Raw genomic sequence first — 50,280 nt, 5'->3', positions numbered from 1 at the left:
GCGGGCAGCAGGGGGGCGGGCTCGCGGGCGGGATGGAGTTGTTGCGTGGGGCGTACCATGGGTCGCATTATCGAGAGGCTGGCCGGGGGCTGCAGCATGGCGTGCAGGTGGGTGAATAAGCTTCGATGCGATCGCGCATGAGCCGCGCGCCACAATGGGCGATCGCTTTTTCCCCGTCCGCACAGCCATGCCCACCTTCCTCTCCCGCCGCCCGCTCCTCGCCGCCGCCCTCGCCCTGGCTGCACCGCTTGCTTTCGCCCAGAGCGACTGGCCGCAGCAGCCGGTTACGCTGATCATGGGCTTCCCGGCCGGCTCGGGCGTGGACGTGGTGGCCCGCACCATCCAGGAGCCGCTCTCGCAGAAGCTGGGCCAGCCGGTGGTGATCGACTACAAGTCCGGGGCGGCCGGCAACATCGCCAGCGAGTACGTGGCGCGTGCCAGGCCGGACGGCTACACGCTGGCCTTCGGCACCGCCGCCACGCATGGCAGCAACGCGGCGCTCTACAAGAAGCTGCCCTTCGACGTGGAGGCCGACTTCGTGCCGGTGGCGCCGGTGCTCGACGTCTCGAACGTGCTCACCATCAACCCCGACGTGATCAACGTGAAGACGCTCAAGGAGTTCGTCGAGCTGGTGAAGGCCAACCCCGGCAAGTACAACTACGCCTCCACCGGCAACGGCGCCGGCACGCACATGGCCTTCGCCGAATTCAACTCGCGCCTGGGCCTGGAGATGGTCCACGTGCCCTACAAGGGCGGCCCGGAGGCCATCACCTCCGTGGTGCGCGGCGAGACCTGCTGCATCATGAACCAGGTGCAGACCGTGCTGCCGCAGTACAAGGCCGGCAAGGTGCGGCTGCTGGGGGTGACCACCGCCAAGCCGGTGGCCGCGGTGAAAGAGGTGCCGACCATCGCCTCCAGCGGCATCGCCGGCACCCAGGGCTTCGACAGCTCGATCTGGTTCGGCGTGTTCGCGCCCAAGGGCACCGATGCGCGCATCGTCGACAAGCTCAACGCCGCCATCCGCGCGGTGCTGGAGCAGCCCGAGATCCGCGAGAAGTTCGAGGGGCAGGGCAACACGGTGCGCGTCGAGACCGCGGCGCAGTTCAAGAGCACCGTGCACGCCAACCGCGTGAAGTGGGCCGAGGTGGCGAAGGCGGCCAATATCAGCATCGACTGAAGCGGCGCGGCCGCAGTGGCCGCATCCTGCAGACGCGCTCGAAATTCGCTAGGCTCCGGTGGCGAACGACACCAACGAGCGCGGAGACAAGCGATGAGCCAGGGCACCCCCTCTCTTCGTCTGCATGTGCCGGAGCCGACCGGGCGGCCGGGACACGAGACCGATTTCTCCTACCTGCACCTCTCGCGGGCCGGCGAGGTGCGGCGCCCGCCGGTGGAGGCCTCGCCGGCCGACACCAGCGACCTGGCCTACACCCTGGTGCGCGTGCTCGACGAGGAGGGCCGCGCCGTCGGCCCCTGGGTGCCCGAGGCCGATGCGGCCCTGCTGCGCCGCGGACTGGTCGCGATGATGAAGACGCGCATCTTCGACGCCCGCATGCTCATCGCGCAGCGGCAGAAGAAGATCTCCTTCTACATGCAGTGCCTGGGCGAGGAGGCCATCGCCACCGGCCATGCGCTGGCGCTGGCGCCCGGCGACATGTGCTTTCCCACCTACCGGCAGCAGGGCCTGCTGCTGGCGCGCGACGACGTTTCGATGGTGGACATGATCTGCGAGCTGCTGTCCAACGAGCGCGATCCGCTCAAGGGCCGGCAGCTGCCGGTGTGCTATTCGATGAAGCGCGCCGGCTTCTTCTCGATCTCGGGCAACCTCGCCACGCAGTTCATCCAGGCGGTGGGCTGGGGCATGGCCTCGGCGATCAAGGGCGACACCCGCATCGCCTCGGCCTGGATCGGCGACGGCGCCACGGCCGAATCGGACTTTCACACGGCGCTGACCTTCGCGCACGTGTACCGCGCGCCGGTGATCCTCAACGTGGTCAACAACCAGTGGGCGATCTCGACCTTCCAGGCGATCGCCGGCGGCGAGGCCACCACCTTCGCGGCGCGCGGCGTGGGTTGCGGCATCGCCTCGCTGCGGGTGGACGGCAACGACTGGCTCGCGGTGCTGGCGGCCTCGCGCTGGGCCGCCGAGCGGGCGCGCGGCAACCTGGGGCCGTCGCTGATCGAATGGGTCACCTACCGGGCCGGCGCGCATTCCACCTCGGACGACCCCTCGCGCTACCGCCCCGCCGACGACTGGCAGCACTTTCCGCTGGGCGATCCGATCGCGCGGCTGGCGCAGCACCTGCGCGGCATCGGCGCCTGGTCCGACGAGGAGCACGAGAAGACGCAGGCGGATCTCGAAGCACAGGTGAGCGCGGCCCTCAAGGAAGCCGAGCGCTACGGCTCGCTCGCCGATGGCCACCTGCACGGCGCCGCGGCCATGTTCGAGGACGTCTACGAGCACATGCCGCCGCACCTGCAGGCGCAGCGCCGCCAGCTCGAGCAGTTCCAGAAGGGGTGATGCGCGTGGCCCAGATGACCATGATCCAGGCCCTGCGCTCGGCCATGGACCTGATGCTGGAGCGCGACGACAACGTCGTCATCTACGGCCAGGACGTGGGCTACTTCGGCGGCGTGTTCCGCTGCACCGAGGGCCTGCAGGCGAAGTACGGAAGCTCGCGCGTGTTCGACGCGCCGATCTCCGAGGGCGGCATCGTGGGCGCCGCCATCGGCATGGGCGCCTATGGCCTCAGGCCGGTGGTGGAGGTGCAGTTCGCCGACTACTTCTACCCGGCCTACGACCAGATCGTGTCGGAGGCCGCGCGCCTGCGCTACCGCTCGGCGGGCGACTTCACCGCGCCCATCACCATCCGCATGCCCTGCGGCGGCGGCATCTACGGCGGGCAGACCCACAGCCAGAGCCCGGAGGTGCTGTTCACCCACGTCTGCGGGCTGCGCACGGTGATGCCGTCGAACCCGCGCGATGCCAAGGGCCTGTTGATCGCCTCCATCGAGAACGACGACCCGGTGATCTTCCTGGAGCCCAAGCGGCTCTACAACGGGCCCTTCGACGGGCACCACGACCGGCCCCTGGTGCCCTGGTCCGCGCATCCGCTGGGCGAGGTGCCGGAGGGCTACTACACCGTGCCGCTGGAATCGGCCACCGTGTTCCGGCCGGGCACGGCGCTGACCGCCATCGCCTACGGCACCATGGTCTACGTGTGCGAGGCGGCGGCGCGCGAGACCGGCATCGACGCCGAGATCATCGACCTGCGCAGCCTCTGGCCGCTGGACCTGCCCACGCTGGTCGCCTCGGTGAAGAAGACCGGCCGCTGCGTGATCGTGCACGAGGCCACGCGCACCAGCGGCTTCGGCGCCGAGCTGACGGCGCTTGTGCAGGAGCATTGCTTCTACCACCTGGAGGCGCCGATCGAGCGCGTGGCCGGCTGGGACACACCGTACCCGCATGCGCAGGAGTGGGCCTACTTCCCCGGGCCGGCGCGCGTGGGCGCCGCCTTCCGCCGCGTGATGGAGGACTGAATGGGCGTCCATGCGATCAAGGTGCCGGACATCGGCGAGGGCATCGCCGAGGTGGAACTGGTGGCCTGGCGGGTACAGCCCGGCGATCCGGTGGTGGAGGACCAGCCGCTGGCCGACGTGATGACGGACAAGGCGACGGTGGAGATTCCATCGCCGGTGGCGGGCAAGGTGCTGGCGCTGGGCGGCGAGGTGGGGCAGCAGATCGCGGTCGGGGCGGAACTGATCCGCATCGAGGTGGAAGGGGAGGGGCAGGTGCGTGCCGACGCGCCGGTGTCCGCGCCTGCGCGCGAGTCCGCACCGGCACCCGCACCGGTCGCGGCGCGCCCCGTCGAAACGCCCGCAACCCCCCGGGCCGACGACCGCCCCATCGCCTCGCCCGCCGTGCGCCGCCGCGCGTGGGAGCTCGGCATCGACCTGCAACAGCTGCAGCCCAGCGGCACCGCCGGCCGCATCGTGCAGGCCGACCTCGACGCCTGGCTGGCGCGCCACCCGGGCGCGGCGCGCGGGCCCCAGCCCGCACCGAGCCTGCCGCGCGGCACCGAGCGGAACGACGAGGAGGCCATCCCCATCACCGGCGTGCGCCGCCGCATCGCGCAGCGCATGCAGGAGTCGGCGCGCCGCATCCCGCATTTCAGCTACGTGGATGAGGTGGACGTCACCGAGCTCGAGCGCCTGCGCGCCCAGCTCAATGCCCGCGGGGACGGCCGTCCCCGCCTGACGCTGCTGCCCCTGCTGGTGCGCGCGCTGGTGCAGGCGGTGGCCCGCTTCCCGCAGGTCAACGCGCGCTTCGACGACGAGGCCGGCGTGCTCACTCGCCATGGCGCGGTGCACATGGGCATCGCCACGCAGACCGACGCCGGGCTGATGGTGCCGGTGCTGCGCCATGCCGAGGCGCTCGACCTCTGGGCCGTGGCGGCCGAGGTCGCCCGCCTGGCCGCCGCGGCCCGCGCCGGTCAGGCCACGCGCGGCGAACTCAGCGGCTCGACCATCACCCTCACCAGCCTGGGCGCGCTGGGTGGCATCGCCTCCACGCCGATCATCAACCTGCCGGAGGTGGCGATCGTGGGCGTCAACCGCATCGTGCAGCGGCCGGTGATGCTGGGCGGCGCGATGCTGCCCCGCAGCATGATGAACCTCTCATCCTCCTTCGACCACCGCGTGGTCGACGGGCAGTACGCGGCCGAGTTCATCCAGGCCGTGCGGGCCTCGCTGGAATCGCCTGCGCTCCTTTTCGTCGATTAGCACATAGGGCTTGCGAGCGTATGACTTCCATTTCGCCCGCTCCTAGAATCCGCCGCATGGGGTCCGCCAGAGCATGGTTGATGGGACTGGTCCTCCTGGCTCATGCGGCAGCCAGCGCCCAAGCCGTGTCTTCTGCGCCGTCCCAGTCCCCGCCCGCTCCTGCGCCGCGCACCGTGGTCCTGATGCAGGTCGACGGCGCCATCGGGCCCGCTGCCGCCGACTACGTGCGCCGCGGCCTCGCACTCGCCGCCAAGAAGGAAGCCCGGCTCGCGGTGCTCCAGCTCGACACGCCCGGCGGGCTCGACGCCTCGATGCGCAGCATCGTCAAGGACATCCTCGCCTCGCCGGTGCCGGTCGCGACCTTCGTGGCGCCCAGCGGCGCGCGCGCCGCCAGCGCCGGCACCTACATCCTCTATGCCAGCCACATCGCGGCGATGACGCCGGCCTCCAACCTCGGCGCGGCGACGCCGGTGGCGATCGGCATGCCCAGCCCGGCGCGGCCGGATTCGAAGCCCGAGGGCAAGGGCGAGGACAAGACGGCCGACACGCTGAGCGCCAAGCGCCTGTCCGATGCCTCGGCCTACATCCGCAGCCTGGCGCAGCTGCGCGGCCGCAATGCCGAATGGGCGGAACAGGCGGTGCGCGAATCCGTGAGCCTGTCGGCGCAGGAGGCCTTGAGCAAGCGGGTGGTCAACTACGTCGCGCAGGACGTGGCGGACCTGCTCATGCAGGTCAACGGCCGCGACGTGGCGATGGAGCGCGGGACGGTGCGGCTGGCTACGCAGCGCGCGCAGCTGCTGGTCTTCGAGGCCGACTGGCGCAGCCGCCTGCTGTCGGTGATCACCGAGCCCAGCCTGGCGCTGATCCTGCTGATGGTCGGGATCTACGGCCTGCTGTTCGAGTTCTCCAGTCCAGGCTTCGTGCTGCCCGGCGTGGTGGGCGCGATCTGCCTGACGCTGGCGATGTTCGGGCTGCAGATGCTGCCGGTCAACTACGCGGGGCTGGCGCTGATCCTGCTCGGCGTGGCCTTCCTGATCGCGGAGGCCTTCCTGCCCAGCTTCGGGGTACTGGGGCTGGGTGGCATCGCGGCCTTCGCCTTCGGCGCGGTGCTGCTGATCGACAACGACGCGCCGGGCTTCGGCGTGCCGATCTGGGTGATCGCGCTGAGCAGCGCCTTCTCGGCCCTGTTCATCATCGTGGTGGCCGGCATGGCGGCGCGGGCGCGCAAGCAGCCGGTGGTCAGCGGCGTCACGACGCTGGTGGGGACCACGGGCGAACTGGTCGAATTCGCCGACGGCGAGGGCTGGGCGCAGATCCAGGGCGACTACTGGCACGTGACCGGCACCGGTGACCTGTACCCCGGCCGGCGCGTGCGGGTCAGCGGGGTGCAGGGCGTGACGCTGCAGGTGGCGCCGGAGGGGCAGGAGCCGGTGGCGGCGAGGGCGTGAGCATGTTCTTCAACGCCGGCCTCGCGCTCGCGGTCCTGGGCCTGGTGCTGATGGTGCTGCTGGCCGCCGCCTCGCTGCGCATCCTGCGCGAGTACGAACGCGGCGTGGTGTTCCAGCTCGGCCGCTTCTGGAGGGTGAAGGGGCCGGGGCTGGTGATCCTCATCCCGGGCATCCAGCAGATGGTGCGGGTGGGGCTGCGGGTGATGGTGCTGGACATCCCGAGCCAGGACGTGATCACGCGCGACAACGTGTCGGTGAAGGTCAACGCGGTGCTCTACTTCCGCGTGGTCGATCCGCAGAAGGCGATCATCCAGGTCGAGAAGTTCTACGAAGCCACCAGCCAGCTCGCGCAGACGACGCTGCGCGCGGTGCTGGGCAAGCACGAGCTGGACGACCTGCTGGCCGAGCGCGAACGGCTCAACCTCGACATCCAGAAGACACTGGAGGCGCAGACCGATACCTGGGGCATCAAGGTCACCAACGTCGAGATCAAGCACGTGGACCTCAACGACAACATGGTGCGCGCCATCGCGCGCCAGGCCGAGGCGGAGCGCGAGCGGCGTGCCAAGGTGATCCACGCGGAAGGAGAGCTGCAGGCCGCGGTCAAGCTGGCGGAGGCGGCCGGGATCCTGGGGCGCGAGCCGCAGGCCCTGCAATTGCGCTACCTGGAGACACTGACGGTCATCGCGGCGGACAAGAATTCCACCATCGTGTTCCCGCTGCCGCTGGAGATCGTGGGGCCGCTGTTGAAGGGGCTTCAGCGGCAGCCCGACGGGTGATTCTGTTGTTGCTGTGTTTTGGCGCCCCTTGGGAGGGCGCCCGGCATGCGGTGCGGGCCGGTCGACCCCACTGCGGCGGTCGCTTCGCGACTCCCTTGCGGTGCTCGCTTCAGGCGGGGTCCGCGCAAACTCGCCTTCGGCTCAAACACGCGCGGCCCTTTTTCCGCCTGAAGCTGCGCTCCTCAGCGCCGCAGAGGGGATCGCCCGACCCGCACCGCATGCCGGGCTTGGGGTGCGCGAGAGATGTCCCCCTCCTCGAAGAGCGCAAGTGTCATGCGCTCAGCAAGCCGTGCAGGGGAGGGTGTTCCCCCATCCTGTCCTCGGAGGCGGGCGGTATGGGCTTGGCCGGCCGTTGAGGCGCCGCCGAGCAGCGCAGCGGCAGGCGGATCAGGGCCGCGCGCTGTTTGAGCGAAGCGAGTTCGCGCGGACCCCGCCTGACGTGAGCAGCACAGGGCAGCCGCGAAGCGGCCGGCGACGTCGGCCGGCCAAGCCCATACCGCCCGCCTCCGCGCCCACACCGCAAGCGCTTCGACGGGCAGTACTACGACAAGGAACGGGCACCAGCTAGCCCTGCAGGTACAGGCCCACCAGGCCCGCCAGCACCAGGCCCAGCCCCAGCTTCTCCGTGCGGGACAAGTCTTCGCGCAGCAGGCGGCGCGACACCAGGTAGCTGAAGAACACTTCCACCAGGCCCAGCGTGCGCACCTCGGCCGCCGTGTGGAGCGCGAAGGCGGTGAACCAGGCGATGGAGGCCAGCGCGCCTGCCAACCCGGCGGCCAGCGAGATGCGCCAGGCGCGCGCGACCGCGCGCAGCGAGTCCGGCGAGCGCAGTGCCAGCCAGCCGGCCAGCAGCAGCGATTGCGCGGCCTGGGCCCACACCACGCCCCATGCCCCGGCCAGCCAGGGCGACAGCGCGGGCACCTGCAGGGCCGCGCCGCGATAGCCGATCGCGGACAGCGCGAAGCCGGCGCCCGAGGCCAGCCCGAACAGGGCCGCGCGCGCGTTCCAACCCGCATGGGCGGACGTGGCGCCGCGCGGCACCGACAGCAGCACGACACCCAGCGTCGCGACGACCATCGCCGCGATCGCCACCGTGCCCGGCAGTTCATGGAGGAACAGCACGCCGAACAGCACGACCTGCAGCACCTCCGTCTTCGAGAAGGCCACGCCGACGATGAAGTTGCGTTCCTTCATCGCCGCCAGCAGGAAGGCGGTGGCCGCGATCTGGCTGATCGCGCCGAGCAGCAGCCAGCCGAAGTAGGCCGTGCCGAAGCGAACCGCCGGTGCGGCTTCGCCTGGCAGCGCGCGCAGCACCGCCAGCCACAGCAGCGCGAATGGCAGGCCGTAGAGGAAGCGCACCAGCGTCGCGCCCAGCGTCCCGGTCTGTGCGGTCAGCGAACGCTGGGCGGTGTTGCGCACCGTCTGCATCAATGCCGCCCAGAGGACGAGCGGGATCCAGGCCCAGGCGGCGGAGGAGGCGGACGACATCGGCGGTGCGGATGGGGTCGGATGGAGGACGCCCTGTTATAGCGGCCCATCGGCACCGCGCCGTTCGCCATTGGGCAAGGCCGCCGCGCCCAACCGCGAGGGCTGCCGGCGCCGTGCTCAGAGCGTCTTGGTCAGCGTGACGATGAATCGCGCCTTGTTGGGCGACCATGTGCGTTCGCCGATGGGCCCGAAGCCCAGGTCGATGCCCGGGTCGGCCACCAGCAGGTACGAGCTCTTCTTGTTGGCCCCCTGCACCGAGCCGGCCAGCGACAGGCCGTTGCCGAAGTCGTAGGAGGCGCCCACGTTGTAGTCCACGTAGTTGCGGTAGCCCAGGCTGCGGATGTCGCTGCTCATGTGGGTGTAGCCCAGCGCCGCCTTCAGCGTCACCTTGGGCACGATCTCCTTGGTGTAGCTCAGGTTCAGGTAGCCGGTGTTGCGCCCCTTCAGGCCCGAGCCGTCCTTGTTGCCCGCATAGTTGAAGTAGTCCTTGGAGACGGTGTGGGAGTACTTCAGGGTGAACGCGCCGATCGCCTCGTCGGCCCAGGTGGCCGCGCCGTACAGCTCGGTGGTGTTGCCGCGGGAGTTGCCCGGGTAGATGTAGGTCAGGGCGCCCACGTCCATGTCGAAGGGGCCGGCCTTGAACTTGTAGCCGCCGTAGATGTCGCTCTCGATGGAGTTGCCGTTGAGCCAGTTGACGCTGGAGTTCCAGTTGCCGATGTAGAAGCCCGATTCGCCGAAGGCATAGTCGAAGCCGCCCTGGATGGCGGGCTTGAGCGCCTTGGTCTTGGCGAAGTCGTTGTAGCCGAGCACGTCCTGGTCCTGGCCGCGGAACTTGTAGTTGGTGGTCAGCGCGACATTGCCCGTGAGCTGGGCGCTCGCCAGCAGGGGCAGGGCGCCCAGCGAAAGCAGGGCAAGGGGTTGCGCAAGAGAAAATCGCATGATGTGAAGTGCACTGTTGAGGGAGCAGGCGAGCCTAGGGAAGCCCGCATCAAAAGCGCGTAAAAAAGCGCGGCGCCGCCGTAAAGACTTTCAGGCCTTGCTGCGGGGCCCGTGCGTGGCAAGATGCCCGTCCTTCCCACTGTCCCCAGCCTTGCATGCTCGTCAATTGCGTCGTCTACGAAAACGGCACCAAGCTGGCCGACATTCCCGTGGCCCGGATCAGCGAGTACGCCGCGCTGCCCGGCTGCTTCGTCTGGGTCGCCCTGCACGATGCCTCGCCCGCGGAACTGGAGGAGGTGCGGCAGGAGTTCGAGCTGCACCCCCTCGCGGTGGAGGATGCGCAGCACGGCCATCAGCGCCCCAAGGTGGAGGAGTACGCCGACTCGCTCTTCGTCGTGATGCACCTGCTGGAGACCGGCCCGGACGGCAAGGCCGCCGAGCTGACGGTAGGCGAACTCGATGTCTTCGTCGGCCGCAACTACGTGGTCTCGGTGCGCAACCGCAGCGAGCACGGCTTCACCGAGGTGCGCGAGCGTTGCGAGCGCGAGCCCGAGCTCCTGAAGAGCGGACCGGGCTTCGTGCTCTACGCGCTCATGGACGCGGTGGTCGACCGCTACTTCCCGGTCATCGATGCCTTCGAGGACGAACTGGAGACCATCGAGCAGCGTATCTTCGACAAGGGCGCGGCGCGTGAGAACATCAAGCAGCTCTACGCGCTCAAGCAGCGCCTGACGCTGCTCAAGCACGCGGTCGCGCCCCTGCTGGAAGGCACCGGCAAGCTGCACGGCGGACGGGTGCCGCAGATCTGCGCCGGCTCGCAGGAGTACTTCCGCGACGTGGTGGACCATCTCGGGCGCATCAACAACACCATCGACACCATCCGCGACACCATCGGCACCGCGATCCACGTCAACCTTTCGATGGTCACCATCGAAGACAACGAGGTCACCAAGCGCTTCGCCGCCTGGGCGGCCATCTTCGCGGTGTGCACCGCCTTCGCCGGCATCTGGGGCATGAACTTCGAGCAGATGCCCGAGCTGAAATGGCGCTACGGCTACTACGCCGCGCTCACGCTGATCGTGAGCCTCTGCGGCTACCTGTACTGGCGCTTCCGACGCGCGGGCTGGGTGTAGGCGCCGCAGCAGGCGCAGGCGCGAAAGGCGCGAACAGGCTGGCGAGGTCGTCCGGCGCCTGCTCGGCGGCGGCGCCGGCGAGCACGCGCTGTTCCAGCTCGTCGAGATGCGCCATCGCCACGGCCATGGCGCGTTCCAGCGAAGGCCCCAAGAGCGCCTCGATGATCTGCTCGTGCTCCCGCGGCGCGCAGCAGGCGGCCTCGGGCGTGTCGTACAGCGCCTTGTAGAGCTCGGTGTTGCCGACCAGCCGTTGCAGGTACGACAGCAGCTCCTCGCTCGCGGCCATCTGCGCCAGCAGCAGGTGGAAGTCGCCCGCCAGGCGGATCGCGTCGGCACGCCGCTCTTCCTTGAAGGCGCGCTGCTCGGCCTGGACATGCCTGCGCAGGGCCGCCGCCTGCTCGCGCGTCAGCTGGCCGAAGAGCGTGCCGATCAGGCCGGCTTCGACGATGCGGCGTGCGCGGTAGATGCCGCGCATGTCCTCGACGGAGGGGTTGGGCACGAAGGCGCCGCGGTTGTGCTCCAGCACCAGCTTCTTCTCCGTGCCCAGCCGCGCCAGCACCTTGCGGATCGCGCCTCGCGTGCAGCCCAGCGCCTCGGCCAGGGCGCGCTCGCGCAGCGGCGTGCCCGGCCGCAGGCGGCCGCTCAGCAGTGCCTGCGACACCGCGGCATAAACGCGCTCGTCCACGCTGCCCTCGGGTGCGGACGCCTCCGGCGGCTCGGCACGGCCGTGGCCCTTGGCAGGCGTGGCGGCGGTGCGGGTGGGGTGGACGGCGGGCATGGACAAGGGGTGCGAGTGGCTCGAATATTACCCGCGGCCTCTCGCTGCAAGGCGGGTCGATCGCGCATTGACCGGATTTTTGTCAACGATTAAGATGTTGTTTGGTTAACCAAAATTTGCTTGCACGGTTGACCATCAAAGAAACAAACCCATGCCTGCCACCGCCTCCCTGCTGATCCGCCGCGTGCGCCCCCTGGGCGGCGCGCTCGTCGACCTGCTGGTGCAGGACGGCCGCATCGCTGCCTTCGGCCCTGCGCTCGAGGCGCCGCCGGGATGCACGGTGGAGGAGGGCGGCGGGGCCCTGCTGCTGCCGGGCCTGGTCGAGGGCCACACGCACCTGGACAAGACGATGTGGGGCATGGACTGGTACCGCAACGAGGTTGGCCCGCGGCTCATCGACCGGATCGAGAACGAGCGCGCCTTCCGCAAGGCCAGCGGCCACGACGCGGCCGCGCAGTCGCTGCTGCTGGCCCGCGCCTTTCTGGCACTGGGCACGACGCGCCTGCGCACCCACGTGGACATCGACACGGAGGCCGGCCTGCGCCACCTGGAGGGCGTGCTGCGCACGCGCGAGGCGATGCAGCCTGTCCAGCAGATCCAGATCGCGGCCTTTCCGCAGTCAGGCCTGCTGGGCCGCCCCGGCACGGCCGAGTTGCTGGAGCAGGCCCTGGCGGCCGGCGCCGACGTGCTGGGCGGGCTGGACCCCTGCGCGATCGACGGCGACCCGGTGCGCTCGCTCGACGTCCTCTTCGGCATCGCTGAGCGCCGTGGGCGGCCGCTCGACATCCACCTGCACGAGCCGGGCGCGATGGGCGCCTTCTCGCTGGGCCTGATCCTCGACCGCACCGCCGCGCTCGGCCTGCAGGGGCGGGTGGCGATCAGCCACGGCTTCTGCCTGGGCGACCTGCCCGAGGCCGAACGCGAGGCGCTGCTGGCGCGCATGGCGGCGCTCGACGTGGTGCTGGTCACGAGCGCGCCGGCCGCGCGCAGCGTGCCGCCGCTCATGGCTTGCCGGCGCGCGGGCGTGACGATGCTGGGCGGCAACGACGGCATCCGCGACACCTGGACGCCCTATGGCAGCCCCGACATGCTGGAGCGCGCGATGCTGATCGGCCTGCGCTACAACCTGCGTCGCGACGACGAGCTGGACATCGCGCTCGACTGCGTGACGGCGGCCGGCGCGCGCGGCCTGGGCTTCGAGGACTACGGCCTGGCGTCCGGCTGCCGTGCGGACCTGGTGCTGGTGCAGGCCCGGACCACCGCCGAGGCGGTGGTGGCACGGCCGCCGCGGCGGCTGGTGGTGGCCAGCGGGCAGGTCGTCGCACGCGACGGCGTCTTGCTGCCGGGCCCGTGGGCGGCATGAGGGGCACCGTCTTCACGCGGCGCGGCCTTGCCGGCCTCGGTCTGGCGCTGGTGATCGTGCTGGTCGCGATCAACCTGCGCGCCTTCCTGACCGCCAGCAGCCCGCTCCTGGGCGAGATCCGCGGCGACACCGGCCTGGGCTTCCATGGCGCCGCTTTGCTGACGGTGCTGCCGATGTTCGCGATGGGCCCCATGTCGCTTGCGGGCGTGGGCCTGGGGCAGCGCATCGGCGAGCGCGCCGCGATGGGCGTGGGGCTGGGCGCCATCGCGCTGGCCTGCGCCAGCCGCTGGCTTGCCGGTTCGCCTGCAGCGTTGCTGGCCAGTGCCGCGCTGGCCGGATTCGGCGCCGGCCTGGTGCAGGCCTTGATGCCGACGATCATCAAGCGCGCCTACCCAATGGGCATGGGCGTGATCATGGGCCTGTACTCGGGCGCGATGATGGGCGGCGGCGGGCTCGGCGCCATGGGCAGCCCGTGGATTGCTCAGTGGGCGGGCGACTGGCATGCGGGACTGGCGTTCTGGGCACTGCCCGCCGTGGTGGCGCTGCTGGCCTGGACGCTGGCCGGCCGCGCGGCCCCGGCGCCCGCACCCGCGCCTGCATCCGTGCGCCCGGCGTCCGGGGACCGGGGCTGGCTGCAGTGCTTTTCGAACCGGCGGGCCTGGCTGCTGGCCGTCTATTTCGGGCTGCTCAACGGCGGCTACACCAGCCTGGTCGCGTGGCTGCCGCCGTCCTTCGCGCAGCAGGGGTGGCGCCCGCAGTCGGCGGGCGCGCTGCTGGCCCTGATGACCGCGGCCCAGGTGGTCGGGGCGCTCGCGATGCCGGTGCTGGCGCGGGGCCGGCGCGAGCTGCGGCCCTGGCTGGCGGCGATGCTGCTGGTCCAGCTGGCGGGCTTCGCCGGCCTGATGCTCAAGCTGTCGCCCGCGCCACTGGTGGTCGCGCTGCTGGGCCTCGGCCTGGGCGGCGGCTTCTCGCTGGCCATGGTGCTGGCGCTCGACCACTTGCCCGATCCGGCCCAGGCCGGCACGCTGGCCGCCTTCATGCAGTGCTTCGGCTTCATGATCGCGGCGCTCGCGCCCTTCGTGACCGGCTGGGTGCGCGCGGCGAGCGGCGGCTTCGATGCCGCGTGGGCCTGGCTCGCCTTTGTCGTCGTGCTGCTGCTGATGCTGACGTGGCGCTTCGATCCGCGCCGCCATGCGCGGGCGACGCGCGGTCTTTTCGGCACGGGCCTCGATGTGCCGATCCCAGCCGCGGCCGCGGCGCGGTGAACGATCGAAGGAGCAAGAAACATGTACCGCGACGAATTCATGAAGCAGGCCATCGCCCTGTCGGCCCAGGCCCTGCAGGAACCCGGCACCGAGCCATTCGGTGCGGTGGTGGTGAAGGATGGCCAGGTGGTGGGCGAGGGCTTCAACCATTCGGTGGCGCATTTCGATCCGACCTCGCACGGCGAGGTGGAGGCCATCCGCGATGCCTGCCGCAGGCTGCGCACGGTCGACCTGACCGGCTGCGAGCTCTACACCTCGTGCGAGCCCTGCGCCCTGTGCGTGGCCGCGATGCGCATCGCGGGCATCGGCCGGCTCTACTACGCCGCCTCGCTGGCGCAGTCGGGCGAAGCCTTCGCCGGGGTGCCGGCGACGGCGCGACATCCGATCGACGTCGAGGCGCTGCGCGCGGAGGCCGGGGCCCCGCTGGCAGCACGCGGCATGCCGGCGGAGCAGAAGATGGAGCAGGAGGCGGTGGCGGTGCTCGCCGCCTGGGCCGCGGGCCGGCGCGGCTGAGCGGGCGCGTACCTTCTCAGGCCGCGCCCGCGTCGAGCAGGGCGAGGACCCGGCCGAACAGCGCGGCGTCCGGCGAGGCGAATGCTTCCAGCAGGCTGAAGTGATCGGCGCCGTCCTCGACGTGCAGCGCGCCGGGGTTGCCGGCGGCCGTCCAGGCCCGGTGGAAGTCCTGGGCCTGCGCCAGGAAGGCCGAAGTTTCGGCGCCACCCACCGCCACCAGGGCCGGCGCGACACCGGCGCGCACGCGGTGCAGCGGCGAACAGGCCCGCGCACTCGCCGCATCCAGCTGCAGTTTCTCGTTGAGCGTGGTCGCCACCAGCGGCGCCAGGTCGTAGATGCCGCTGAGCGCGGCCACGCCCGCGACCGCCGGGTCACCGGGCAACCGCCCCAGCGCCAGCTCGGCCGCGATGTGGGCGCCGGCCGAATGGCCCGAGAGCAGCAGAGGGAGGTCTTCGCCGGCCTGCGCGCGGATCGCCGGCAGGCAGGCCTTCGCCGCGTCGACCAGCGCCGCCACCGAGACATCCGGGCACAGCGGATAGTTCGCCAGCGCGACGTGGAGGCCGGCTTCCGCATACGCCGGTGCGATGAAGCGAAAGCCCGACTTGTCGCGCGACTGCCAGTAGCCGGCATGGAAGTAGACCAGGGTGCCGCGCGGCCAGCCGCGTGCGGGGAAGAAGTCGAAGCGCTGGCGCTCCAGCGGGCCGTAGCGCAGATCGAGCTGGCAGGGGCCGGCGGCGACGGCCGCATCGCCGCGGGCCTGGTAGTCGGCGAGCAGGGCAGGGAAGCTGGCGCGCGCCTGTCCCTGCACGTACTGGTATTGCGGGTCGTTCATGGTCGGGCGCATTCTTCCAGAAGCGCCGGATGCGCGCCGGGCTGGAGTAGCCCCCCTCCTACAGGGGCCGGCGCCGTTCGGCGGCCATACTGCCGGAGCCTTTTGGCAAGGAGCGAAGTCCCAATTGAAAGTCAAAGCCTCGCCTGGAGCCAGCAGCTGGATCGTGGCCGGCGTGCGGCATGAATTGCTCACGCGCGCGCTGCCTGCGCTGCGGCACGACATGGTGGCGCCGCTGTCAGTGATGCGCATGGGCCTGTTGCTGCTCAAGCACCGCTCGGCCGCCGAAACCTTCGACGAAGCCGCCTGGGAGCGGCAGATCGGGTCGATCTCCGAGCAGATCGATGCCCTGGCCGACGGCGTGCGCTCGCTGCGCGATTGGGAGCTGGCCGTCAGCGACGACGGCACGACGCGCAGCGCCCTGGTGGCGCGCTGTGCCTCGCTGATGCGCGCAGCCTTCGAGCTCAATGGCATCCGTCTGCAGGTGGACGAGGAACTGGCCCCGGGCCCCGGAGACGAACCGCGTTTTCCGGAGGGCGCCTCGCTGCGCTACCTGGTGCTGGGGGCGCTGGGCTTCCTGCACGACAGCACGGAGGACCTCGGCGCCATCCAGATCGCTGCCGATGGCCCGGAAGGCCTGCGCTTCACGGCCACCCGGGGCCAGAAGGAGTCGCCGGCCGGCGACCCGGTGCCGCCCATGGCGGGCGCACTGCGCGCGCCGCGCAAGCTGGCCATCGACGCGATCGCGCTGCAGGCGCTGGCGGACGGCCTGGGCTATCCGGTGGTGATCGAGGGCGACACGGTCCGCCTTTCGCTGCGGTCGACCTGAGAGGTGCGCCTCGCCGGCCCGGCCGGTGAGGCATTTGGTTGTCTTGCGCTGCAGCAAAGGCTCACGTAACTTCGTGTTACTCTTCTTTGCAACACCCTCAGCCTTTCATGATCACCAAACGCCGCTTGCTCCAGAGCCTGGCCGTCTCCTTGTGCGGCCCGGCCGCGTGGGCCCAGCAGACCTCCCCGTCCGCACCGCGTGCCGGCCGGGCCGGCGCCGCGGCCGGTGCCTGGCCGACCCAGCCGCTGCGCGTGCTGGTCGGCTTTCCGGGTGGCGCTTCGCCCGACCTGGCGGCGCGCGCCATCGCCGAGCCGCTCTCGAAGCTGCTGGGCCAGCCGGTGGTGGTGGAGAACAAGCCCGGCGCCAGCGGCAACCTGGCGGCCGACCTGGTGGCGAAGGCGCAGGACGACCACACCATCGGCGCGCTGATCAACGGCAACCTGACGATCGCCAAGCTGCTCAACCCGGCCACGCCCTTCGACCCCGAGAAAGACTTCGCCCCAGTGGGCCTGATCGGCACCGCGCCGCTGGTGCTGGCCGCCTCCGGCGATGCGGCCGGCAAGACGCCGGCCGAACTGCTGCTGTGGGCGCGCAACCTGGGCGAGAAGGGCAAGTACGGCTCGCCCGGCGTCGGCACGGTGGGCCACCTGGGCATGGAGTTGCTGCGGGCGCGCACCAGCATCGCGCCGCAGCACGTGCCCTTCACCGGCAACCCGCAGGTCATCGCGGCGATGCTGGCCGGCCAGATCCAGCTGGCGCTGCTGCCGCCCGGCCTGGCCAAGCCGCATGTCGCCTCGGGCAAGCTCAAGGCCATCGGCGTGACCTCGCCGCTGCGCAGCCCGCTGTTCCAGGAGCTGCCCACGCTGCGCGAGGCCGACGTGCGCGGCTTCGATCTGGAGATCTGGACCGCCCTCGCGGCCCCGGCCAGCCTGCCCAACTCGGCCATCGCCCGGCTCAATGCGGCCCTCGGCGGGGTCGTGCGTTCGCCGGAGGTGCAGGCGCAGCTGCTGAAGGCCGGCTGGCAGGGCGAGGCCGGCACGCCGCAGTCGCTGGCCTACCGCATGCGCAACGACACCGCGCAGCTCGGCGGGGTGATCATGATGCGCGGGATCCGCTCCGAGGCCTGATTCAGGCCGCCGGCTGCGGGCCGACGTACCAGCGGGTGGCGATCAATTCCGGCTCCTCGTGCGCCTGCAGCCGCGCCCAGTGGCGGTCGGCGTCCTCGACGAAGAGGTCGCGCGCGATCGCCTGGGCCAGGCGGGTGGCGCCGATCGCCAGGCCAGGGATGTCGCCGGCCAGCGCGCCGTGGCTCATGGTGGCGCCCCAGTTGAAGAGGCGCATGCGTCCGAGCGCTTCGGCTTGGTCGCGCGGGCCGTCACCCCGGCCGCGCAGCTCGAAGCCCGTGCCCAGGTAGGGAAAGCGCGCCGGTTCGGGGTGGCGCCGGGCCTCCTCGGACGAGACGTGGCGGGCCCAGGTGTCGATGCTCGGCGTATAGGGCGCGATTTCGGGCCGGTCCAGCAGGTCGACGTCGAAGCCGGTGCCGAAGATCACCGCATCGAGGCGCTCGCTGCCGCCATCGGGCAGCGCCACGGTCACGCCCTCGGCATCGGGCGCCACGTCCAGCCACGGCGTGCCCAGGCGCAGCGTGAAGGCGGTGTGCGCATCGCAGCGGCGCACGCTCTCCCAGGGCGGGGGCACCTGCTCGTCGAAGATGTAGGTGTAGACGCGCCACTTGCGCGCATCGTCCAGTCCCTCGAAGCCGCGCAGGAAGCCGTGGCTGGAGGCGGCCTTGCTCTTGTTCACCTGCGGCAGCTGCGGCCGGCGCGCGAAGAGCTGCACCTGCGCCGCGCCGGCCTCCAGCGCGCTGCCGGCGTTGTCGAAGGCCGAGGCGCCGGCGCCCAGCACGCCGATGCGCCGCCCGGCCAGGGCGGCGAAGTCGATCGCGTCGGCCGAATGGAAAACCCGGCCGGCTGCATGCGGATCGCCGCGGCGCAGCGAGGGGAAGTCGGGCCAGCGCGGCGCGCCGCTGCCGTCGCGGCCCAGCGCCAGCACCAGCTGGCGGGCACGCACCGTCTCGCGGCGTCCATCGGGGCCTTCCAGTTCCAGCGCCAGCAGCCGGCCATCCCCGAGGTGGGAGACGGACCGCAACGCGACGCCGTTGTCCACCTGCAGGCCGGCCGTGTCGCGCACCCACAGCAGGTAGTCGCGCCAGTCGATGCGGCCGATCTTGTGCAGCGCCTGCCAGCCTTCGGCGCCGTGCTGCGCCTCGTACCAGGCGCGGAAGGACAGCGAGGGCACGCCCAGCTCCGGCCCGCCCACCTGCTTGGGGCTGCGCAGGGTCAGCATGCGCGCGTAGGTGCCCCAGGGGCCTTCCTCGCCGCGCGCGGCGCGGTCGATCACGCGGATGTTCGTCACGCCCTCGCGGCGCAGCGCGAAGGCCGCGGTCTGGCCGCACATGCCGGCGCCGGCCACCAGCACGTCGAGCACGGGCGCGTCATCGGTGGCCGAGGTGTCGGGCAGCATCCAGGCTGCTGGCGGGATGTTGACGCGCTCGAGGTCGGCGCGCGCCTGCGCGGCGAGCGCGTCCAGGGCGGCGGGATCGCGCGGGCTGGCGGTGAACTGCGGGGGCACGGGCGGCAGCGCGGCGGATGAGAAGGGTGCGGACATGGGGCTGAAGATAATCCAGAAGATGATCGCCCTCGATTGCTACTACAGCCTCTCCTCGCCCTGGGCCTACCTCGGCGGCCCGCAACTGCAGGACATCGTGCGCCGCCACCACGTGCGCCTCGTGCTCAAGCCCTACGACTTCCAGGCCGTGGTGCCGCAGACCGGCGGCATCCCGCTCAAGACCCGTCCGGAGGCACGCCGCAGCTACCACGCGCTCGAGCTCGCGCGCTGGCGCGATCATCTGGGCATGCCGCTGGTGCTGGAGCCGGCGCACTATCCCAAGGGGCCGCCGTCCGACCCGGACTGGAACAAGTACGCCGGCTGGATGGTGATCGCGGCGCAGCTGCAGGGGCTGGATGCGCAGCCGCTGTCGCACGCGCTGCTGCGCGCGCTGTGGGCCGAGGAGCGCGACACCTCCGACCCGAAGGTGCGCATCGCGGTCGCCGACGAGAACGGCTACGACGGCGCCGCCTTGCACGCGCTGGAGCGCGCGCCGGAAACCCAGGCGGCCTACCGCGCCTACAGCGAGGAGGCGGTCGCGCTGGGCGTGTTCGGCTCGCCGACCTTCGTGCTGGAAGGCGAGCGCTTCTGGGGCCAGGACCGCCTGGTCTTCCTCGACCGCGCGCTGGACCGCCTGCGCCGCTGATACGGGCATCGGCCGCGGCGGATAATCCCCCGATGCGAATCCGCTTCACCAAGATGCAGGGCGCCGGCAACGACTTCGTCGTGCTGGACGAGACCCGCAGCCCACTGGGCCTGAGCGCGGGGCAGTACCGCTTCCTGGCCGACCGCCATTTCGGCGTCGGCGCCGACCAGATCCTGAGCGTGCGGCCCTCGCCGGCCGCGGGCATCGATTTCCAGTACGTGATCCACAATGCCGACGGCGGCGAGGTCGAGCAGTGCGGCAACGGCGCGCGCTGCTTCATGCGCTTCGTGCGCGAGCAGGGCCTGACCGACAAGGATGCGGTGCGCGTGCAGACGCTCTCCGGCGTGATCGAGCCGCAGATGGGCGCCGATGGCCGCGTGACGGTGGACATGGGCGCGCCCATCTTCGAGCCGCAGCGTGTGCCCTTCGACACCGCCGGCCTCGACCCGCAGCACGACAACGGCTGGCACACCTGGCATCTCACCCTCGGCACGCATGCCGAGAGCGCGAAGGTGTCGGTCGCGGTGCTGTCGATGGGCAATCCGCACGCGGTGCAGATCGTGCCCGACGTCGACTCCGCGCCGGTGGCGAAACAGGGGCCTGCCATCGAGCACCACTCGCGCTTTCCGCAGCGCGTCAACGCCGGCTTCATGCAGATCGTGGACCGCACGCACGTGCGCCTGCGCGTCTTCGAGCGCGGTGCCGGCGAGACCCTGGCCTGCGGCACCGGCGCCTGCGCGGCCGTGGTGGCGGGCATCCGGCTCGACCGTCTCGACAATCGGGTCGACGTCCAGACCCGCGGCGGCCTGCTGACCATCGAGTGGGCCGGCGGCGACGCGCCGGTGCTGATGACCGGCCCCGCCGTCACCGTGTTCGAGGGCGACATCGAAGTACCGGACGCCGCATGAATTCCATCCATCAAGCCGCCATGAATCCCATCACCGAAGACGACATCGCCAACTACCTCGCGAACACACCCGACTTCTTCGAACGCCATGCCCAACTGCTGTCGCAGGTGCAGCTCACCAGCCCGCACGGCACGCGCGCGGTGAGCCTGCAGGAGCGCCAGGCCGAAATGCTGCGCGAGAAGATCAAGGCGCTGGAGCACCGGGTGATGGACATGGTGCGCCACGGCACCGAGAACGTGGTCACGGCCGACCGCCTGCAGCGCTGGACGCGCGGCCTGCTGACCACGCGGGACCCGCGCTCCCTGCCCACCCGCATCGCGGGCGACCTGCAGACGTTGTTCATGGTGCCGCAGGTCGCGATCAAGGTCTGGGACTGCGACGGCAGCTACGCGAGCGAGCCCTACGCCCAGCAGGCGAGCGAGGACATGAAGGCGCTGGCCACCTCGCTGACCGCGCCCTACTGCGGCCTCAATTCCGGCTTCGACGTGGCCGGCTGGCTGGCGGAGCCGCAGGCGGCGGTGTCGATCGCGCTGATCCCGCTGCGGCCCGAGCCCGACGCGCCGGCTTTCGGCCTGCTGGTGCTGGCGTCGCCGGACGCCCAGCGCTTCCACGCCGACATGGGCACCGATTTCCTGGAGCGCATTGCCGAGCTGGCCTCGGCCGCCCTGTCGCGCCTGCGTTCTTGATCGCGCGGCTCCAGCGCGCGCTCCCGGCCGCGCTGGCCGTGCTGCTGGTCGGCTACCTTGTGATCTACGCCGTGATCTGGCGCGAGGCGCGTGCGCGTCTTGCGCACCCGCCGGCACAGCCCGCCGACGTGGCGCTGGTGCTCGGCAACCGCGCGTACCGTGACGGCCGGCCCAATCCCTGCCTGACCGGGCGCGTCGATGCCGCCATCGCGCTGGCACGCGCCGGGGTGGTGCGGCAACTGCTGTTCTCCGGCGGCGTGGACCGGGAGGACGGGCGCATCGAGGCCGAGGTGATGCGGCAGCACGCGCAGGACACGGGCTACGAAGGCGCGGTGCTGCTGGAGCCGGTATCGCAGTCCACGCGCGAGAACCTTTCGATGTCGCGTCCGCTGTTGGAGGCGGCGGGTGCACGGCGCGTGATCGTCGTCACCGAGCCCTACCACCTGTGGCGGGTGCGCCGCCTGGCGCAGGCGGCCGGCTTCGACCGCCGTTTCGAGGTGCAGTACGCGGCCGCACCCACCACCTGCTGGCAGCGCTGGGGCATGGTCTTCCGAGGCGCATTGCGGGAGCCGCTGGCCATCGTGAACAATGCGGCGAATGGCTACCTCCACTGAATCGCCGCTCATCGAGAAATACCTCGAGCACGTGCGGGTCGAGCGCCGGCTCGCGGCGCGCACCGTGGAGCTCTACTCGATCCACCTGAGGACACTGGCCGAGAAGGCCCAGGCGGCCGGCCAGGCGCTGGATCGGGTCCAGACCGCGCACGTGCGCCGCTGGATGGCGCAACTGCACAGCGCGGGCCACGAGTCGCGTGGCATCGCGCTGGTGCTGTCCTGCTGGCGCAGCTTCTATCGCTGGCTGGGCCATGAGGGGCTGGTGGGCTCGAACCCGGTGCAGGACGTGCACGCGCCCAAGGCCGGCCGGCCGCTGCCGAAGGCGCTGGCGGTAGACGAGGCGGTGCAGCTCGCCGAATGGCACGACGAGGAGGCCGACCCCTGGACCGAGGCGCGCGACCGCGCCATCGTCGAGCTGCTCTACGGCTGCGGCCTGCGCGTGGGCGAGCTGACGGGGCTGGACCTGCGCGCTGGCGTCACCGCCCTCGGCTGGGTCGACCTCGACGCGAAGGAGGCCAGCGTGCTCGGCAAGGGCAGCAAGCGCCGCATCGTGCCCGTAGGCGCCAAGGCGGCCGAGGCGCTCGCGGGGTGGATCGCCGTGCGCGAGCAGTGCGCCGCGCTACCGGCCGCGCGGCTGCGCGATCCGGCCGCGGCCGCCGCGCTCTTCATCGGCCGCAACGGCACGCGCCTGTCGGCCCAGTCCGTCTGGCGCCAACTGCGCCGACGCGGCCTGAATGCGGGACTGGCCGCGCCGGTGCATCCGCACATGCTGCGCCATTCCTTCGCCAGCCACGTGCTGCAGTCCAGCAGCGACCTGCGCGCGGTGCAGGAACTGCTGGGCCACGCCAACATCTCGACCACGCAGGTCTACACCCGGCTGGATTTCCAGCACCTGGCCAAGGCCTACGACGCCGCGCATCCGCGGGCCAAGGCGCGCGAGGAGCGCCCGGCCGCGACCCCCAAGAAAGCGAAATGAAAGTCTTGCGCCTCCGGCCCGGCAAGGAACGCTCACTGCTGCGCCGCCATCCCTGGGTCTTCGATTCCGCCATCGCCAAGGGCGGCGGCGATGCCGGCGAGACCGTGCGCATCGAGGCCGAGGACGGCCGTTTCCTCGCCTGGGCGGCCTTCAGCCCGCATTCCAAGATCCGCGCGCGGGCCTGGAGCTTCGACGAGAAGCAGCGCATCGACGCGGCCTTCTTCGCGTCGCGCGTGGCGGCCGCGGTGGCGGCGCGGCAACTGTTCGACCTGCAGAGCGACGGCGTCCGCCTGATTCACGGTGAGGCCGACGGGCTGCCGGGCTTGATCGTCGACCGCTACGGCGACACGCTGGTGGCGCAATTCCTGTCGGCCGGTGCCGAGCGCTGGAAGGCGGTGCTGGCCGATGCGCTGCTGGCCGCCACCGGGCTCGCGAAGCTGTACGAGCGCTCCGACGCCAGTGGCCGCGAGCGCGAGGGCCTGCCGCCGGTGGCCGGCTGGCTGCGCGGCAGCGGGCCGACCGAGCTCGCGATCCGCGAGCACGACTGGCAGCTCACGCTGGACATCGCCACCGGCCACAAGACCGGCTTCTACCTCGACCAGCGCGACAGCCGCCAGCGCTTTGCCGAGCTGGCGCGGCAGCGGCGCTTCCGCCGCGTGCTCAACTGCTTCTGCTACACCGGCGGCTTCACCGTCGCGGCCCTGGCCGGCCTGAAGGCGGCCGGTGCGCTGGAGGGCGCGGCGCTGCTGTCGATCGATTCGTCCCTGCCGGCGCTGGAGCGCGCGCGGGCGCATGTGGCGCTGAACGGCTTCGCCGGCGCGGCCACCGAATTCCTGGACGCCGACGTCAACGCCTCGCTGCGCCGCTTTCTCGACGAGGGGCGGCGTTTCGATGCGATCGTGCTGGATCCACCCAAGTTCGCACCCACCGTGGCCCATGCCGAGCGCGCGGCCCGGGCCTACAAGGACCTCAACCGGCTGGCGCTGAAGCTGCTTGAGCCCGGCGGTGTGCTGCTGACCTTTTCATGCTCCGGCGGCATCGGCGCCGACCTGTTCCACAAGATCGTGGCGTCCGCCGGCATCGACGCCGGGGTGGACGGCTACATCAGCGAACGCCTGGGCGCCGCGCCGGATCATCCGATGACCATCGAATTCCCCGAGGGCGAGTACTTGAAAGGCCTGGTGGTGGTGCGTAAATAGCCACCTGCGCGCCTTTGCCCTTGCCGGAGCGGGGCCGGGGACGCGTCGCTAAACTTTCCGCCTTTCCCCTTGTCCCCCATTCCGGAGCATCCATGGCCCTCATCCCCGCCACCATCCTCACCGGCTTCCTCGGCTCCGGCAAGACCACGTTGCTCAAGCGCATCCTGACCGAGGCGCACGGCCAGAAGATCGCCGTGATCGAGAACGAGTTCGGCGAGGAGAACATCGACAACGACATCCTCGTCACCGAGTCCAAGGAGCAGATCGTGCAGATGAGCAACGGCTGCATCTGCTGCACCATCCGCGAGGACCTGCGCGAGGCCCTGCAGCTGCTGGCGGCCAAGAAGCGCAAGGGCCTGCTGGACTTCGACCGCGTGGTGATCGAGACCACCGGCCTGGCCGACCCGGGCCCGGTGGCCCAGACCTTCTTCATGGACGACGAGATCGCCGAGAGCTACCTGCTCGATTCCATCCTCACCCTGGTGGACGCCAAGCACGCGCCGCAGCAGCTCAACGACCGGCAGGAAGCGCGCCGGCAGGTCGGCTTCGCCGACCAGATCTTCATCAGCAAGACCGACCTGGTCGCGCAGGAAGAGACCGAGGCGCTGATCCACCGCCTCAAGCACATGAATCCGCGCGCGCCGCAGCAGGCCGTGCATTTCGGTGATGTGCCGCTCAAGGATGTGTTCGACCTGCGCGGCTTCAACCTGAATGCCAAGCTGGACATCGACCCGGACTTCCTGAAGGAAGACGAGCACGACCATGACCATGAGCATGGCGAGCACTGCGACCACCCCTCGCACGCCCACGAGGGGCATGGCCACCACCATCACCACGACGACGACGTCAAGAGCTTCGTCTTCCGCGCCGACCGGCCCTTCGACCCGGCCCGGCTGGAGGACTTCCTGGGCGCCATCGTCAATATCTACGGCCCGCGCATGCTGCGCTACAAGGGCGTGCTGCACATGCAGGGCACGGAGCGCAAGGTGATCTTCCAGGGCGTGCACCAGCTCATGGGCAGCGACCTCGGGCCGGCCTGGGGGCCGGAGGAGAAGCGCAACAGCCGGATGGTGTTCATCGGCATCGACCTGCCGCGGGAAATCCTGGAGCAGGGGCTGGAGCAGTGCCTGGTTTGAACGCGGCGACCGCCGCCGCCGCCGGGCCGCCCCAAGGCGGCCGCGCCTCCCCCTCGGGGGGTGGAGTTACACGCAGCGAAGCGAAGTGAAAAGCCGGGGGGCTTTTTCTATACAATCGCGCGCCTGTTCCGGAGGCCATAGAACTTCTTCCCGGGACGTTGTGTGACTTTCGGCATGGAGCTGCGCACGTTTCCGGCTTGCGTTCGGGGGTATAACCCCCTGGTTCGCCATCGGCGGGCGCCCTGACAAGGCGGGGATCCGTGCAGCTTCCGGGCAGCGTGGTTCTCTTGGGGTGAATCCCCATTGAAAGCGTGTACCAGTTCGTCGAAGGAGCCAGTCACCGTGAAGAAACCAGTCGCCCAGGCACAGCCCGTCTCCAAGCCGGCCGTCAAGAAGACGGCTGTCGCGAAGCAGGCCGTGCCCGCGAAGAAGGTTTCCTCGTCCCAGTCCCCGAAGCCTGCCGCGTCGTCGAAGTCTGCCGCGGGCACTTCCTCAACCAAGGCGGCCGACACCCACGCCCCCGCTCCCGTTTCATCGACTCACGTTAAAAAGGCGGCTGCGGCCGCCGCGGCGACACCTGCTATGACTACTCCGACCACCCCCACCAGCCCCCCTTCCTCCACCGAGGCCGCTCCCACCCGCAGCGGGCGCCCTTCGTCGCGGTTGTCGCAAGTGACCGTGCCGTCGATGCCGCAATCGGTGGCGTCCACGGCCGCGAAGTCCAGCTTCGTGCAGGTCACCAGCAATCCGCTGGTGCCGCCGCCGCCCCTCGCGGTCAAGAAAGACCCGAAGCTGGCCAACAACTGGAAGACCAAGACGCCGGAAGAGCTGACCGACGCCGAGGTGATCGCGATGCCGGACTCGGAGTACATGAACGACAAGCAGATGGCCTTCTTCCGCCTGAAGCTGCAGGCGCTCAAGCGCGGCATCCTGGAGAACGCGGGCGAGACCACCGAGCACCTGCGCGAGGACACCGTGGTGGTGCCCGACCCGGCCGACCGCGCCACCATCGAGGAAGAGCACGCCCTGGAACTGCGCACGCGCGACCGCGAGCGCAAGCTGCTCAAGAAGATCGAGCAGTCGATCCAGCGCATCGATGCCGGCGACTACGGCTACTGCGACGAGACCGGTGAGCCCATCGGCGTCGGCCGCCTGTTGGCGCGTCCGACCGCGACGCTGTCGCTCGAGGCGCAGCAGCGCCGCGAGCTCAAGCAAAAAATGTTTGGCGACTGAACGCTGGCAGGCGAAGCGGAGTCGTTGCGGATGGCCAAGGAAGACACGGGGCGGCTGCTGTCGAAGGTGGCGAAGTTCGTTCGCAATCCGCTCAAGGATTGGTCCGAGCTCGACGCCGACGAGGCGTCGTCGGTGGACAACGGCTACAGCCGGGAAATGCTCAAGGAGATGATCGAGCGTCGGCAGCGCAACGACTTCGTGCGCCGCCGCGAGTTCGACATGCTGCGCAAGCTGCGCCAGCGCGAGGCCGCCGGCGGGCGCGATGCGGCGGGAACACCGTCTTCCTTCAATGTCAGCAGCACCTCCGGCAAGACCGAGGGCCGGGCCCTCACGCTCAAGAAGATCGCCGAGATCGAAGAGCAGATGTCGCAGCAGTGGTGGAAGAACCGCGCCCCCGGTGGCGGCCACGCTGCCGATGGCAAGGCCAGCGCCAGCGGCGACATGGCGGCTCAGCATGCGCGTGCCTATGCCGACACGATGCCCGGCGTGCCGCCGCAGGGCGTAGCGGTCCAGGGTGCCGCGACTCCGTCTCTCTCGGACGGCTGCATCGAGGAGGCGGCGATCCGCTTCGCCCACGGCGATGATGCCGGTGCCGAGGCCATCCTGCTGCAGGCGCTGGCGCCCGAGGCGCCCAGCGCCGACCACGACGACAACTGGCGGACCCTGCTCGACTTCTATCGCGCCATCGGCGATGCCGAGAAATTCTCCGCTGCTGCGACGCGCTACGCGCAGCGCATGAAGCGTGCCGCGCCCGAATGGGTCTCGCTGCCCGCGATGGCGCAGCGCGCGCAAGCCGAGGCGGCGGCGAGCAGTGCGCCGCCGGCGGCACCGTCCGGCGGTTGCGACTGGTCCAGTCCTCCGGTGCTCAACCGCGAAGGGCTGCTCGGCCTGACGCGTGCGCTGTCCGCGGCCGGGCCGGTCTGGAAGCTGGACTGGAGCGTGCTCGACGCGGTCGAGCCCGATGCTGCCGCCCCGCTGCGCGCGCTGTTCAACCATTGGGCCGACTCTGCGGTGCAACTGCGCTTCGCCGGCAGCGATCGCCTGCTGATCGCGCTGACCGAGGCCACCCCGGTCAACGAACGCCGGGTCGATGCGATCTGGTGGCAATTGCACATGGCGGCGCTGCGGGTCATGCACCGGGCCGATGAATTCGAGCTGCTGGCGCTCAACTACTGCATCACCTACGAGGTCTCGCCGCCGCCCTGGGAAGACCCGAAGGGCGATTTCGGCGAACTGGAGCCGCCGGCTTCCTCCGGTTTCCAGGTCTCGTCGCGGGACGAACTGTCCGCTGCCGCGCTGCCCGCCGCCGTGCCGGGCCGGGGCCTGCTGGCCGGGGAGCTGGCCGGCGAATCGCTGCCGATCTGGGAACGCCTCGATGCCGAGCTGGCCCGCTCGCAGGGCCTGACCATCTCCTGCGCGGCGCTGGTGCGCATCGATTTCACCGCGGCCGGCACCCTCCTGAACTGGGTCACCGAGCGCGATGCGCGCGGCCAGCGCGTCGCCTTCGCCGACGCGCATCGCCTGATCGCCGCCTTCTTCGGGGTGATCGGGATCGCGGACCACGCCGAGGTCGCGATCCGGCTGAATTAGCTCTCCCCCAGGCTCCCCCACTGCGTGTGGTCCGCCAACCCCCTCGCCGGGGGCAACACCAGCGGCCCGGCAAAGCCGGTTCCGCGGTGTTCCCCGAATGTCCATTCGAGCTTCGTGCGTCGCGGGAAGCGCGACGCTTTTTCCGCTTGCATTCAGGCAGGCCATCGCCATATTGCTTCGATGGAACAATTTCACGGAACCACGATCATCAGCGTGCGCCGCAAGACCCCGAACGGCGATCAGGTCGCGATCGGCGGCGACGGCCAGGTCACCCTCGGCAACATCGTCATCAAGGGCAGCGCGCGCAAGGTGCGCCGGCTCTACCAGGGCAAGGTACTGGCGGGTTTCGCCGGCGCCACCGCCGATGCATTCACCCTGTTCGAGCGCTTCGAGGGCAAGCTCGAGAAGCACCAGGGCCACCTGGCGCGCGCCGCCATCGAGCTGACCAAGGACTGGCGCACCGACCGCGTGTTGCGCCGCCTGGAGGCCATGCTGGCCGTGGCCGATGCCCACAGCTCGCTGATCATCACCGGCAACGGCGACGTGCTGGAGCCTGAGAACGGGATCATCGCCATCGGTTCCGGCGGCGCCTATGCGCAGGCTGCGGCCAAGGCGCTGATCGACCACACCGACCTGAGCGCCGCCGACGTCGTCAAGCGCTCGCTCGAGATTGCAGGCGAGCTCTGCATCTACACCAACATGCACCACACCATCGAGAGCCTGTGAGCCCAGCGAGTCCCCCCATGCCCATGACCCCACAGGAAATCGTCTCCGAACTCGACAACCACATCGTCGGCCAGCCCGACGCCAAGCGCGCGGTGGCGATCGCGCTGCGCAACCGCTGGCGCCGCCAGCAGGTCGACGAGAAGCTGCGCTCCGAGATCACGCCCAAGAACATCCTGATGATCGGCCCCACCGGCGTGGGCAAGACCGAGATCGCGCGCCGTCTGGCGCGGCTGGCGGACGCGCCCTTCATCAAGGTCGAGGCCACCAAGTTCACCGAGGTCGGCTATGTGGGCAAGGATGTGGACTCCATCGTCCGCGACCTGGCTGAGATCGCCGTCAAGCAGACGCGCGAGAGCGAAAGCGCCAAGGTCCGCATGCGCGCGGAGGACGGCGCGGAGGAACGCATTCTCGACGTGCTGCTGCCCCCGGCCCGCACCGCCGATGGCTCCTCGACGGCCGATGCCAACAACGCCACCCGCCAGGCCTTCCGCAAGAAGCTGCGCGAGCATCAGCTCGACGACAAGGAGATAGAGATCGAGCTGGCCGAGGCGCGCGCGCCGCTGGAGATCATGGGTCCCGCCGGCATGGAAGACATGACCGAGCAGCTGCGGGGCATGTTCGGCCAGCTGAGCCAGGGGCGGCGCAAGACGCGCAAGCTCAAGATCGGCGAGGCCATGCGCCTCCTGATCGACGAGGAGGCGGCCAAGCTGCTCAACGAGGACGAGGTCCGCGCCCAGGCCATTCAGAACGCCGAGCAGAACGGCATCGTCTTCATCGACGAGATCGACAAGGTCGCCACCCGCAGCGAGGCGCAGGGCGCCGACGTGTCGCGCCAGGGCGTACAGCGCGACCTGCTGCCGCTCGTCGAGGGCACTGCGGTGAGCACCAAGTACGGCGTGGTGCGCACCGACCACATCCTCTTCATCGCCAGCGGCGCCTTTCACCTGAGCAAGCCCAGCGACCTGATCCCGGAGCTGCAGGGCCGTTTCCCGATCCGGGTCGAATTGGGCTCGCTGTCGGTGGCGGACTTCGAGAGCATCCTGACCCAGACCCGCGCCTCCCTGGTCAAGCAGTACCAGGCGCTGTTGGCGACCGAAGGCGTGACGCTGGAGTTCACGCCCGAGGGCATCACCCGCCTGGCCAGCATCGCCTTCGAAGTCAACGAGCGCACCGAGAACATCGGCGCCCGGCGGCTGTCCACCGTCATGGAGCGGCTGCTGGACGAAGTGAGCTTCGACGCCGCCAAGCTCGAAGGCCAGACCGTGCGCATCGATGCGGCGTACGTGGATGCGCGTCTCTCGGCACTAAGTCACGACGAAGACCTCTCCCGATTCATCCTCTGATCGGCTTTTTGCACCTGTACGGCTCATGCATCACATTCATTGCGTGAGCTAAGTACTTCATTTGCAACGGAATTCAGTGTTTTCTGCTCTTCAAAAACACCGCTAAGTCGTTGATTCCATTACAAAAAATAGCCGCGACGCTCCGTTGCGTGGTAGGTGTTTCCTGCTACAGTGCAAAAAAGTGCAGTTAAGTGGGAAAAAGTGTCCGTTCGTGCCTCGCCGAGGTGCGCGGCACCTCCCGACACAGGGGTTTCGCGGTCGTGTTTCAAGGGGCTTCATCGCTCAGTCTCGATGCCAAGGGGCGGCTTTCCGTGCCGACCCGGCATCGTGACGTCCTGAGCGCGACTGCCGCCGGTCAGCTCACGATCACCAAGCACCCGCACGGCTGCCTGATGGTGTTCCCGCGTCCGGAGTGGGAGAAATTCCGCGAACGCATCGCCCAGCTGCCAATGTCGGCACAGTGGTGGAAGCGCGTCTTCCTGGGCAATGCGATGGACGTGGAAATGGATGGCACCGGCCGCGTGCTGGTTTCGCCCGAGCTGCGTGCGGCCGCCGGCATCACGCGGGATGCGCTGCTGCTCGGCATGGGCAACCATTTCGAACTCTGGGACAAGGCCACCTACGACGCCAAGGAGGCCGAGGCCACCCAGGGCGAAATGCCCGATGTGTTCCAGGACTTCTCGTTCTGAGGCCCCCCGTGCAAGCGCCATGGAGCCATACGACCGTGTTGTTGAAGGAGGCGGTGGAAGCCCTCCTTCCCGGCACGCTGCCGGCCACCGGCACCTGGGTGGACGCCACCTTCGGCCGCGGAGGGCACTCGCGCGCCATCCTCGAGCGGCTGCCGGGAGGCGGCCGGCTGATCGCGTTCGACAAGGACGCGGAAGCGGTGGCCGAGGCAGCGCGCATCGAGGATGCGCGTTTTTCCATCCGGCACCAGAGCTTCGACCATCTGGGCGAGTTGCCCGCGTCGAGCGTGGCTGGCGTGCTGATGGACCTCGGCGTCAGCTCTCCCCAGATCGACAACCCCGTCCGGGGGTTTTCTTTTCGTTTCGACGGCCCGCTCGACATGCGCATGGACACCACGCGCGGCCAGAGCGTGGCCGAGTGGCTGGCGACGGCCGATACACAGCAGATTGCGGAGGTGATTCGTGACTATGGCGAGGAACGGTTTGCTGTTCAGATTGCAAAGGCGATTGCTGCTCGCCGACAGGAACGGGGCCCAGTTTCAACCACCGCCGAGCTGGCCGAGCTCGTGGCTGGCGCGGTCAAAACCCGCGAGCCGGGCCAGAACCCTGCAACGCGCACATTTCAGGCTCTTCGGATTTTCATCAATGCCGAGCTTGAAGAGCTGCAACAGGCGCTAGAGGCGAGCCTTTCCGTGCTGCAACCCCAGGGCCGCCTCGCGGTGATCAGCTTCCATTCGCTGGAAGACCGCATCGTGAAGCAGTTCATCGCCAGGCATTCGCGCGAGGTCTACGACCGCCGCGCGCCCTTTGCCGCGCCGCGGGCGATGAAGCTGCGCGCGGTCGGCCGCATCAGGCCGGGCCAGGCCGAGGTGGATGCAAACCCGCGTGCACGCAGCGCGATCCTGCGCGTAGCAGAACGCACCAACGAGGCGTGAACATGGTGCGCCTCAACCTCCTCCTGCTCATGGCCGTGCTGGCTTCGGCAATCTACCTGGTGCACACCCAGTACCTGTCGCGCCAGCTCTTCACCGAGCTGCACCGGGTGCAGAACGAGACGCGCCGGCTCGAGCTCGACCGCGACCGCCTGGAGGTGGAGAAGCGCGCCCAGGCCACGCCGCTGCGCGTGGAGCGGTTGGCCAAGGAGCAGCTGAAGATGCGCACCACCACGCCGGCCATCACGCAGTACGTGCGTGCCGACGGCACGGTGATTCCCGCGGTGGCGGCGCCCGCGCCGGCGCCCGGCACCCCGGTCGCGCGCGGCACGACCGCTGCCGGGCAGCGGGCCGCGACGACCGTTCCGGCGGCCAGGAGGAGCACGCCATGAGCAGCCGGCGCAGCGTGCAGTACACCACCAGCCCCCTGCTGGCGAGCAAGACGCCGGTCTGGCGCAGCAAGTTCATCGTCGGCGGCATTGCCTTCGGCTTCCTGGTGCTGGCCGGCCGCGCGGCCTACGTGCAGGTGGTCGGCAACGCCTTCTTCCAGCGCCAGGGCGAGGTGCGCTATGCGCGCACGCTGGAGCTGCCGGCCAACCGCGGCCGCATCCTCGACCGCAACGGCCTGCTGCTGGCCTCCAGCGTGGTGGCGCCCAGCATCTGGGCCATCCCCGAGGACATCGAGCGCGACGATCCCGCGGTCAAGGCCAAGCTGCGCCAGGCCGCCAAGCTGCTGGGCATGCCGCAGAAGGATTTCGACAAGAAGCTGGAGGACGAGGACAAGACCTTCGTCTGGATCCAGCGCCAGGTCGACGAGCCGATCGCCAAGCAGATCGCCGAGCTGAACATCAAGGGCCTCTACCAGCGCAAGGAATACAAGCGCCAGTACCCCGAGGGCGAGGCTGCGGCGCACGTGGTCGGCTTCACCAACGTCGAGGACAAGGGCCAGGAAGGCATCGAGCTCGCCTTCAACAACGACCTGGCCGGCAAGGCCGGTGCCAAGCGCGTGATCAAGGACCGGCTCGGCCGGGTGGTCGAGGGCATCGGCGAGCAGGTGCCGCCGGTGGACGGCAAGGACATCCAGCTCTCCATCGACAGCAAGGTGCAGTTCTTCGCCTACCAGAAGCTGCGCGACGCGGTGACCACCAACAAGGCCAAGGCCGGCAGCGTGGTGGTGCTGGACGCCGTTACCGGCGAGGTGCTGGCGCTGGCCAACTACCCCAGCTACGTGCCCGACAAGCGCCAGAACCTGACCGGCGAGCAGTTGCGCAACCGCGCGCTGACCGACACCTTCGAGCCCGGCTCGACCATGAAGCCCATCACCGTCGCGATGGCGCTGGAGGCCGGCCGCATCAAGCCGCTGACGCCGATCGACACCTCCCCCGGCCGCTACAGCATCGGCGGCTTCACGATCAGCGACACCCACAACTACGGGCTGCTGACGGTCGAAGGCGTGATCCAGAAGTCCAGCAACGTGGGCGCGCTGAAGATCGCCCAGAAGATGAGCCCGCACGAGATGTGGGACACCTACACCGCGCTGGGCTACGGCCAGAAGCCGCAGATCCAGTTCCCCGGCGCGGTGACCGGGCGGCTGCGCCCGTGGAAAGGCTGGAAGCCGGTGGAGCAGGCCACCATGGCCTATGGCTACGGCCTGTCGGCCTCGCTGTTCCAGATGGCGCATTCCTACACCGCGTTCGCCCACGACGGCGCCATCATTCCCGCCACCATTCTCAAGAGTCTAGATCCGGCGGTGGGCGTGAAGGTGTTCTCGGCGCAGAACGCGCTGGCGGTGCGCAAGATGCTGCAGATGGCCGCCGGCCCCGGCGGCACCGGCCAGCGCGCGCAGACCATCGGCTACTCGGTGGGCGGCAAGTCCGGCACCGCGCACAAGCAGGTCGGCAAGGGCTACGCCAGCAACAAGTACCGCTCCTGGTTCACCGGCATGGCGCCGATCGAGAAGCCGCGCATCATCGTGGCGGTGATGGTCGACGAGCCCAGCGCCGGCCAGTACTTCGGCGGACTGGTCGCGGCGCCCGTGTTCAGCGAGGTGGTGCAGCAGACGCTGCGCATGATGAACGTGCCGCCGGACCTGGCGGTCAAGCCGCTGGTCGTGACCAACGGCGTGGAGGAGAGTTTCTGATGCAGACGCTCCACACGCCTCTCGAGGCCGCGGCCTGGCTGAAGGCCCGCGTGCGCGGCGCACTGCACGCCGACAGCCGCCCGGTCGGCGCGGGTGACGGCTTCGTCGCCTGGCCCGGCGCGGCCACCGATGGCCGGCGCCATGTGCCGGCCGCGCTGGCGCAGGGCGCGGCCGCCTGCATGGTGGAAGCGGAGGGCGCCACGGCTTTCGGTTTCGATGAGGCGGACGAGCGCATCGCCCGCTACGCAGGCCTGAAGGCCGCCACCGGCCCGATCGCCGCGGCTTTCTACGACGATCCCTCGTCGCGGCTGGACCTGCTCGCCGTCACCGGCACCAACGGCAAGACCTCCACCGCCTGGTGGCTCGCGCAGGCGCTGGGCGCGCACGACGCGGCACGCCCCTGCGCAGTGGTGGGCACGCTGGGCATCGGCGTGCCGCCCGATCTCACCTACACCGGCCTCACCACGCCCGACCCCGTGATGCTGCAGCGCGAGCTGCGTGCCTTCGCCGACCGTGGCTTCGGCGCCTGCGCGATCGAGGCCTCATCCATCGGAATCGCCGAGCGCCGGCTCGACGGCACGCGCATCGCGGTGGCGGTGTTCACCAATTTCACCCAGGACCACCTGGACTACCACGGCAGCATGGATGCCTACTGGCAGGCCAAGGCCGCGCTGTTCCGCTGGCCCGGGCTGCGTGCCGCGGTGGTCAACATCGACGACGTGCACGGCGCCAGTTTGGTGGCCAACCTGGCCGAGCGTGGCGAAGGCGCGCCGGCGCTGTGGACCGTGTCGGCCGCGGGCGGGCGCGCGCGGCTGTCGGCGCGCGACATTGGCTATGGCGCCGAAGGCCTGCAGTTCACCGTGGTCGAGCAGGGCAGCGCGCCCGAGCGGCTTTCGACGCAGCTGATCGGCCAGTACAACGTGGCCAACCTGCTGGGCGTGCTGGGCACCCTGCGTGCGCTCGGCCTCACGCTGGCGGAGGCGGCCGCCGCTTGCGCCCGACTCGACAGCGTGCCGGGCCGCATGGAGCGCGTGAACGTGCCGGGCCGGCCGCTGGCCGTGGTCGACTATGCCCACACGCCCGATGCGCTGGACAAGGCGCTGGCTGGCCTGCGCCCGCTGGCGCGGCAGCGCGGCGGGCAGCTGTGGTGCATGTTCGGCTGCGGCGGCGACCGCGACAGCGCCAAGCGTCCAATGATGGCCGCGGTGGCCGAGAAGCAGGCCGACCGCGTGGTGCTGACCAGCGACAACCCGCGCAGCGAGAAGCCGGGCGCCATCATCAGCCAGATATTGCTGGGCCTCGCGCGCCCCGAGGCAGCCCAGGTCGAGCCCGACCGCGCCAAGGCCATCCAGGAGACCCTGGACCAGGCCGCGCCAGAGGACGTGGTCCTCCTGGCCGGCCGCGGCCACGAGGCCTGGCAGGAGATCGCGGGCGAGCGCATCGCGTTCTCCGACCGGGCGCATGCCATCGACGCGTTGACACAGAGGAGAAAGCCAGCATGAGCCGCCGGGCTGTCCCCAAGGCGAGTACCGCACCGCGCAGCGCGGAGGTGATCCGATGACCGCGCCGCAGGCAGAAGCACCCATGATGACGCTTCGCAAGGCGCAGGCCTGGGTTCCGGGCGCCCGCCTGGTCGGCGATCCCGACGTGGAAGTGCTGCGCGTGCACACCGACACGCGCACGCTGGCGTCCGGCGACCTGTTCGTCGCCCTCAAGGGCGAGCGCTTCGACGCCAACGACTTCCTGGCCGACGCGCGCGGGCGCGGCGCGGCCGCGGCCATCGCCCATCGCGGGCTGGAGGCGGCCGGCCTGCCCGGCCTGGAAGTGCCCGACACGCTCGCCGCGCTCGGTGCGCTGGCGCGCGGCTGGCGCGCGCAGTTCGAGCTGCCGCTGGTGGCCGTCACCGGCAGCAACGGCAAGACCACGGTCACGCAGATGATCGCCTCCGTCCTGCGCGCGGCAGGCGTGGACCGGGCCCTGGCCACCATCGGCAACCTCAACAACGAGATCGGCCTGCCGCTGACCCTGCTGCGCCTGCGCGAGCGCCACCAGCTCGCGGTGGTCGAGCTGGGCATGAACCATCCGGGCGAGATCGCGCGGCTGGCCGCCATCGCGCAGCCCACCATCGGCCTGGTCAACAACGCCCAGCGCGAGCACCAGGAGTTCATGGCGACGGTGGAGGCGGTGGCGCGCGAGAACGGCGCCGTCTTCACCGCGCTGCCGGACAGCGGCACCGCCGTGTTCCCCTACGGCGACACCTTTACCGCGCTGTGGAACGAGATGGCGCACGAGGGCGCCTCGCGGCGCTGCCTGAGCTTCGGCGAGCAGTCCAATGCGGACATCGCGCTGGGCCGCGCCGAATGGAAGCAGGGCGCCTGGCATTTCGAGGCGCGCACGCCGCTGGGCGAGATCCGCTCCACGCTGCGCATCGCCGGCCGCCACAATGTGGTGAACGCGCTGGCCGCCATTGCCTGCGCGCTGGCCTGCGGCGTCTCGGTCGACAAGATCGCCGAGGGCCTGGCGGCCTTCGAGCCGGTCAAGGGCCGTTCGCGCGCGAGCGAGCTGAAGCTGGCCGACGGCCGCGCCATCACCGTGGTGGACGACAGCTACAACGCCAATCCCGATTCGGTCCGCGCCGCCGTCGACGTGCTCAGCGGCCTGCCGGGCCCGCGCCTGCTGGTGCTGGGCGACATGGGCGAGGTCGGCGACCGCGGTCCGCAATTCCACGCCGAGGTCGGCGCCTGGGCGGCCGAGCGCGGCATCGATGCCCTGTTCGCGCTGGGTGAGGCCTCGGTCCATGCCACCTCGGCCTACACCCGTGGCGGTGGCGCCGAGGCCCGGCATTTCAACGACGTCGACGCGCTCAACGCCGCCGTGCTGGCCCAGCTGCCGCGCACCGCGAGCGTGCTGGTCAAGGGCTCCCGCTTCATGCAGATGGAGCGCGTGGTCCAGGCCATCGCCGCCGGCGCGCCGTCGCAAGACAACAAAGAGGAGGGCGGCCATGCCGAATGAGCCGCGCGTGTTCGCATCATGCTGATGACCCTGGCTCAATGGCTGCAGACGGTCTCGCCGGAGCTCGGCTTCCTGCGCATCTTCCAGTACCTCACGTTCCGCGCACTGATGGCCGCGCTGACCGCGCTGCTGCTGGGCCTGGGCGCGGGTCCCTACGTGATCCGCCGGCTGGCCGCGCTCAAGATCGGCCAACCGGTCCGCGGCTATGCCATGGAGACGCACCTGAGCAAGAGTGGCACGCCCACCATGGGCGGCGTGCTGGTGCTGGTCTCGATCGCCATCGCCACGCTGCTGTGGTTCGACGTCTCCAACCGCTTCGTCTGGATCGTGCTGTGGGTCACGCTGGGCTTCGGTGCGATCGGCTGGGTCGACGACTGGCGCAAGGTGGTGCGCAAGGACCCGGAAGGCATGCGCTCCCGTGAGAAGTACATCTGGCAATCGATCGTCGGCCTGGTGGCCGCCTTCTATCTGCTCTTCAGCATCTCCGAGAGCTCCAACTGGCGCGTGCTCGAGCTCTTCTATGCCTGGGTGGGTTCCGGCTTCGACCTGGACTTCCCGCCCAAGATCAACCTGCTGGTGCCCTTCTTCAAGGAAGTGAGCTACCCGCTCGGCGGCATCGGCTTCGTGATCCTGACCTACCTGGTCATCGTGGGCGCCAGCAACGCGGTGAACCTGACCGACGGCCTCGACGGCCTGGCCATCATGCCGGTGGTGATGGTGGGCTCGGCCCTGGGCGTGTTCGCGTACGTGACCGGCAGCGCGGTCTATTCGCGCTACCTGCTGTTCCCGCACATCCCCGGCTCCGGCGAGCTGCTAGTGTTCTGCTCTGCCATGGCCGGCGCGGGCCTGGCCTTCCTGTGGTTCAACACCCATCCTGCCCAGGTCTTCATGGGCGACGTGGGCGCGCTCGCGCTGGGCGGCGCGCTGGGCACCATCGCCGTGATCGTGCGGCAGGAGATCGTGTTCTTCGTGATGGGCGGCATCTTCGTGGTCGAGGCGATCTCGGTGATGGCCCAGGTGACCTACTTCAAGTACACCAAGAAGCGTTTCGGCGAGGGCCGCCGGGTGCTCAAGATGGCGCCGCTGCACCATCACTTCGAGAAGAGCGGCTGGCGCGAGACCCAGGTGGTGGTGCGCTTCTGGATCATCACCATGCTGCTGTGCCTGGTGGGTCTTTCGACTTTGAAGCTGCGGTGACGGCGATGCGGCATCTTCAAGACCAACATGTGCTGATCCTGGGCCTGGGTGCGTCCGGCCTGGCGATGGCGCGCTGGTGCGCCCGCCATGGCGCCAAACTCACGGTGGCCGACACGCGCGAGGCGCCGCCCCAGCTGGAAGCCCTGCGCACCGAGCTGCCCGAGGCCGTTTTCGTCGGCGGGCCTTTCACGGCCGCGCTGGTCGAGGGCACGCTGGTGCGTGCGGTTTACCGGTCGCCGGGACTGTCGCCGGCCTCGATCGCACCGGTCGCCGATGCGGCGCGCGCAGTGGGCCTGCCGGTGGGCGGCGAGCTGGACCTGTTCGCGCAGGCGCTCGCGGATCTGCGCGTGGCCGAGAGTGCCGAGGAGCCCGTACCCTCCGACGCGCAGCAGGACCTGGAAGAAGTGCCCCCGGCCGCCGAAGTGGCGGCGCCCCACGAGGACGCAGCGCAGGCCGAAGTGCCGCCTGCCGAAGCAGCGGAGGAGGCCCGCGACGCACAAGCCGCACCCGTCGACGACGACGACGACGCCGAGGCACCGCCCCCAGCGCCCATGCCGGTGCCGCCGGCGCCGCGCGGCTACGAGCCCGCGGTCCTGGCCGTGACGGGCACCAACGGCAAGACCACCGTCACCGCGCTGACCGGCCAACTGGTCGCGCGCGCCGGCAAGACGGTCGCGGTGGCCGGCAACATCGGTCCGACCCTGCTCGACACGCTGGCCGCGCACATCGACGCCGGCACGCTGCCGGCGGTCTGGGTGCTGGAACTCTCCAGCTTCCAGCTCGACGGCGTGCAGGGCTTCGAGCCTACCGCCGCTACCGTGCTCAACCTCTCGCAAGACCACCTGGACTGGCATGGCGACATGGCCGCCTACGCCGCGGCCAAGAAGCGCATCTTCGGCGGCAAGGGCGTGATGGTGCTCAACCGTGAAGACGAAGCGGTGCTGGCGATGAAGCCTGCACCGGTCAAGCTGGCCAAGGGCCAGCAGCCGCGCAGCATCGTGAGCTTCGGCGCCGGCATGCCGCTGCGCCCGGGCGACTGGGGCATCGAGCGCATCAACGGCATGGCCTGGCTGGTGCGTGCCTTCGAGGCCGACGAAACGCAGAAGCGCAAGCGCGGTGCCGCGGCCGAGGAGGAAGAGCTGCACATCCAGCGCCTGATGCCGGCCGATGCGCTGCGCATCCGCGGCCGGCACAACGCGCTCAACGCACTGGCCGCGCTGGCGCTTGCCACCGCCGCGGGCTGCCAGCTCGGGCCCATGCTCTACGGCCTGCGCGAGTACCGCGGCGAGCCGCACCGGGTCGAGCCGGTGGCGATCGTGGACGAGGTCGAGTACTTCGACGACAGCAAGGGCACGAACGTGGGCGCCACGGTGGCCGCGCTCGCCGGCCTCGGCGAGGAGCGCCGCGTGGTGCTGATCCTGGGCGGTGAAGGCAAGGGCCAGGACTTCTCGCCGCTGGCCGCGCCGGTGCGCCAATATGCGCGCGCCGTGGTGCTGATCGGCCGTGACGCGCCGCTGATCGAGGCCGCGCTCGCGGGCACCGGCACCTCGCTGTCGCACGCCGGCTCGATGGAAGGGGCGGTCCGGGCCGCGGCCGGCCGTGCGCATCCCGGCGATGCGGTACTGCTGTCGCCAGCCTGTGCCAGCTTCGACATGTTCAAGGACTACGCGCACCGCGCCGCCGTCTTCTGCCAGGCTGTGCAGGACTGGGCCGAGGACCCGCGGGGCGCGGGGCTGGATGCAGCGAACGAGGAGGGGGATCGATGAGTTCCGCCGCCGCCGGTCCCGCCGCGACGCCCAACAAGCGCCCCGCCTTCTGGCAAGGGTGGTTCAGCCGCGCCAAGAGCGGCATGGACGCCCTGCCCATGCACCTGCCGGTGCGCCTGGGCAATGCCGGCATGACGCAGACCAAGGCCGCGCCGGTGCGCGTGCTGGGCTTCGACCAGGCGCTGGCCTGGGTCACGGTCGCGCTGCTGGCCTGGGGGCTTGTGATGGTGTATTCGGCCTCGATCGCGTTGCCCGACAACCCGCGCTTCGCGCGCGCGGGCTACAGCCCCGCCTACTTCCTGACCCGCCACGTGGCGTCCATCGTCATCGCCTTCGTCGCCGCGCTGCTGGCCTTCCAGGTGCCCATGCGCACCTGGGAGCGAGTGGCGCCCTGGCTCTTCGTCGCCTCGCTGCTGCTGCTGGTGGCGGTGCTGATCCCGCACATCGGCATCAACGTCAACGGCGCGCGCCGCTGGCTGCCGATGGGCTTCATGCGCTTCCAGCCCTCGGAGCTGGCCAAGCTCGCGATGATCATGTACGCCGCCAGCTACATGGTGCGCAAGATGGAGATCAAGGAGCGCTTCTTCCGCGCGGTGCTGCCCATGGGCGTCGCGGTGGTGGTGGTCGGCATGCTGGTGATGGCCGAGCCCGACATGGGCGCCTTCATGGTGATCGCGGTGATCGCGATGGGCATCCTGTTCCTGGGCGGCGTCAATGCGCGCATGTTCTTCCTGATCGCCGCGCTGGTAGTGGTCGCCTTCGGCACCATCGTCGCCTCCAGCCCGTGGCGGCGCGAGCGCATCTTCGCCTACCTCGACCCGTGGAGCGAGGAGCACGCGCTGGGCAAGGGCTACCAGCTCTCGCATTCGCTGATCGCCATCGGCCGCGGCGAGATCTTCGGCGTCGGCCTGGGCGGCAGCGTCGAGAAGCTGCACTGGCTGCCCGAGGCGCACACCGACTTCCTGATGGCGGTGATCGGCGAGGAATTCGGCCTGGTCGGCGTGCTGCTGGCCATCGGCCTGTTCCTCTGGCTCACCCGCCGCATCATGCACATCGGCCGCCAGGCGATCGCGCTGGACCGCGTGTTCGCCGGCCTGGTGGCGCAGGGCGTGGGCATCTGGATCGGCTTCCAGGCCTTCATCAACATGGGCGTGAACCTGGGCGCGCTGCCGACCAAGGGCCTGACCCTGCCGCTGATGAGCTTCGGCGGCTCGGCGATCCTGATGAACGTCGTGGCGCTCGCCGTGGTGCTGCGCATCGATTACGAGAACCGGGTTCTCATGCGGGGAGGCCGTGTATGAGCGCCGCGCAGGGCCGCCCCAAGCAAGCGAACGCCCCCTCGGCGGCCAGCGAGGACACGCCAGTGTCGAGCGTGGGGGTCTGCGTATGAGCAGAACGGCGCTCGTCATGGCCGGCGGCACCGGCGGCCACATCTTCCCGGGCCTGGCCGTGGCCGAAGCCTTGCGCGAACGCGGCTGGCGTGTGCACTGGCTCGGCGCACCCGGCAGCATGGAAGAGAAGCTGGTGCCTCCTCGCGGCTTCGACTTCGAGCCGGTGCAGTTCGGCGGCGTGCGCGGCAAGGGGCCCCTCACCCTGGCTCTGCTTCCCATGCGCCTGCTGCGCGCCTTCTGGCAGAGCCTGGGCGTGGTGCGCCGCGTGCGGCCCGACGTGGTCGTGGGCCTGGGCGGCTACATCACCTTCCCGGGCGGCATGATGAGCGTGCTGCTCAACCGGCCGCTGGTGCTGCACGAGCAGAACTCGGTCGCAGGCCTGGCCAACAAGGTGCTGGCCGGCGTGGCGGACCGCGTGTTCACCGCCTTTCCGAACGTGATGAAGAAGGCCCAGTGGGTCGGCAACCCGCTGCGCACGGCCTTCCTCTCGCAGCCCGATCCGGCCAATCGCTTCGCCGGCCGCAGCGGCCCGCTGAAGCTGCTGGTGGTCGGCGGCAGCCTGGGCGCGAAGGCGCTCAACGCGGTGGTGCCGAAGGCGCTCGCGCGCATCGCGCCCGCCGAGCGGCCGATCGTCACGCACCAGAGCGGCGCCAGGCAGATCGATGAGCTGCGCGCCAACTACGCCGCTGCCGGCGTCGAGGGCGAGCTCACGCCCTTCATCGACGACACCGCACGCGCCTACGCCGACGCCGACCTGATCGTCGCGCGCGCCGGCGCGAGTACCGTCACCGAGATCGCGGCCGTCGGCGCGGCCGCGCTCTTCGTGCCCTTCCCATCCGCCGTGGACGACCACCAGACCACCAATGCCCGCTTCCTGGTCGACGCGGGTGGTGGGTGGCTCGTTCAACAGAACGAACTGACTCCCGAATTGCTCGCCGATTTGCTACAGAAGACCGGGCGCCCCGCGCTCATGGAACGCGCCGTGAAGGCCAAGACGATGCAGAAGACCGAGGCGGTGAACGTCCTGGTGAAGGCATGCGAGGAGCTTGCCAGATGAAACACGCGATCAGACATATTCACTTCGTCGGCATCGGCGGCTCCGGCATGAGCGGCATCGCCGAGGTGCTGTTCAACCTGGGCTACCAGATCACCGGATCGGACCTGGCCGACAGCGCCACGCTCAAGCGCCTCGGTGGCCTGGGCATCGGCACCTTCGTGGGCCATGACGCCGCGAACATCGCGGGCGCCGACGCGGTCGTCACCTCGACCGCCGTGCATGCCGACAACCCCGAAGTGGTCGCGGCACGCGAGAAGCGCATCCCCGTCGTGCCGCGCGCGCTGATGCTGGCCGAGCTGATGCGGCTCAAGCAGGGCCTGGCCATCGCCGGCACGCATGGCAAGACCACCACGACCAGCCTCGTGGCGAGCGTGCTCGCGGCGGCGGGGCTGGACCCGACCTTCGTCATCGGCGGCCGGCTCAACAGCGCCGGCGCCAATGCGCGGCTGGGCAGCGGCGACTACATCGTGGTGGAGGCCGACGAGTCGGACGCCTCCTTCCTCAACCTGATGCCGGTCATGGCGGTGGTCACGAACATCGACGCCGACCACATGGAGACCTACGGGCACGACTTCGCGAAGCTCAAGAAGGCCTTCGTCGACTTCCTGCACCGCATGCCCTTCTACGGCGTGGCCGTGCTGTGCACCGACGATCCGGCGGTGCGCGAGATCGTGCCGGAGGTGTCCTGCCCGGTCACCAGCTACGGCTTCAGCGAGGACGCGCAGGTGCGCGCGGTCAATGTGCGCCCGGTCGGCCAGCAGATGCACTTCACGGCGCAGCGGCGCAACGGCGTCACGCTGCCGGATCTGGACATCGTGCTGAACCTGCCGGGTGAACACAACGTGCGCAACGCGCTGGCCGTGATCGCGATGGCGGTGGAGCTCAATGTGCCCGACGAGGCGGTGCAGCGCGGCCTGGCCGACTTCAAGGGGGTGGGCCGGCGCTTCCAGCGCTATGGCGATGTCAAGCTGCGCGGCGCTCAGGGCCTGGGCAGCTTCACGCTGATCGACGACTACGGCCACCACCCGGTCGAGATGGCCGCCACCATCGCCGCCGCGCGCGGCGCCTTCCCGGGGCGGCGTCTGGTGCTGGCCTTCCAGCCGCACCGCTACACCCGCACGCGCGACTGCTTCGAGGACTTCGTCAAGGTCATCGGCGGCGCTGACGCGGTGCTGCTGGGCGAGGTCTACGCCGCCGGCGAGCCGCCCATCGTGGCGGCCGATGGCCGCTCGTTGGCGCGCGCCCTGCGCGTGGCCGGCAAGGTCGAGCCCGTCTTCGTCGACGACATTGCGGCCATGCCGCAGGCGATCCTGGACAACGCGCGCGACGGCGACGTGGTGATCTGCATGGGCGCCGGCTCCATCGGCGCCGTGCCGGCCAAGGTGGTCGAGCAGGGCGGCACGACGGATTCTTCTTCGACCCCATCTGAGCGTGTCATGCGCGAAGGGAGACCTCTGTGAACCCGCAGGACTTCGGCAAGGTCGCGGTGCTGTTCGGCGGCACCTCCGCCGAGCGCGAGATTTCCATCATGTCGGGCACCGGCGTGCTCGCGGCGCTGCGCGCCCGCGGGGTCGATGCCCATGCCTTCGACCCGGCCGAGCGCGAACTGGTCGAGCTCAAGCACGAAGGCTTCGCGCGCTGCTTCGTGGTGCTGCACGGCCGGCACGGAGAAGACGGCACGGTGCAGGGCGCGCTGGAGCTGCTGGGCATTCCCTACACCGGCTCCGGCGTGATGGCCTCGGCCGTGGCCATGGACAAGGTCATGACCAAGCGCATCTGGCAGGCCGACGGCCTGCCCACGCCGCGCTATGCGCGCCTGGCCTTCGACCAGCAGAGCCGCGAGCAGATCATGGCCGTGCCCGACGTGCTGGGCCTGCCGCTGATCGTGAAGCCGCCGCGCGAGGGCTCCTCCATCGGCGTGACCAAGGTGCAGGGCTATTCGCAAATGCAGGACGCCGTGGCGCTGGCCGTGCGCTACGACGCCGACGTGCTGTGCGAGGAGTTCATCGAAGGCGAGGAAGTGACCTGCGCCGTGTTGGGCAACGGCCTCGACGCGGTGGCGCTGCCGGTGGTGCGCATCGCCGCGCCCGAGGGGGCCTACGACTACCAGAACAAGTACTTCACCGACGACGTGAAGTACCACTGCCCGGCCGGCCTGCCCGAGGCCGAGGAGCACGAGATCCGCCGCATCACGCTGGCCGCCTATCACCAGCTGGGCTGCCGCGGCTGGGGGCGGGCCGACCTGATGATCCGCGCCAGCGACCGCAAGCCCTTCCTGCTGGAGATGAACACCTCACCCGGCATGACCAGCCATTCGCTGGTGCCCATGTCCGCGCGCGCGGCCGGCATCTCCTACGAAGACCTGTGCCTGCGGGTGCTGGCCTCGGCGACCCTGGATTCGAAAGCGGAGGCGTGAAATGACGCTCTCCCCCAGGCTCCCCCACTTCGTGTGGTGCGCCAACCCCCTCGCCGGGGGCGCACCCACCGGCCCGGCAAAGCCGGTTCCGCGGGTGCTCCCGAACGGGCCGGCTTCGCGGCCTGCGTGTTTCATGCAGCGCGGGTCACGCGATCGCGTGGTGGAAGACTGAGATGGCCGACAGCATCTCCGTGCCCTTCGACGTCAAGCTCATGAACGTGACCGCGACCCTGGTGTACGCGTTGTTCGCGCTCGTGCTGCTGGCGGCGGGCGCATGGTGGGTGCTGCGCCAGCCCTTCTTCCCGCTCGCAGGCATCAAGGTGGACGGTGAGGTCACGCACAACAACGCGGTCACGTTGCGCGCCAACGTCGCGCCGCAGCTGGCCGGCAACTTCTTCACCGTCGACCTGGCCAAGGCCCGCTCCGCCTTCGAGTCGGTGCCCTGGGTGCGCAAGGCGGTGGTGCGGCGCGAGTTCCCCAACAAGCTGCGCGCCACGCTCACCGAACACGTGCCGGTGGCCCACTGGGGCGACGAGGGAGAGTCGCGGCTGATCAACGGCTTCGGCGAGGTCTTCGAGGCCAACGTGGCCGAGGTCGACGACAACCTGCCGCGCCTGGAGGGCCCGACCGAGCAGGCCGGCCAGGTGCTGGGCATGTACCGCGTGCTGCAGCCGCTGTTCGTGCCCTACGAGCTGACGATCGAGCAGCTGCGGCTGTCCAGCCGCGGCAGCTGGAGCGTGATGCTGGACAGCGGCGCCGTGATCGAGCTGGGCCGCGGCCGCAGCGAGGAGGTGGCGGTGCGCACCCAGCGCTTCCTCACCACCGTGGCGCCAGTCGCACGGCAATACGGCCGCACCGTCGCCTCCGTCGAAGGCGCCGACCTGCGGCACAACGAAGGCTACGCGCTGCGGCTGCGCGGCGTCACCACGGTCACGAACGAGGCGCCGGCGCCCCGGAAGAAATAGAGAGCAGAGGAATTCATGTCCAAGGAATACAAAGACCTGGTCGTCGGACTCGACATCGGCACCGCCAAGGTGATGGCGGTGGTGGCCGAGGTCCTGCCCACCGGCGAGCTCAAGCTGGCGGGGCTGGGCGTGGCGCCCGGCAACGGGCTCAAGCGCGGCGTCGTGGTCAACATCGACGCGACGGTGCAGAGCATCCAGCAGGCGCTCAAGGAGGCGGAGCTGATGGCCGACTGCAAGATCGGCCGCGTCTACACCGGCATCACCGGCAGCCACATCCGCGGCATCAACTCCAGCGGCATGGTGGCGGTGAAGGACAAGGAGGTCACGCAGGCCGACGTGGCGCGCGTGGTGGAGACGGCGCGCGCCATCAACATCTCCAGCGACCAGCGCCTGCTCCTGGTGGAGCCGCAGGAGTTCGTGATCGACGGCCAGGACGTGAAGGAGCCGATCGGCATGAGCGGCATGCGGCTGGAGGCCAAGGTGCACATCGTCACCGGCGCCCAGAGCGCAGCCGAGAACATCATCAAGTGCGTGCGGCGCTGCGGGCTGGAGGTCGACCAGCTGATGCTCAACCCGCTGGCCTCCAGCCTGGCGGTGCTCAGCGAGGACGAGCGCGAGCTGGGCGTGGTGCTGGTGGACATCGGCGCCGGCACCACCGACGTGGCCATCTTCACCAACGGCGCGATCCGCCACACGGCGGTGATCCCGATCGCCGGCGACCTGATCACCAGCGACATCGCGATGGCGCTGCGCACGCCCACCAAGGATGCCGAGGACATCAAGGTCGAGAACGGCTACGCCAAGCAGCTGCTGGCCGACCCGGAGACGCAGGTCGAGGTGCCGGGCCTGGGCGACCGCGGACCGCGCCTGCTGAGCAAGCAGGCGCTGGCCGGCGTGATCGAGCCGCGCGTGGAAGAGATCTTCAGCCTCGTGCAGCAGGTGGTGCGCGAGTCGGGCTACGAGGAGGTGCTGTCTTCGGGCGTGGTGCTCACCGGCGGCAGCGCGGTGATGCCCGGCATGGTCGAGCTGGGCGAGGACATCTTCCTCAAGCCGGTGCGGCGCGGCATCCCGAAGTATTCGAGCGCGCTCTCGGACATGGTCGCGCAGCCCAGGGCCGCGACCGTGATGGGCCTGCTCGAGGAGGCGCGCTATGCGCGGCTGCGCGGCTTCAAGGTGGCGCAGAAGAACGGTTCGGTGAAGACCGCCTTCGGCCGCTTCAAGGACTTCATCGTGGGGAATTTCTGACGATGAACAGCACACCACTTCGGCTCGCGCGTGCGAGTTCCCCCCGGCATTTCAATGAGCGATGGCGGCGCACCGGACCGCCTTGGGAGGGCAGACGGTGACACTAAAAACAACCCATTCGTACAAACAAGGCAACTGCAAATTCAAGGAGTCAGAAATGGCCATCGAAATGATCGAGATCGAGGAGTTCAACCAGGGCACGCAGATCAAGGTGATCGGGGTGGGCGGCGGCGGCGGCAACGCGGTCGCGCACATGATCGAGCGCCGCGTGCAGGGCGTGGAGTTCATCTGCGCCAACACCGATGCGCAGGCGCTCCAGCGCAGCAACGCGCACAAGACCATCCAGCTGGGCACCAACGGCCTGGGCGCGGGCAGCAAGCCCGAGAAGGGCCGTGATGCGGCGGAGGCGGCGGTGGACGACATCCGCGGCGCCATCAACGGCGCCCACATGCTGTTCATCACCGCCGGCATGGGCGGCGGCACCGGCACCGGCGCGGCGCCGGTGATCGCGCGCGTGGCCAAGGAGATGGGCATCCTCACCGTGGGCGTGGTGACCAAGCCCTTCGACTGGGAAGGCGGCCGCCGCATGACCAATGCCGACACCGGACTGGCCGAGCTGGAGGCGAACGTCGACTCGCTGATCGTCGTGCTCAACGAGAAGCTGCTCGACGTGCTCGGCGAGGACGTGACGCAGGAGGAGGCCTTCGGGCATGCCAACGACGTGCTGAAGAACGCCGTCGGCGGTATCTCGGAGATCATCAACGAGTACGGCGGCGTTAACGTCGACTTCGAGGACGTGCGCACCGTGATGGGCGAGCCCGGCAAGGCCATGATGGGCACGGCCGCTGCCTCCGGCCCGGACCGCGCGCGCATCGCGGCCGAGCAGGCCGTGGCCTGCCCCTTGCTCGAGGGTGTAGACCTCTCGGGCGCCAAGGGCGTGCTGGTCCTGGTGACGGCCTCCAAGGCGTCGCTGAAGCTGTCCGAGTCGAAGCTGGCGATGACCACCATCCGCGCCTTCGCGGCCGAGGATGCGCACGTGATCTACGGCGCGGCCTACGACGACAGCCTTGGCGACGAGATGCGCGTCACCGTGGTCGCCACCGGCCTCTCGGGCCAGCAGGATCGCCGCCAGGCGCCCGCGCTCGAGGTGATCCGCACGGGTACCGACAACATCCCGTTCAACGTGCCCACGCTCGGCAACGTGGTCCAGGGCGGCCACCTGGCCCAGCCCAAGTACGACGGCATGGCGGTTCCCAGCGTCTGGCGCACGAATCGCACGATGGCTGCGGCCAAGGTGGATGCGCTGTCGACGGGCGGGATGGACGACATCGAGATCCCCGCCTTCCTGCGCAGGCAGGCGGATTGATGGTGCATAAAGCTACTGCGCGGCCCGATCTTGCGACTGCGGTGCTCGCCGTACTGGAGTACGGCTGCGCTCCTCCTCGCAACCTCGGGCCGCTCGCTACGCTTTCTGCACCATCAATCCAAGGGCACTGAAAATGGAAGCTATTGCAGCCATTGCGAGGCGCACGGCGCGCCGGATGCCTCGCGCTCCTAAAATCGCTGCCGTGCTCCAGCAAAGAACCCTGAAATCCATCACCCGCGCCGTGGGCGTGGGGCTGCACAGCGGCCAGCGCGTCGAGCTGACGCTGCGGCCGGCACCGGTCGACAGCGGCATCGTCTTCCGCCGGGTCGACCTGCCCGAGCCCGTGGAGATCGCGATGCGGGCGGAGGCGGTGACCGACACGCGCCTCGCCTCCACGGTGTCGACCAACGGCGCCAAGGTCCAGACGGTCGAGCACCTGATGTCGGCCTGCGCCGGCCTGGGCATCGACAACCTGCTGATCGACATCACCGCCGACGAGGTGCCGATCCTCGACGGCTCGGCCTCCTCCTTCGTGTTCCTGCTGCAGAGCGCGGGCATCGTGCTGCAGGAGGCGCCGCGCCGCTTCATCAAGGTCACCAAGCCGGTCGAGGTGCGCGAAGGCGAGGGCCATGACCTCAAGTGGGCGCGGCTGGTGCCGTACCACGGCTACAAGCTCAGCTTCGAGATCGACTTCGACCACCGCGTGGTCAACGCCAGCGGCCAGCGCTTCGAGTTCGACCTGGGCTCGGGCTCCTACAGCCGCGACATCGCGCGCGCGCGCACATTCGGCTTCACCAAGGAAGTCGAGTACATGCGCTCGAAGGGCCTGGCGCTGGGCGGCGGGCTCGACAACGCGATCGTGATGGACGACACCAAGGTGCTCAATGCCGGCGGGCTGCGCTACGACGACGAGTTCGTGAAGCACAAGATCCTGGACGCCATGGGCGACCTCTACGTCATCGGCCGCCCCCTGCTGGCTGCCTACAACGCCTTCCGCTCGGGCCATGCGCTCAACAACAAGCTGCTGCGCGAACTGCTGGCCCGGGAAGACGCCTACGAGATCGTGACTTTCGAAGACCAGCGGCAGGCCCCGGCCGGCTTTGCCGAAGTCGCGCGGGCCTGGTAGCCAGGCGCCGCGATGCTGCTGTTCCGCTGGGCCATCCTGCTGCTGCTCCTGGTGGCGGGCGTCTCCTTCGCCTTCTATGCCGGCACCGGCCAGCCCAAGTACAAGCGCTTCGGTTGGATCGTGCTCAAGTGGACGCTGCTGGCGGCTTTGGGCTTCTTTGCGGTGCTGATCGCGGAGCGGGTGGCCTGAGGGCCTCGTCCGCGTGCCGAAGGGTGTACAGCCCGACGTCGATGCGGCCGGCACGGAAGCCGGCCTCGCAATAGCAGAGGTAGTACTCCCACAGGCGCCGAAAGCATTCGTCGAATCCGAGCGCCTGGATCGCCGGCCAGGCCTGCTGGAAGCGGCTGCGCCATTCGGCGAGCGTGGCCGCGTAGCTGCTGCCGAAGGTCTGCACCCGTTCGATCGCCATGCCGGCCCGCGCGGCCTGTGCCTGCATGGCCTGCCATGAGGGGAGCATGCCGCCCGGGAAGATGAAGCACTGGATGAAATCGGTGCCCGCGCGGTAGTTCGCGAAGTGCGCGTCGTCGATGGTGATCACCTGGAGGACGGCGACCCCGCCGGGTGCGAGCCGCTCGCGCAGCGTGTCAAAATATGTGGGCCAGTAGCGTTCGCCGACTGCCTCGAGCATCTCGATCGACACGATGCGGTCGTAGTGGCCGTCGACGTCGCGGTAGTCCTGCAGCCGCAGGTCCAGCCGGTCCTCCAGCCTGTGCTCGGCGGCGCGCCGGCGGGCATGCGCGAGCTGCTCGGCGGACAGCGTCAGGCCGGTCACCCGAGCGCCATGGTCGCGTGCCAGGGCGAGTGCCAGCGCGCCCCATCCGCAGCCGATCTCCAGCACGGCTGCGCCCTCGGGCAGCGCCAGCAGATCGAGCACGCGCCGGCGCTTGGCGTCCTGCGCCTCCTCGAGTGACGCATCGTCGTGCGTCTGCAGGCCGCTGGAGTAGTTGAACTCGGCATCGAGCCACAGGCTGTAGAAGTCGTTGCCCAGGTCGTAGTGGAAGGCGATGTTGTCGCGGCTGCCGCGGCGCGAATTGCGCCGTGCCAGATGCCGCAGGCGCAGCAGCCAGCGCAAGGGCCGGGTCGCATCGACGGCGCCCGACCAGCCCGCCTC

Annotated in this window: 46 protein-coding genes (1 of these 46 only partly in view); 40 read left to right on the top strand and 6 right to left on the bottom strand. The window is 69.9% G+C overall.

The features are described 5' to 3' along the window. Window positions 1-187: 187 nt before the first annotated feature. From A8M77_RS12140 to A8M77_RS12115, 6 genes are all read left to right on the top strand, one after another. Window positions 188-1,177 carry a Bug family tripartite tricarboxylate transporter substrate binding protein gene (locus A8M77_RS12140; protein ID WP_086921756.1) on the top strand — a complete coding sequence of 330 codons (990 nt, stop codon included), beginning with the start codon at window positions 188-190 and terminating at the stop codon, window positions 1,175-1,177. A gap of 93 nt (window positions 1,178-1,270) precedes the next feature. Next, a complete protein-coding gene (locus tag A8M77_RS12135; protein WP_086921745.1) occupies window positions 1,271-2,521 on the top strand; it encodes a 3-methyl-2-oxobutanoate dehydrogenase (2-methylpropanoyl-transferring) subunit alpha in 1,251 nt (416 codons plus the stop codon). After that, a complete protein-coding gene (locus tag A8M77_RS12130) occupies window positions 2,521-3,540 on the top strand; it encodes an alpha-ketoacid dehydrogenase subunit beta (protein WP_086921744.1) in 1,020 nt (339 codons plus the stop codon). Before A8M77_RS12135 ends, A8M77_RS12130 begins: the two co-directional genes overlap by 1 nt. Further along, window positions 3,541-4,782: a dihydrolipoamide acetyltransferase family protein gene (locus A8M77_RS12125; RefSeq protein ID WP_086921743.1), complete on the top strand. Its 1,242-nt coding sequence runs from the start codon at window positions 3,541-3,543 to the stop codon at window positions 4,780-4,782. It abuts the gene before it with no gap. 80 nt (window positions 4,783-4,862) lie between these two features. Continuing rightward, window positions 4,863-6,230, top strand: a complete 1,368-nt coding sequence (locus tag A8M77_RS12120) for an NfeD family protein (protein WP_238136793.1) — start codon at window positions 4,863-4,865, stop codon at window positions 6,228-6,230. Window positions 6,231-6,232: 2 nt separating this feature from the next. After that, the gene (locus A8M77_RS12115; RefSeq protein ID WP_086921741.1) at window positions 6,233-7,009 is read left to right on the top strand and encodes a slipin family protein; all 777 of its coding nucleotides are present in this window, start codon (window positions 6,233-6,235) and stop codon (window positions 7,007-7,009) included. Window positions 7,010-7,573: 564 nt separating this feature from the next. Here A8M77_RS12115 and A8M77_RS12105 read toward each other — a convergent pair. Next, window positions 7,574-8,497 carry a hypothetical protein gene (locus A8M77_RS12105; RefSeq protein WP_086921739.1) on the bottom strand — a complete coding sequence of 308 codons (924 nt, stop codon included), beginning with the start codon at window positions 8,495-8,497 and terminating at the stop codon, window positions 7,574-7,576. 117 nt (window positions 8,498-8,614) lie between these two features. Continuing rightward, window positions 8,615-9,436 (bottom strand): TorF family putative porin, encoded by an 822-nt coding sequence (locus tag A8M77_RS12100; RefSeq protein WP_086921738.1) that lies wholly within the window; start codon window positions 9,434-9,436, stop codon window positions 8,615-8,617. 155 nt (window positions 9,437-9,591) lie between these two features. Here A8M77_RS12100 and corA point away from each other — a divergent pair, with 155 nt between their 5' ends. After that, a complete protein-coding gene (gene corA, locus A8M77_RS12095) occupies window positions 9,592-10,569 on the top strand; it encodes a magnesium/cobalt transporter CorA (protein WP_086921737.1) in 978 nt (325 codons plus the stop codon). Here the strand turns inward: corA and A8M77_RS12090 are convergent. Beyond that, window positions 10,505-11,347: a GntR family transcriptional regulator gene (locus A8M77_RS12090; RefSeq protein ID WP_086921736.1), complete on the bottom strand. Its 843-nt coding sequence runs from the start codon at window positions 11,345-11,347 to the stop codon at window positions 10,505-10,507. The two genes, corA and A8M77_RS12090, sit on opposite strands and share 65 nt — an antisense overlap. A 151-nt stretch (window positions 11,348-11,498) precedes the next feature. On the opposite strand from A8M77_RS12090, the gene A8M77_RS12085 reads away from it, so the two are divergent. From A8M77_RS12085 to A8M77_RS12075, 3 genes are read left to right on the top strand one after another with little or no spacing between them, the layout of a single operon-like run. Beyond that, window positions 11,499-12,710 carry an amidohydrolase family protein gene (locus tag A8M77_RS12085; protein WP_086921735.1) on the top strand — a complete coding sequence of 404 codons (1,212 nt, stop codon included), beginning with the start codon at window positions 11,499-11,501 and terminating at the stop codon, window positions 12,708-12,710. Then, window positions 12,707-13,975 carry a cyanate transporter gene (locus A8M77_RS12080; protein WP_086921755.1) on the top strand — a complete coding sequence of 423 codons (1,269 nt, stop codon included), beginning with the start codon at window positions 12,707-12,709 and terminating at the stop codon, window positions 13,973-13,975. The genes A8M77_RS12085 and A8M77_RS12080 overlap by 4 nt, the downstream gene beginning before the upstream one ends. Before the next feature lie 21 nt (window positions 13,976-13,996). Continuing rightward, on the top strand, window positions 13,997-14,488 hold the full coding sequence (locus A8M77_RS12075) for a nucleoside deaminase (protein WP_086921734.1): 492 nt from the start codon (window positions 13,997-13,999) through the stop codon (window positions 14,486-14,488). A gap of 16 nt (window positions 14,489-14,504) precedes the next feature. Here the strand turns inward: A8M77_RS12075 and A8M77_RS12070 are convergent, their stop codons facing one another. Further along, entirely contained in the window at window positions 14,505-15,320 is an 816-nt protein-coding gene (locus tag A8M77_RS12070) for an alpha/beta hydrolase (protein WP_143694587.1), read from the bottom strand. 124 nt (window positions 15,321-15,444) lie between these two features. Here A8M77_RS12070 and A8M77_RS12065 point away from each other — a divergent pair, with 124 nt between their 5' ends. Beyond that, the gene (locus A8M77_RS12065; protein ID WP_086921732.1) at window positions 15,445-16,146 is read left to right on the top strand and encodes a hypothetical protein; all 702 of its coding nucleotides are present in this window, start codon (window positions 15,445-15,447) and stop codon (window positions 16,144-16,146) included. A gap of 107 nt (window positions 16,147-16,253) precedes the next feature. Continuing rightward, on the top strand, window positions 16,254-17,273 hold the full coding sequence (locus tag A8M77_RS12060; RefSeq protein WP_086921731.1) for a Bug family tripartite tricarboxylate transporter substrate binding protein: 1,020 nt from the start codon (window positions 16,254-16,256) through the stop codon (window positions 17,271-17,273). 1 nt (window position 17,274) lies between these two features. Here A8M77_RS12060 and A8M77_RS12055 read toward each other — a convergent pair whose 3' ends face one another. Continuing rightward, window positions 17,275-18,813: an FAD/NAD(P)-binding protein gene (locus tag A8M77_RS12055; protein ID WP_086921730.1), complete on the bottom strand. Its 1,539-nt coding sequence runs from the start codon at window positions 18,811-18,813 to the stop codon at window positions 17,275-17,277. Here A8M77_RS12055 and A8M77_RS12050 point away from each other — a divergent pair. The 28 genes from A8M77_RS12050 (at window position 18,812) to A8M77_RS36420 (ending at window position 49,358) form a co-directional block, all read left to right on the top strand. Next, a complete protein-coding gene (locus A8M77_RS12050) occupies window positions 18,812-19,459 on the top strand; it encodes a 2-hydroxychromene-2-carboxylate isomerase (RefSeq protein WP_238136792.1) in 648 nt (215 codons plus the stop codon). The genes A8M77_RS12055 and A8M77_RS12050 overlap by 2 nt on opposite strands. A 32-nt stretch (window positions 19,460-19,491) precedes the next feature. Then, complete coding sequence (gene dapF / locus A8M77_RS12045; protein ID WP_086921729.1) at window positions 19,492-20,367, top strand: diaminopimelate epimerase; 876 nt, start codon at window positions 19,492-19,494, stop codon at window positions 20,365-20,367. Between the two features lie 20 nt (window positions 20,368-20,387). After that, window positions 20,388-21,053, top strand: coding sequence for a DUF484 family protein (locus A8M77_RS12040; RefSeq protein ID WP_192871591.1), 666 nt, complete (start codon window positions 20,388-20,390; stop codon window positions 21,051-21,053). After that, a complete protein-coding gene (locus tag A8M77_RS12035) occupies window positions 21,050-21,667 on the top strand; it encodes a YdcF family protein (protein WP_238136791.1) in 618 nt (205 codons plus the stop codon). Before A8M77_RS12040 ends, A8M77_RS12035 begins: the two co-directional genes overlap by 4 nt. After that, window positions 21,651-22,643 (top strand): tyrosine recombinase XerC, encoded by a 993-nt coding sequence (locus A8M77_RS12030; protein WP_086921727.1) that lies wholly within the window; start codon window positions 21,651-21,653, stop codon window positions 22,641-22,643. The genes A8M77_RS12035 and A8M77_RS12030 overlap by 17 nt, the downstream gene beginning before the upstream one ends. After that, window positions 22,640-23,842 (top strand): class I SAM-dependent rRNA methyltransferase, encoded by a 1,203-nt coding sequence (locus tag A8M77_RS12025; RefSeq protein WP_086921726.1) that lies wholly within the window; start codon window positions 22,640-22,642, stop codon window positions 23,840-23,842. The genes A8M77_RS12030 and A8M77_RS12025 overlap by 4 nt, the downstream gene beginning before the upstream one ends. Window positions 23,843-23,934: 92 nt before the next feature. Continuing rightward, window positions 23,935-24,978 (top strand): CobW family GTP-binding protein, encoded by a 1,044-nt coding sequence (locus tag A8M77_RS12020; RefSeq protein WP_086921725.1) that lies wholly within the window; start codon window positions 23,935-23,937, stop codon window positions 24,976-24,978. A gap of 582 nt (window positions 24,979-25,560) precedes the next feature. After that, a complete protein-coding gene (gene dksA / locus A8M77_RS36795; RefSeq protein WP_337590015.1) occupies window positions 25,561-26,211 on the top strand; it encodes an RNA polymerase-binding protein DksA in 651 nt (216 codons plus the stop codon). Window positions 26,212-26,241: 30 nt separating this feature from the next. Beyond that, the gene (locus A8M77_RS12005; RefSeq protein ID WP_086921722.1) at window positions 26,242-27,801 is read left to right on the top strand and encodes an STAS domain-containing protein; all 1,560 of its coding nucleotides are present in this window, start codon (window positions 26,242-26,244) and stop codon (window positions 27,799-27,801) included. Between the two features lie 180 nt (window positions 27,802-27,981). Next, a complete protein-coding gene (gene hslV, locus A8M77_RS12000; protein ID WP_086921721.1) occupies window positions 27,982-28,527 on the top strand; it encodes an ATP-dependent protease subunit HslV in 546 nt (181 codons plus the stop codon). Window positions 28,528-28,544: 17 nt separating this feature from the next. Beyond that, the gene (hslU, locus tag A8M77_RS11995; protein WP_086921720.1) at window positions 28,545-29,870 is read left to right on the top strand and encodes an ATP-dependent protease ATPase subunit HslU; all 1,326 of its coding nucleotides are present in this window, start codon (window positions 28,545-28,547) and stop codon (window positions 29,868-29,870) included. 260 nt (window positions 29,871-30,130) lie between these two features. Beyond that, window positions 30,131-30,559, top strand: a complete 429-nt coding sequence (mraZ, locus tag A8M77_RS11990) for a division/cell wall cluster transcriptional repressor MraZ (RefSeq protein ID WP_086921719.1) — start codon at window positions 30,131-30,133, stop codon at window positions 30,557-30,559. A gap of 8 nt (window positions 30,560-30,567) precedes the next feature. After that, window positions 30,568-31,491, top strand: coding sequence for a 16S rRNA (cytosine(1402)-N(4))-methyltransferase RsmH (gene rsmH, locus A8M77_RS11985; RefSeq protein WP_086921718.1), 924 nt, complete (start codon window positions 30,568-30,570; stop codon window positions 31,489-31,491). A gap of 2 nt (window positions 31,492-31,493) precedes the next feature. Next, complete coding sequence (ftsL, locus tag A8M77_RS11980) at window positions 31,494-31,880, top strand: cell division protein FtsL (RefSeq protein WP_086921717.1); 387 nt, start codon at window positions 31,494-31,496, stop codon at window positions 31,878-31,880. Then, the gene (locus tag A8M77_RS11975) at window positions 31,877-33,628 is read left to right on the top strand and encodes a peptidoglycan D,D-transpeptidase FtsI family protein (RefSeq protein ID WP_086921716.1); all 1,752 of its coding nucleotides are present in this window, start codon (window positions 31,877-31,879) and stop codon (window positions 33,626-33,628) included. The genes ftsL and A8M77_RS11975 overlap by 4 nt, the downstream gene beginning before the upstream one ends. Continuing rightward, window positions 33,628-35,130 (top strand): UDP-N-acetylmuramoyl-L-alanyl-D-glutamate--2,6-diaminopimelate ligase, encoded by a 1,503-nt coding sequence (locus tag A8M77_RS11970; protein WP_086921715.1) that lies wholly within the window; start codon window positions 33,628-33,630, stop codon window positions 35,128-35,130. The genes A8M77_RS11975 and A8M77_RS11970 overlap by 1 nt, the downstream gene beginning before the upstream one ends. Before the next feature lie 82 nt (window positions 35,131-35,212). Further along, the gene (locus A8M77_RS11965; protein WP_238136789.1) at window positions 35,213-36,640 is read left to right on the top strand and encodes a UDP-N-acetylmuramoyl-tripeptide--D-alanyl-D-alanine ligase; all 1,428 of its coding nucleotides are present in this window, start codon (window positions 35,213-35,215) and stop codon (window positions 36,638-36,640) included. Window positions 36,641-36,658: 18 nt separating this feature from the next. Next, window positions 36,659-37,837 (top strand): phospho-N-acetylmuramoyl-pentapeptide-transferase, encoded by a 1,179-nt coding sequence (mraY, locus tag A8M77_RS11960; RefSeq protein WP_086921713.1) that lies wholly within the window; start codon window positions 36,659-36,661, stop codon window positions 37,835-37,837. Window positions 37,838-37,842: 5 nt separating this feature from the next. Further along, window positions 37,843-39,603, top strand: a complete 1,761-nt coding sequence (murD, locus tag A8M77_RS11955; RefSeq protein WP_086921752.1) for a UDP-N-acetylmuramoyl-L-alanine--D-glutamate ligase — start codon at window positions 37,843-37,845, stop codon at window positions 39,601-39,603. After that, entirely contained in the window at window positions 39,600-40,904 is a 1,305-nt protein-coding gene (ftsW, locus tag A8M77_RS11950; RefSeq protein ID WP_086921712.1) for a putative lipid II flippase FtsW, read from the top strand. Before murD ends, ftsW begins: the two co-directional genes overlap by 4 nt. 85 nt (window positions 40,905-40,989) lie before the next feature. After that, a complete protein-coding gene (murG, locus tag A8M77_RS11945) occupies window positions 40,990-42,051 on the top strand; it encodes an undecaprenyldiphospho-muramoylpentapeptide beta-N-acetylglucosaminyltransferase (RefSeq protein WP_086921711.1) in 1,062 nt (353 codons plus the stop codon). Next, complete coding sequence (gene murC, locus A8M77_RS11940; RefSeq protein WP_086921710.1) at window positions 42,048-43,511, top strand: UDP-N-acetylmuramate--L-alanine ligase; 1,464 nt, start codon at window positions 42,048-42,050, stop codon at window positions 43,509-43,511. The genes murG and murC overlap by 4 nt, the downstream gene beginning before the upstream one ends. Continuing rightward, window positions 43,508-44,467: a D-alanine--D-alanine ligase gene (locus tag A8M77_RS11935; RefSeq protein ID WP_086921709.1), complete on the top strand. Its 960-nt coding sequence runs from the start codon at window positions 43,508-43,510 to the stop codon at window positions 44,465-44,467. Before murC ends, A8M77_RS11935 begins: the two co-directional genes overlap by 4 nt. A gap of 173 nt (window positions 44,468-44,640) precedes the next feature. After that, window positions 44,641-45,432: a cell division protein FtsQ/DivIB gene (locus A8M77_RS11930; RefSeq protein ID WP_086921708.1), complete on the top strand. Its 792-nt coding sequence runs from the start codon at window positions 44,641-44,643 to the stop codon at window positions 45,430-45,432. 15 nt (window positions 45,433-45,447) lie between these two features. Beyond that, window positions 45,448-46,677 (top strand): cell division protein FtsA, encoded by a 1,230-nt coding sequence (gene ftsA, locus A8M77_RS11925; protein WP_086921707.1) that lies wholly within the window; start codon window positions 45,448-45,450, stop codon window positions 46,675-46,677. 157 nt (window positions 46,678-46,834) lie between these two features. After that, complete coding sequence (gene ftsZ, locus A8M77_RS11920; protein ID WP_086921706.1) at window positions 46,835-48,043, top strand: cell division protein FtsZ; 1,209 nt, start codon at window positions 46,835-46,837, stop codon at window positions 48,041-48,043. Between the two features lie 202 nt (window positions 48,044-48,245). Further along, window positions 48,246-49,169 (top strand): UDP-3-O-acyl-N-acetylglucosamine deacetylase, encoded by a 924-nt coding sequence (gene lpxC / locus A8M77_RS11915; RefSeq protein ID WP_192871590.1) that lies wholly within the window; start codon window positions 48,246-48,248, stop codon window positions 49,167-49,169. Window positions 49,170-49,181: 12 nt separating this feature from the next. Continuing rightward, window positions 49,182-49,358 carry a hypothetical protein gene (locus tag A8M77_RS36420; protein ID WP_192871589.1) on the top strand — a complete coding sequence of 59 codons (177 nt, stop codon included), beginning with the start codon at window positions 49,182-49,184 and terminating at the stop codon, window positions 49,356-49,358. Here the strand turns inward: A8M77_RS36420 and A8M77_RS11910 are convergent. Further along, window positions 49,294-50,280: the 3' portion of an SAM-dependent methyltransferase gene (locus A8M77_RS11910; protein ID WP_086921704.1), read on the bottom strand. 354 nt of this gene lie beyond the right edge of the window; only the last 987 of its 1,341 coding nucleotides appear in the window; the start codon falls outside the window, past its right edge; it ends in the stop codon at window positions 49,294-49,296. The two genes, A8M77_RS36420 and A8M77_RS11910, sit on opposite strands and share 65 nt — an antisense overlap.

The organism is Variovorax sp. JS1663 (assembly GCF_002157355.1).
Lineage (GTDB): Bacteria > Pseudomonadota > Gammaproteobacteria > Burkholderiales > Burkholderiaceae_C > Variovorax.
This window is presented reverse-complemented; position numbering and strand designations above follow the sequence as displayed.

Excerpts from the sequence above, each read along its gene's own strand:
- A8M77_RS12125 (WP_086921743.1), top strand. The coding sequence starts at position 3,541 with ATGGGCGTCCATGCGATCAAGGTGCCGGACATCGGCGAGGGCATCGCC.
- A8M77_RS12120 (WP_238136793.1), top strand. The coding sequence starts at position 4,863 with ATGGGACTGGTCCTCCTGGCTCATGCGGCAGCCAGCGCCCAAGCCGTG.
- murG (WP_086921711.1), top strand. The coding sequence starts at position 40,990 with ATGAGCAGAACGGCGCTCGTCATGGCCGGCGGCACCGGCGGCCACATC.
- A8M77_RS12105 (WP_086921739.1), bottom strand. The coding sequence starts at position 8,497 with ATGTCGTCCGCCTCCTCCGCCGCCTGGGCCTGGATCCCGCTCGTCCTC.
- corA (WP_086921737.1), top strand. The coding sequence starts at position 9,592 with ATGCTCGTCAATTGCGTCGTCTACGAAAACGGCACCAAGCTGGCCGAC.
- A8M77_RS12130 (WP_086921744.1), top strand. The coding sequence starts at position 2,521 with ATGCGCGTGGCCCAGATGACCATGATCCAGGCCCTGCGCTCGGCCATG.
- A8M77_RS12115 (WP_086921741.1), top strand. The coding sequence starts at position 6,233 with ATGTTCTTCAACGCCGGCCTCGCGCTCGCGGTCCTGGGCCTGGTGCTG.
- A8M77_RS11970 (WP_086921715.1), top strand. The coding sequence starts at position 33,628 with ATGCAGACGCTCCACACGCCTCTCGAGGCCGCGGCCTGGCTGAAGGCC.
- ftsZ (WP_086921706.1), top strand. The coding sequence starts at position 46,835 with ATGGCCATCGAAATGATCGAGATCGAGGAGTTCAACCAGGGCACGCAG.
- A8M77_RS12005 (WP_086921722.1), top strand. The coding sequence starts at position 26,242 with ATGGCCAAGGAAGACACGGGGCGGCTGCTGTCGAAGGTGGCGAAGTTC.
- A8M77_RS11975 (WP_086921716.1), top strand. The coding sequence starts at position 31,877 with ATGAGCAGCCGGCGCAGCGTGCAGTACACCACCAGCCCCCTGCTGGCG.
- A8M77_RS12135 (WP_086921745.1), top strand. The coding sequence starts at position 1,271 with ATGAGCCAGGGCACCCCCTCTCTTCGTCTGCATGTGCCGGAGCCGACC.
- hslV (WP_086921721.1), top strand. The coding sequence starts at position 27,982 with ATGGAACAATTTCACGGAACCACGATCATCAGCGTGCGCCGCAAGACC.
- murD (WP_086921752.1), top strand. The coding sequence starts at position 37,843 with ATGCGGCATCTTCAAGACCAACATGTGCTGATCCTGGGCCTGGGTGCG.
- A8M77_RS12060 (WP_086921731.1), top strand. The coding sequence starts at position 16,254 with ATGATCACCAAACGCCGCTTGCTCCAGAGCCTGGCCGTCTCCTTGTGC.
- A8M77_RS12080 (WP_086921755.1), top strand. The coding sequence starts at position 12,707 with ATGAGGGGCACCGTCTTCACGCGGCGCGGCCTTGCCGGCCTCGGTCTG.
- ftsA (WP_086921707.1), top strand. The coding sequence starts at position 45,448 with ATGTCCAAGGAATACAAAGACCTGGTCGTCGGACTCGACATCGGCACC.
- A8M77_RS12055 (WP_086921730.1), bottom strand. The coding sequence starts at position 18,813 with ATGTCCGCACCCTTCTCATCCGCCGCGCTGCCGCCCGTGCCCCCGCAG.
- A8M77_RS12085 (WP_086921735.1), top strand. The coding sequence starts at position 11,499 with ATGCCTGCCACCGCCTCCCTGCTGATCCGCCGCGTGCGCCCCCTGGGC.
- A8M77_RS12030 (WP_086921727.1), top strand. The coding sequence starts at position 21,651 with ATGGCTACCTCCACTGAATCGCCGCTCATCGAGAAATACCTCGAGCAC.
- A8M77_RS12140 (WP_086921756.1), top strand. The coding sequence starts at position 188 with ATGCCCACCTTCCTCTCCCGCCGCCCGCTCCTCGCCGCCGCCCTCGCC.
- A8M77_RS12020 (WP_086921725.1), top strand. The coding sequence starts at position 23,935 with ATGGCCCTCATCCCCGCCACCATCCTCACCGGCTTCCTCGGCTCCGGC.
- A8M77_RS11930 (WP_086921708.1), top strand. The coding sequence starts at position 44,641 with ATGGCCGACAGCATCTCCGTGCCCTTCGACGTCAAGCTCATGAACGTG.
- A8M77_RS12070 (WP_143694587.1), bottom strand. The coding sequence starts at position 15,320 with ATGAACGACCCGCAATACCAGTACGTGCAGGGACAGGCGCGCGCCAGC.
- A8M77_RS11965 (WP_238136789.1), top strand. The coding sequence starts at position 35,213 with ATGATGACGCTTCGCAAGGCGCAGGCCTGGGTTCCGGGCGCCCGCCTG.
- hslU (WP_086921720.1), top strand. The coding sequence starts at position 28,545 with ATGCCCATGACCCCACAGGAAATCGTCTCCGAACTCGACAACCACATC.
- A8M77_RS12050 (WP_238136792.1), top strand. The coding sequence starts at position 18,812 with ATGGGGCTGAAGATAATCCAGAAGATGATCGCCCTCGATTGCTACTAC.
- A8M77_RS12075 (WP_086921734.1), top strand. The coding sequence starts at position 13,997 with ATGTACCGCGACGAATTCATGAAGCAGGCCATCGCCCTGTCGGCCCAG.
- A8M77_RS12025 (WP_086921726.1), top strand. The coding sequence starts at position 22,640 with ATGAAAGTCTTGCGCCTCCGGCCCGGCAAGGAACGCTCACTGCTGCGC.
- A8M77_RS12090 (WP_086921736.1), bottom strand. The coding sequence starts at position 11,347 with ATGCCCGCCGTCCACCCCACCCGCACCGCCGCCACGCCTGCCAAGGGC.
- dksA (WP_337590015.1), top strand. The coding sequence starts at position 25,561 with ATGACTACTCCGACCACCCCCACCAGCCCCCCTTCCTCCACCGAGGCC.
- ftsL (WP_086921717.1), top strand. The coding sequence starts at position 31,494 with ATGGTGCGCCTCAACCTCCTCCTGCTCATGGCCGTGCTGGCTTCGGCA.
- ftsW (WP_086921712.1), top strand. The coding sequence starts at position 39,600 with ATGAGTTCCGCCGCCGCCGGTCCCGCCGCGACGCCCAACAAGCGCCCC.
- murC (WP_086921710.1), top strand. The coding sequence starts at position 42,048 with ATGAAACACGCGATCAGACATATTCACTTCGTCGGCATCGGCGGCTCC.
- dapF (WP_086921729.1), top strand. The coding sequence starts at position 19,492 with ATGCGAATCCGCTTCACCAAGATGCAGGGCGCCGGCAACGACTTCGTC.
- A8M77_RS36420 (WP_192871589.1), top strand. The coding sequence starts at position 49,182 with ATGCTGCTGTTCCGCTGGGCCATCCTGCTGCTGCTCCTGGTGGCGGGC.
- A8M77_RS12040 (WP_192871591.1), top strand. The coding sequence starts at position 20,388 with ATGAATCCCATCACCGAAGACGACATCGCCAACTACCTCGCGAACACA.
- mraY (WP_086921713.1), top strand. The coding sequence starts at position 36,659 with ATGCTGATGACCCTGGCTCAATGGCTGCAGACGGTCTCGCCGGAGCTC.
- A8M77_RS12100 (WP_086921738.1), bottom strand. The coding sequence starts at position 9,436 with ATGCGATTTTCTCTTGCGCAACCCCTTGCCCTGCTTTCGCTGGGCGCC.